60 protein-coding genes, 1 pseudogene and 1 riboswitch (2 of these 62 only partly in view) are annotated in these 57014 nt (G+C 65.1%); of the genes and pseudogenes, 28 read left to right on the plus strand and 33 right to left on the minus strand.

The window, feature by feature from the left end; all coding sequences use genetic code 11:
• Together FOY51_RS19975 and FOY51_RS19980 are read left to right on the plus strand one after the other, a co-directional pair.
• Positions 1–271, plus strand: the final stretch of a protein-coding gene (locus tag FOY51_RS19975) for a sensor histidine kinase (protein ID WP_149432021.1). Its footprint begins 1049 nt before the window's first position; 271 of the gene's 1320 nt are visible here — the last part of the coding sequence; its start codon lies beyond the left edge, outside the window; the stop codon is at positions 269–271.
• Positions 272–326: 55 nt separating this feature from the next.
• The gene (locus tag FOY51_RS19980) at positions 327–698 is read left to right on the plus strand and encodes a hypothetical protein (protein ID WP_149432022.1); all 372 of its coding nucleotides are present in this window, start codon (positions 327–329) and stop codon (positions 696–698) included.
• Here the strand turns inward: FOY51_RS19980 and FOY51_RS19985 are convergent.
• The 4 genes from FOY51_RS19985 to FOY51_RS20000 form a co-directional block, all read right to left on the minus strand.
• Positions 640–2703 carry a glycosyltransferase family 39 protein gene (locus FOY51_RS19985; protein WP_149432023.1) on the minus strand — a complete coding sequence of 688 codons (2064 nt, stop codon included), beginning with the start codon at positions 2701–2703 and terminating at the stop codon, positions 640–642. The genes FOY51_RS19980 and FOY51_RS19985 overlap by 59 nt on opposite strands.
• Before the next feature lie 71 nt (positions 2704–2774).
• The gene (locus tag FOY51_RS19990; protein WP_149432024.1) at positions 2775–2981 is read right to left on the minus strand and encodes a hypothetical protein; all 207 of its coding nucleotides are present in this window, start codon (positions 2979–2981) and stop codon (positions 2775–2777) included.
• Between the two features lie 100 nt (positions 2982–3081).
• On the minus strand, positions 3082–4707 hold the full coding sequence (locus FOY51_RS19995; RefSeq protein WP_235916538.1) for an LCP family protein: 1626 nt from the start codon (positions 4705–4707) through the stop codon (positions 3082–3084).
• 153 nt (positions 4708–4860) lie between these two features.
• A complete protein-coding gene (locus FOY51_RS20000) occupies positions 4861–5349 on the minus strand; it encodes a hypothetical protein (protein WP_149432025.1) in 489 nt (162 codons plus the stop codon).
• Between the two features lie 358 nt (positions 5350–5707).
• On the opposite strand from FOY51_RS20000, the gene FOY51_RS20005 reads away from it, so the two are divergent.
• The gene (locus FOY51_RS20005) at positions 5708–7105 is read left to right on the plus strand and encodes an FtsW/RodA/SpoVE family cell cycle protein (RefSeq protein WP_149432026.1); all 1398 of its coding nucleotides are present in this window, start codon (positions 5708–5710) and stop codon (positions 7103–7105) included.
• A gap of 77 nt (positions 7106–7182) precedes the next feature.
• A complete protein-coding gene (locus FOY51_RS20010; protein WP_149432027.1) occupies positions 7183–7647 on the plus strand; it encodes a hypothetical protein in 465 nt (154 codons plus the stop codon).
• Between the two features lie 22 nt (positions 7648–7669).
• Here the strand turns inward: FOY51_RS20010 and FOY51_RS20015 are convergent, their stop codons facing one another.
• The 9 genes from FOY51_RS20015 to pdxH form a co-directional block, all read right to left on the minus strand.
• Entirely contained in the window at positions 7670–8341 is a 672-nt protein-coding gene (locus tag FOY51_RS20015; RefSeq protein ID WP_235916540.1) for a response regulator transcription factor, read from the minus strand.
• Positions 8308–9444 carry a sensor histidine kinase gene (locus FOY51_RS20020; protein ID WP_149432028.1) on the minus strand — a complete coding sequence of 379 codons (1137 nt, stop codon included), beginning with the start codon at positions 9442–9444 and terminating at the stop codon, positions 8308–8310. The genes FOY51_RS20015 and FOY51_RS20020 overlap by 34 nt, the downstream gene beginning before the upstream one ends.
• Before the next feature lie 4 nt (positions 9445–9448).
• On the minus strand, positions 9449–9952 hold the full coding sequence (locus tag FOY51_RS20025) for a hypothetical protein (protein WP_149432029.1): 504 nt from the start codon (positions 9950–9952) through the stop codon (positions 9449–9451).
• A 72-nt stretch (positions 9953–10024) separates the two neighbouring features.
• On the minus strand, positions 10025–10390 hold the full coding sequence (locus tag FOY51_RS20030) for an FKBP-type peptidyl-prolyl cis-trans isomerase (protein WP_149432030.1): 366 nt from the start codon (positions 10388–10390) through the stop codon (positions 10025–10027).
• Between the two features lie 11 nt (positions 10391–10401).
• Positions 10402–11697 (minus strand): citrate synthase, encoded by a 1296-nt coding sequence (locus FOY51_RS20035; RefSeq protein WP_149432031.1) that lies wholly within the window; start codon positions 11695–11697, stop codon positions 10402–10404.
• Positions 11698–11768: 71 nt separating this feature from the next.
• Positions 11769–12683: a carbohydrate kinase family protein gene (locus FOY51_RS20040; protein WP_149432032.1), complete on the minus strand. Its 915-nt coding sequence runs from the start codon at positions 12681–12683 to the stop codon at positions 11769–11771.
• 13 nt (positions 12684–12696) lie between these two features.
• Complete coding sequence (locus FOY51_RS20045) at positions 12697–13662, minus strand: aldose 1-epimerase family protein (protein WP_149432033.1); 966 nt, start codon at positions 13660–13662, stop codon at positions 12697–12699.
• Positions 13663–13700: 38 nt separating this feature from the next.
• Positions 13701–15002 carry an MFS transporter gene (locus tag FOY51_RS20050; RefSeq protein WP_149432034.1) on the minus strand — a complete coding sequence of 434 codons (1302 nt, stop codon included), beginning with the start codon at positions 15000–15002 and terminating at the stop codon, positions 13701–13703.
• Positions 14999–15625, minus strand: a complete 627-nt coding sequence (gene pdxH, locus FOY51_RS20055) for a pyridoxamine 5'-phosphate oxidase (RefSeq protein WP_149432112.1) — start codon at positions 15623–15625, stop codon at positions 14999–15001. The genes FOY51_RS20050 and pdxH overlap by 4 nt, the downstream gene beginning before the upstream one ends.
• A gap of 209 nt (positions 15626–15834) precedes the next feature.
• Here pdxH and FOY51_RS20060 point away from each other — a divergent pair, with 209 nt between their 5' ends.
• The 4 genes from FOY51_RS20060 (at position 15835) to FOY51_RS20075 (ending at position 20042) form a co-directional block, all read left to right on the plus strand.
• Positions 15835–16962 carry a citrate synthase 2 gene (locus FOY51_RS20060; RefSeq protein ID WP_149432035.1) on the plus strand — a complete coding sequence of 376 codons (1128 nt, stop codon included), beginning with the start codon at positions 15835–15837 and terminating at the stop codon, positions 16960–16962.
• Between the two features lie 75 nt (positions 16963–17037).
• Positions 17038–18162, plus strand: a complete 1125-nt coding sequence (gene serC / locus FOY51_RS20065; RefSeq protein WP_149432036.1) for a phosphoserine transaminase — start codon at positions 17038–17040, stop codon at positions 18160–18162.
• 138 nt (positions 18163–18300) lie between these two features.
• Complete coding sequence (gene sepH, locus FOY51_RS20070) at positions 18301–19221, plus strand: septation protein SepH (RefSeq protein ID WP_149432037.1); 921 nt, start codon at positions 18301–18303, stop codon at positions 19219–19221.
• Positions 19222–19298: 77 nt separating this feature from the next.
• Positions 19299–20042, plus strand: a complete 744-nt coding sequence (locus FOY51_RS20075; RefSeq protein ID WP_149432038.1) for a DUF6928 family protein — start codon at positions 19299–19301, stop codon at positions 20040–20042.
• Here FOY51_RS20075 and FOY51_RS20080 read toward each other — a convergent pair whose 3' ends face one another.
• The 5 genes from FOY51_RS20080 to FOY51_RS20100 are packed head-to-tail and all read right to left on the minus strand — an operon-like array spanning position 20043 to position 24334.
• A complete protein-coding gene (locus FOY51_RS20080; RefSeq protein WP_290367909.1) occupies positions 20043–20342 on the minus strand; it encodes a DUF2537 domain-containing protein in 300 nt (99 codons plus the stop codon).
• Positions 20339–21145: a TrmH family RNA methyltransferase gene (locus tag FOY51_RS20085; protein WP_149432039.1), complete on the minus strand. Its 807-nt coding sequence runs from the start codon at positions 21143–21145 to the stop codon at positions 20339–20341. The genes FOY51_RS20080 and FOY51_RS20085 overlap by 4 nt, the downstream gene beginning before the upstream one ends.
• Before the next feature lie 4 nt (positions 21146–21149).
• Positions 21150–22364 carry an MFS transporter gene (locus tag FOY51_RS20090; protein WP_149432114.1) on the minus strand — a complete coding sequence of 405 codons (1215 nt, stop codon included), beginning with the start codon at positions 22362–22364 and terminating at the stop codon, positions 21150–21152.
• 47 nt (positions 22365–22411) lie between these two features.
• On the minus strand, positions 22412–22846 hold the full coding sequence (locus FOY51_RS20095; RefSeq protein ID WP_149432040.1) for an Rv0880 family HTH-type transcriptional regulator: 435 nt from the start codon (positions 22844–22846) through the stop codon (positions 22412–22414).
• A gap of 33 nt (positions 22847–22879) precedes the next feature.
• Positions 22880–24334 carry an NCS2 family permease gene (locus FOY51_RS20100; RefSeq protein ID WP_149432115.1) on the minus strand — a complete coding sequence of 485 codons (1455 nt, stop codon included), beginning with the start codon at positions 24332–24334 and terminating at the stop codon, positions 22880–22882.
• A 104-nt stretch (positions 24335–24438) separates the two neighbouring features.
• Here FOY51_RS20100 and FOY51_RS20105 point away from each other — a divergent pair, with 104 nt between their 5' ends.
• A complete protein-coding gene (locus tag FOY51_RS20105) occupies positions 24439–24705 on the plus strand; it encodes a DUF2530 domain-containing protein (protein WP_371830468.1) in 267 nt (88 codons plus the stop codon).
• A 12-nt stretch (positions 24706–24717) separates the two neighbouring features.
• On the opposite strand, the gene FOY51_RS20110 is transcribed toward FOY51_RS20105, so the two are convergent.
• Both FOY51_RS20110 and FOY51_RS20115 read right to left on the minus strand, forming a co-directional pair.
• The gene (locus tag FOY51_RS20110; protein ID WP_149432041.1) at positions 24718–25350 is read right to left on the minus strand and encodes a TetR/AcrR family transcriptional regulator; all 633 of its coding nucleotides are present in this window, start codon (positions 25348–25350) and stop codon (positions 24718–24720) included.
• Between the two features lie 72 nt (positions 25351–25422).
• Complete coding sequence (locus tag FOY51_RS20115; RefSeq protein WP_149432042.1) at positions 25423–26085, minus strand: TetR/AcrR family transcriptional regulator; 663 nt, start codon at positions 26083–26085, stop codon at positions 25423–25425.
• Between the two features lie 35 nt (positions 26086–26120).
• On the opposite strand from FOY51_RS20115, the gene FOY51_RS20120 reads away from it, so the two are divergent.
• Both FOY51_RS20120 and FOY51_RS20125 read left to right on the plus strand, forming a co-directional pair.
• Complete coding sequence (locus FOY51_RS20120; protein WP_149432043.1) at positions 26121–27743, plus strand: succinic semialdehyde dehydrogenase; 1623 nt, start codon at positions 26121–26123, stop codon at positions 27741–27743.
• Between the two features lie 35 nt (positions 27744–27778).
• The gene (locus FOY51_RS20125; RefSeq protein ID WP_149432044.1) at positions 27779–28606 is read left to right on the plus strand and encodes an SDR family oxidoreductase; all 828 of its coding nucleotides are present in this window, start codon (positions 27779–27781) and stop codon (positions 28604–28606) included.
• Here FOY51_RS20125 and FOY51_RS20130 read toward each other — a convergent pair whose 3' ends face one another.
• Entirely contained in the window at positions 28607–29305 is a 699-nt protein-coding gene (locus FOY51_RS20130; protein ID WP_149432045.1) for a GntR family transcriptional regulator, read from the minus strand. It abuts the gene before it with no gap.
• Positions 29306–29458: 153 nt separating this feature from the next.
• Between FOY51_RS20130 and FOY51_RS20135 the strand changes: the two genes are divergently transcribed.
• The 5 genes from FOY51_RS20135 to FOY51_RS20155 are packed head-to-tail and all read left to right on the plus strand — an operon-like array spanning position 29459 to position 33773.
• A complete protein-coding gene (locus tag FOY51_RS20135; RefSeq protein ID WP_149432046.1) occupies positions 29459–30742 on the plus strand; it encodes an MFS transporter in 1284 nt (427 codons plus the stop codon).
• Positions 30739–31530, plus strand: coding sequence for a putative hydro-lyase (locus FOY51_RS20140; RefSeq protein WP_149432047.1), 792 nt, complete (start codon positions 30739–30741; stop codon positions 31528–31530). Before FOY51_RS20135 ends, FOY51_RS20140 begins: the two co-directional genes overlap by 4 nt.
• On the plus strand, positions 31523–32290 hold the full coding sequence (locus FOY51_RS20145; protein WP_149432048.1) for a LamB/YcsF family protein: 768 nt from the start codon (positions 31523–31525) through the stop codon (positions 32288–32290). Before FOY51_RS20140 ends, FOY51_RS20145 begins: the two co-directional genes overlap by 8 nt.
• Positions 32287–32916, plus strand: a complete 630-nt coding sequence (locus FOY51_RS20150; protein WP_149432049.1) for a 5-oxoprolinase subunit B family protein — start codon at positions 32287–32289, stop codon at positions 32914–32916. Before FOY51_RS20145 ends, FOY51_RS20150 begins: the two co-directional genes overlap by 4 nt.
• On the plus strand, positions 32913–33773 hold the full coding sequence (locus FOY51_RS20155; protein ID WP_149432050.1) for a 5-oxoprolinase subunit C family protein: 861 nt from the start codon (positions 32913–32915) through the stop codon (positions 33771–33773). The genes FOY51_RS20150 and FOY51_RS20155 overlap by 4 nt, the downstream gene beginning before the upstream one ends.
• 66 nt (positions 33774–33839) lie before the next feature.
• Here the strand turns inward: FOY51_RS20155 and FOY51_RS20160 are convergent, their stop codons facing one another.
• The 4 genes from FOY51_RS20160 to FOY51_RS20175 all read right to left on the minus strand — a co-directional run bounded on the left by FOY51_RS20160 (position 33840) and on the right by FOY51_RS20175 (position 38436).
• Positions 33840–34355, minus strand: a complete 516-nt coding sequence (locus tag FOY51_RS20160) for an alpha/beta fold hydrolase (protein ID WP_149432051.1) — start codon at positions 34353–34355, stop codon at positions 33840–33842.
• Positions 34356–34409: 54 nt separating this feature from the next.
• Positions 34410–34922, minus strand: coding sequence for a phosphatase PAP2 family protein (locus FOY51_RS20165; protein ID WP_149432052.1), 513 nt, complete (start codon positions 34920–34922; stop codon positions 34410–34412).
• Positions 34919–37558, minus strand: a complete 2640-nt coding sequence (locus FOY51_RS20170; protein WP_235916546.1) for a sacsin N-terminal ATP-binding-like domain-containing protein — start codon at positions 37556–37558, stop codon at positions 34919–34921. The genes FOY51_RS20165 and FOY51_RS20170 overlap by 4 nt, the downstream gene beginning before the upstream one ends.
• A gap of 68 nt (positions 37559–37626) precedes the next feature.
• Positions 37627–38436: a DUF3027 domain-containing protein gene (locus tag FOY51_RS20175; protein WP_235916548.1), complete on the minus strand. Its 810-nt coding sequence runs from the start codon at positions 38434–38436 to the stop codon at positions 37627–37629.
• Positions 38437–38495: 59 nt separating this feature from the next.
• Here FOY51_RS20175 and FOY51_RS20180 point away from each other — a divergent pair, with 59 nt between their 5' ends.
• From FOY51_RS20180 to FOY51_RS20190, 3 genes are read left to right on the plus strand one after another with little or no spacing between them, the layout of a single operon-like run.
• Positions 38496–39275 (plus strand): glutaminyl-peptide cyclotransferase, encoded by a 780-nt coding sequence (locus FOY51_RS20180; protein ID WP_149432053.1) that lies wholly within the window; start codon positions 38496–38498, stop codon positions 39273–39275.
• Positions 39276–39327: 52 nt separating this feature from the next.
• The gene (locus tag FOY51_RS20185) at positions 39328–41028 is read left to right on the plus strand and encodes an MFS transporter (protein WP_235916550.1); all 1701 of its coding nucleotides are present in this window, start codon (positions 39328–39330) and stop codon (positions 41026–41028) included.
• Complete coding sequence (locus FOY51_RS20190) at positions 41025–41525, plus strand: DUF2771 domain-containing protein (protein ID WP_187776399.1); 501 nt, start codon at positions 41025–41027, stop codon at positions 41523–41525. The genes FOY51_RS20185 and FOY51_RS20190 overlap by 4 nt, the downstream gene beginning before the upstream one ends.
• On the opposite strand, the gene FOY51_RS20195 is transcribed toward FOY51_RS20190, so the two are convergent.
• A complete protein-coding gene (locus FOY51_RS20195; protein WP_187776404.1) occupies positions 41522–41938 on the minus strand; it encodes a cold-shock protein in 417 nt (138 codons plus the stop codon). The two genes, FOY51_RS20190 and FOY51_RS20195, sit on opposite strands and share 4 nt — an antisense overlap.
• 173 nt (positions 41939–42111) lie before the next feature.
• On the opposite strand from FOY51_RS20195, the gene FOY51_RS20200 reads away from it, so the two are divergent.
• Positions 42112–42330 (plus strand): hypothetical protein, encoded by a 219-nt coding sequence (locus tag FOY51_RS20200; RefSeq protein ID WP_149432054.1) that lies wholly within the window; start codon positions 42112–42114, stop codon positions 42328–42330.
• A 311-nt stretch (positions 42331–42641) separates the two neighbouring features.
• Positions 42642–42825: riboswitch (cyclic di-AMP (ydaO/yuaA leader) on the plus strand.
• A gap of 6 nt (positions 42826–42831) precedes the next feature.
• Positions 42832–43470: a resuscitation-promoting factor Rpf1 domain-containing protein gene (locus tag FOY51_RS20205; protein ID WP_149432055.1), complete on the plus strand. Its 639-nt coding sequence runs from the start codon at positions 42832–42834 to the stop codon at positions 43468–43470.
• A gap of 67 nt (positions 43471–43537) precedes the next feature.
• Here FOY51_RS20205 and FOY51_RS20210 read toward each other — a convergent pair whose 3' ends face one another.
• Positions 43538–43726: a hypothetical protein gene (locus FOY51_RS20210; protein WP_149432056.1), complete on the minus strand. Its 189-nt coding sequence runs from the start codon at positions 43724–43726 to the stop codon at positions 43538–43540.
• A gap of 60 nt (positions 43727–43786) precedes the next feature.
• On the opposite strand from FOY51_RS20210, the gene FOY51_RS20215 reads away from it, so the two are divergent.
• On the plus strand, positions 43787–46078 hold the full coding sequence (locus FOY51_RS20215; protein WP_149432057.1) for a helicase-associated domain-containing protein: 2292 nt from the start codon (positions 43787–43789) through the stop codon (positions 46076–46078).
• Positions 46079–46081: 3 nt separating this feature from the next.
• Here the strand turns inward: FOY51_RS20215 and FOY51_RS20220 are convergent.
• Positions 46082–46645 (minus strand): annotated as a pseudogene (locus tag FOY51_RS20220) (LLM class oxidoreductase); the annotation flags it as partial.
• Positions 46646–46756: 111 nt separating this feature from the next.
• On the minus strand, positions 46757–47413 hold the full coding sequence (locus tag FOY51_RS20225; RefSeq protein WP_149432058.1) for a TetR/AcrR family transcriptional regulator: 657 nt from the start codon (positions 47411–47413) through the stop codon (positions 46757–46759).
• Between the two features lie 47 nt (positions 47414–47460).
• Here FOY51_RS20225 and FOY51_RS20230 point away from each other — a divergent pair, with 47 nt between their 5' ends.
• From FOY51_RS20230 to FOY51_RS20240, 3 genes are all read left to right on the plus strand, one after another.
• A complete protein-coding gene (locus FOY51_RS20230; protein WP_149432059.1) occupies positions 47461–48993 on the plus strand; it encodes a flavin-containing monooxygenase in 1533 nt (510 codons plus the stop codon).
• 24 nt (positions 48994–49017) lie between these two features.
• Positions 49018–49872 (plus strand): SDR family oxidoreductase, encoded by an 855-nt coding sequence (locus FOY51_RS20235; protein ID WP_235916552.1) that lies wholly within the window; start codon positions 49018–49020, stop codon positions 49870–49872.
• Between the two features lie 451 nt (positions 49873–50323).
• A complete protein-coding gene (locus FOY51_RS20240) occupies positions 50324–51982 on the plus strand; it encodes a DNA repair helicase XPB (protein WP_149432060.1) in 1659 nt (552 codons plus the stop codon).
• Positions 51983–52031: 49 nt separating this feature from the next.
• Here FOY51_RS20240 and FOY51_RS20245 read toward each other — a convergent pair whose 3' ends face one another.
• The gene (locus FOY51_RS20245; RefSeq protein ID WP_149432061.1) at positions 52032–52805 is read right to left on the minus strand and encodes a cutinase family protein; all 774 of its coding nucleotides are present in this window, start codon (positions 52803–52805) and stop codon (positions 52032–52034) included.
• A gap of 78 nt (positions 52806–52883) precedes the next feature.
• On the opposite strand from FOY51_RS20245, the gene FOY51_RS20250 reads away from it, so the two are divergent.
• Entirely contained in the window at positions 52884–53555 is a 672-nt protein-coding gene (locus tag FOY51_RS20250; protein ID WP_149432062.1) for a DUF3239 domain-containing protein, read from the plus strand.
• A gap of 9 nt (positions 53556–53564) precedes the next feature.
• Positions 53565–54203, plus strand: coding sequence for a LysE family translocator (locus tag FOY51_RS20255; protein WP_149432063.1), 639 nt, complete (start codon positions 53565–53567; stop codon positions 54201–54203).
• Here the strand turns inward: FOY51_RS20255 and FOY51_RS20260 are convergent.
• From FOY51_RS20260 to FOY51_RS20270, 3 genes are read right to left on the minus strand one after another with little or no spacing between them, the layout of a single operon-like run.
• A complete protein-coding gene (locus tag FOY51_RS20260) occupies positions 54196–55047 on the minus strand; it encodes a hypothetical protein (protein WP_149432123.1) in 852 nt (283 codons plus the stop codon). The two genes, FOY51_RS20255 and FOY51_RS20260, sit on opposite strands and share 8 nt — an antisense overlap.
• A 13-nt stretch (positions 55048–55060) precedes the next feature.
• Positions 55061–55621, minus strand: a complete 561-nt coding sequence (locus FOY51_RS20265) for a GNAT family N-acetyltransferase (protein WP_149432064.1) — start codon at positions 55619–55621, stop codon at positions 55061–55063.
• A 9-nt stretch (positions 55622–55630) separates the two neighbouring features.
• Positions 55631–56620: an LLM class F420-dependent oxidoreductase gene (locus FOY51_RS20270; protein ID WP_149432065.1), complete on the minus strand. Its 990-nt coding sequence runs from the start codon at positions 56618–56620 to the stop codon at positions 55631–55633.
• 45 nt (positions 56621–56665) lie between these two features.
• Between FOY51_RS20270 and FOY51_RS20275 the strand changes: the two genes are divergently transcribed.
• Positions 56666–57014 carry the beginning of a pyridoxal phosphate-dependent aminotransferase gene (locus FOY51_RS20275; RefSeq protein WP_149432066.1) on the plus strand. It continues 839 nt past the right edge of the window, so 349 of the gene's 1188 nt are visible here — the first part of the coding sequence; its start codon is at positions 56666–56668; the stop codon falls past the right edge of the window.

Below are 57014 nucleotides of genomic sequence, written 5' to 3' on the forward strand. Positions count from 1 at the left end.
ACGCAACGCCGTCGTGTCGGCGCATCGGGATGGCAAGGGGCGCGTGACCATTGCCGTCGACGACGACGGGTCGGGAATTCCCGCGGACGAACGCTCGGCTGTCTTCGAACGGTTCTACCGCGGCACGACGGCGGCTCGTGGCGGGTCCGGGCTGGGACTCGCCCTCGTGGCCCAGCAGGCGCAACTGCACGGTGGCAGTGCACGATTCGAAGACAGCGCGCTCGGCGGTGTCCGCCTCGTGATCGAGTTTCCTGCGGCCACGCTCTCTTAGAGAGCCCACACGCTCCTGCCACGATTGCCGCACAACCGGTGCTTAGCGTGCAGGTATGAATCGAAACCCGATGGCCACAGTCGGTATGGTCACAGTCGGTGTGATTGCCGTCGCAGGAGCGTGTGTCGGATGGTACCTGTGGCCGGACTCGACGGACCGCGGCCCGGTGGCAATCGTCAACTCCGGCCTGGCCAACGCTCCGGCGCGGACGGCCGCGCAGCAGGCGGCCATCGCGGACACACTGGGAAGTGCCATCACGCTGGAGGTCGACAGTCCTCGCGGCGCGGACGTGGGCATGTACCTGATCGCGGGTGGCGCTGTATGCGCTGCTGTCCTCGGCGCGGCGGTGGTGACGACGAACCTACCGATCAGCCCGCGTATCCGGAGAGGTTGTAGACGGTCGCGGTCCCGACGGTGGTCGGCGTGAAGTTCGCCGCGACCCACGACGCGATCTGACCGCTTGGACTGGTGGACGAGCCGCCCCGATTCGACTGAGCCGTCGCGCTTCGGTTTTGCGTGCTGCCGCCCGTGGTCGACTTCGGGTGTGTCGAATTGCCCTGCGCACCTGCGTGAGTGGATGCTGTCGGCGCAGACTGGCCGCCTCTACCGCCGTTGCTCTGCGCAACGTAGTAGCTGACTTGGTGATCCTTCACGTAGCCGATGAACTGGGCCAACGTCGGCGTCGGATCGTTGCTGAAGCCGCCGATCGCCATGACAGCCGTTCCGGTGGGCAGTTCCAGTGCCGCCGCCGCAGAGGACCGGTTGACCGCGGCCGACCAGCGCGTCGTAGTCGACTCCAGCAAAGAGTCCAACGCCGGGTTGTCTTGGCCCTGTCCGCCGAAGCCACCGTGATCCTGCCCGGACGATGCCGGCCCCACGGTAGGGCTGCCGCCAGTGTGCGGCTGCCCGATCGTGGCAACTGCGTACGCTGCCGACCCACCCAGTCCAGCGATCACACCGGCGATCAGCAATGCGCCGGTAAACCGTCGTAAGCCCTTGATCGATGTGCCGACGAGACCGAATGCCGCCACGACCGTGACCACGAGGATCGCCCACCGCAACCAGGGAAACCAGTCGGCATTGCGACCGAGCAGCACGAACCCCCACCCGCCGAGGGCGAGCACGATCGCGGCCGACCCGAAGCGGCCGAGGGCGCGATCGCGCACCGTCCACATCTCGCGTACGCCGAGTCCGATCAACCCTGCGATTGCCGGTGCGATCGCCAGTGTGTAGTAGGCGTGGAACATCCCGTTCATGTAGCTGAATACCAGTCCGTCGACAACCAGCCAGCCGCCGAAGACGATCGCCGCACCCCGAATCAGATCGGTCCGCGGCCGTCGGCCACGGGCAACCAGGACCAGAACCAGTGCGATCAGTGCCGCTGGGAGCAGCCAGGAGATTTCGAATCCCAGCTCCCCACCGAAGAGTCGTGCGAGACCGGTGGATTGGCTTCCGAAACCGCCGTGCCCGCCGCCATGGTTCATCGCCGCTCCTGACGGAGGGGTGAATCCTCCCGGCATTGCACCGCCACCACCGTGTCCACCCGCCGCACCGCCGCCACCGTGATTGCGACCGAGGACGCGCGCGAGTCCGTTGTAGCCGAGCACCAGGTTCATGAAGTTGTTGTCGGTCGAACCCGCCATGTACGGCCGTGACGATGCCGGCCACAGCAGCGTGATCAGGACGTACCAGCCTGACGACAGTGTCAGCGCCACAGCGGCTCCGAGCAAGTGCAGAATTCGCTTACGGAACGAAGTCGGAGCAACGACCAGATAGGCCAGCCCGAGTGCGGGCAACACCATCAGGCCTTCGAGCATCTTTGCCAAGAATGCGAACCCGAGCGCGACACCGGCAAGGGCCAGCCATCGCACGCTTGCTTTCTCCAGGGCCCGGATAGTGCAGTAAGCACCTGCCATCATCAGCAGCACCATTGCCGCGTCGGGGTTGTTGAACCGGAACATCAACGCCGCCACCGGCGTCAGTGCCAGTGCCGATCCCGCCAGTAGCCCGGCACCGTTGCCGCTCACCCTCGCCACCGCCCCGTACAGCAGCGCAACCGCGGCTACGGCCATCAACGCTTGCGGGATCATCATGCTGGCGCTGGAGAATCCGAACAGCTGACCCGACAGCCCCATGACCCATTGCGACACCGGCGGTTTGTCGACGGTGATGAAGTTGCCGGTATCCAGCGAACCGAACAGCAACGCCTCCCAGTTCTTGGAACCGGCCTGTGCGGCTCCGGCATAGAACTGATTGCCCATGCCGTTGACGGTGATGTTCCAGAGGTAGGCAATGGCGGTCGCGAGCAGCAAGGCGACCAGTCCGCCTCGCTCCCAGGTGCGACGAGTCAGGCGCCGCGATCTGTGCGCGTCCACAGCCGCAATCGCGACGGTGGGCTCTGTTGTGCGCTCGGCGTCGGTCGTCAGGGTCATGGCACAAGTGTCGAGCAGCGAGCTATGCCGAAGCTGTGCACTCGCTGGACGTTGCCTGGGAGCCTCAGGCGTCAGGAACTGGCAAGAGCCGCATGCACGAGGCTGGTGGCGGCGAAGGTGACGACGAAACTACCGATCATCCACACGAAGACATTGCGCCGCAGTTCGATCGCCGCCGTAGCGGCGATCAGGCACACCATGATGCTCGCGATAAGGATGGCGAGAAACCCGCCGCCGTGCGGAATTACGGCGGCAGCCAGCGGAGCACCGTAAGTCATACCTGCACAATAGTCCGGCGTCGATTCGCAGGACCAACCGAAAGCCGCTGTGTCGCAATGGGTTCAATTGTCACGAACGCGAACCTTGACCCGACTTGTCTCATTTCACGCAGGGCACGTCAGCACCACTCAGTGCGCTGAGATCGGTTGGCACCGGGGCGTTGTCGCCGTGTCCGGTTGCCGGCACCGCTGTGACACTCGTGGGTGGGGCCGTGGTTGTCGTCGAGTCGCTGCTGACCGCGGACGTCGCCGTACGATCCGCGGTATCGCTGATGCTCGACGGCAGCGTGAACGACGTTCCCACCGTCAGGCGCACGGTGTTCGACGGGATGTCGGCGTTGGCAGCGGCGGACAATCCACCGCCGAGCATCGTCGCCAACTCCCCTGCCTGCTGCTGCGCGCCGCGACCGTACTCCACCGACGACGCGGCAGCGATATCGCCGTTGGAAGCCGATCCTTGGACGAATCCCCGTGACGACAGGTTGTCCTCCAGTTGGGCCGCTTGACCGGTCTGCCCGGAGGCATTGACGACGTCGAGAGTGGTGCTTGCCGCATCGGACACGGCTGTCGGCGGCGCCGTGGTGGTCGGGGTGGTGGTCGCGGACGTTTGCGACTGGTGCCCGATCAACTGGCCGACGATCGCATGGATGGTCGGCAGATCCACCATATTGACGTCCTCACCGTCATCGGTCTGTCCGAAATGGTCGATTGGCAGGGTGTAGAACGAGACGTTGCCGCCGGTGAACGTCGACGCACTCTTCGCCAGGGCGGCCAGATCCAAATCCTTGTCGATGGCGATGTTCTGCTTGGCGACGTCCAGAATGCCCTGTAGCTGCCCGAAGTTGGTGAGCGTGCCGTTCTGTTCCAATTTGCGGCTGAGCGAGACGATGAACGCCTGCTGGCGACGATCGCGGTCCAGGTCGGTGAAGTTCAGATCGGTGTTGGGATCGCGGCGCTGACGGACGAACGCAGTGGCTTGCTTCGCATCGATCTCCTGCACGCCCTTGTGGAACTGGGCACCCGAGTAGTCGTCGGAGGTGTCCTCGTTGAGGCAGACCTCGATCGGCTGCACCACCTGCGCGATCTGAAAGAACGCGACCAACGTCACTTCGACGAAGTGGTCGATCGGCACGCCGCCCAGAAATTTTCGGACAGTGCTCACTTCGGCTTTGCGCCCCGCTTCGCGCGACTGTTGTTCCAGCTGTTGTTGGTCGGTGACACCCGCCGCCGTCAGCTTGTCCTTGGCACCTTGGTAAGCCACTCCGTAGGCCTGCTTGATCTTGCCCTTGCACGGCGCCTGATCGCAGCCTGCCAAATCGACGTAGTCGTCGCGCGGAATCGAGATCGCGGTCGCCTTCGACCCGTCACCTGGAATGTGCAGGAGCATAAGAACGTTGGAGTTGTAGCCACCGACGTTCTGATCGCCGGCATGCAACGCGTCGTAGATGTCCGACGGAAGCGGTTGGCCCTTCTCGTCGAGCCTGCTGTCGAGCCCCATGATCAAGATGTTCTGTTCGCCGCTTCCCGAGTCGGGTTCGTCGTCCAGCGCACCGGATTGGGTGAAATTCGCTGTCGCACTGCGGTAGGCGCCCCAACCCGCTCCGGTCCCCACCACGACCAGGAGTGCAACGAGCGCAACCAGGGATCGACCCATCGCCTTGGCGATCGGTCGACGCGGCGAAGGTTCCACCCGCCGCGCATGTCGCGGCTGCTGTATCCGGGTCACGCGGCCTCTCGCATTCAGTGACGCGGACGACCGAAGAACTATCCGCTGTGCGTTGCGAGAATACCTGTGTAAACCTGTGAGTGACCTGAATGGTCAACGGCACCAACCTGAATCGCACATTCGCGACCAAGGCGATAAATGCCGCGCTTCGGACTAGCCGGGCGATTGAATTGCGGCGCGCGCCGATGGCCAGAACGGCAGACCCGCGAAGAAGGTAGCCCCGACCGCGATCAAGCCCACGGCGGTATCCACACTCTTGCGCCCGTCCTGCGCCCAGTACACATCCTTCAGGTCGAGCAGGAGTGCAAGCTCGTCGACGATCAGCGCGCCGCCGGAACCGTACGCGACCGCCACCGCCGGGTGTCGACGGTCCTCGTCGGTCCCGCGCAACGCAACCGCGCCGACACCGGCAAGGAGTGCGATGCCGATGTTGTAGTGATGGAAATGTTGGCCCCCAAGGCTCATTCCACCGCCCTTAGGTCCGTGACCGGCTCGTATCCAGTGCGTGAGGGCCCGCACACCGCCGAATACCGCGGTGAACGCCGCCCACGAGATGACGGCGGACTGCTCGTTCGGATCGAGGCGTTCGTGCCATTCGTGGCGAAGTTTCGACCATCGGTCAGCGACATCCTGGGAAGACATTCGGTCTGCCATCACACACCTCACAACGTCACGTCGTTCGATCACCGACGCTAGTCCACATCGGCCCGACTCCGACGGCTGTTCGGCGAGAATCTCGGGACGCCGACACGCCCCCCGAGTGCTAGCGTGACTCTTTGTGGCCGATGGCGTATTAGGCCAGCTCCGTTGGGGTGCTGGACAATTGGGACGATTGTTACGTGAAGCGACGAGCCCGCTCGCTGCGGGCGAGCACGAGGTCGAGTCAGCTGCTCATGGCCTTCGCCGCAAGACGGAGAACGTTGTCGGCCGACTGTTTCATCGCGGCTCGCACGACTCCGGTTCGCACGACTCCGGCGCGCCGGTGTCCTGAATCGAGCACATGATCAACGCCATCCGCGGGCGGAACTCAGAGTTGGCGCTGCTGGTGTTGGCGCTGACGACCACAGGCGTTGCCTGGGCGCTGATGGACTTCGGCCGCGGCGTGGGAATCGACGACTACGTATATCGATACCTGGCGATCTTCGCGGCACTGGCCCTCGTTGCGCATCTGGTTGTGCGCCGGTTCGCCGCGGCCGCGGACCCGGTGATCCTCCCGTGCGTAACTCTGCTCAACGGCCTCGGTTTGGTGTTCATCGATCGCCTCGATCATGCAGAGGCAACCGACGCAGCAGCCGGGACACCGCTACCCTCTCCCGACGCTCCGCACCAACTGGTATGGATGGCGCTGGGAATCGTGCTGTTCTCCGCGGTGCTGATCGCCGTTCGCGACCATCGATCGCTGGCGAGCTACGCCTACACCTGCGGCCTGGCCGGATTGCTGCTGCTCCTGGTGCCCGCCGTGCTGCCGTCACGATTCAGCGAAGTCAACGGCGGCAAGAGCTGGGTGCGATTTCACGGATTCTCGGTGCAGCCAGGAGAGTTCGCAAAGGTGCTGCTGCTGATCTTCGTCGCCGCCTACCTTGTGCAACACCGCGAGTTGTTCACCATCGCAGGCCGCCGCGTTCTGGGAATGACGTTCCCACGCCTGCGCGATCTTGCCCCACTGCTGCTCGCCAGCGGTGTGGCGATCGTCGTGTTGGTCGTCGAAGAGAATCTGGGATTTTCGCTGCTGATCTTCGGAACGATTCTCGCGATGATCTACATCGCGACCGACCGGGTTTCCTGGTTGGTCGTCGGTCTACTGATGTTCGCGGTCGGCTGCGTGATCGCCTACAACCTGTTTGCGCACGTTCGGGTTCGGGTCGACGTGTGGCGGGATCCGTTCTCGACGTACTACGGCAACGGCTATCAGATCGCACAGTCGTTGTTCGGCCTCGGCACCGGCGGCATGCTCGGCACCGGCCTCGGCGCAGGCCGACCGCAAGCTGTTCCGTTCGCGAAGACCGACTTCATCATCTCGACCATCGGCGAAGAACTGGGCTTGATCGGATTGACCGCGGTCATCGTGCTGTTCCTGGTGATCACCATCCGTGGATTCAAAACCTCTCTGGCCGTGCATGATTCGTTCGGAACGCTGCTGACCGGCGGTCTTGCGTTCTCCATCGGCTGGCAGCTCTTCGTCGTGGTCGGTGGCGTGACCAAGCTGATTCCGCTGACCGGTATCACCACGCCGTTCATGTCGTACGGCGGATCGTCACTGCTCGCCAACTACATCGTCATCGCCATCCTGCTGCGCGTCTCCGACGAAGCGCGCACTCATCCGCCACCGGCGGTTCGCAAGCCGGTCCACCCGATATCCGAAGCAGAAACGCAGATAGTTCACAGGCCACTCACATGAACAGCGCCGAGATTCGACTCAGCGCGATCGACCGACCGTAGAAGACAACCGCACCCGATTCACCGGAGGATTCAGCAATGGACAGCCAAACAGTCGACAACGCGTACTCGGCACTGCAGCAGCAATCGCAGCAGACCGCCGGGTTGTTGCAGGCGCTCGCGTCGAAGCTCGACGCCGCAGCGACATCAGGCGACCAGAATGCCCGCGGTTGGCAACTCGACCTCAGGGAGATTGCGTTGGCCATCCGTGACGAGGAGGGCCAAGCAACTCAGTTGCTCCAGTCGATTCACACGCTGGTCGACAATCACGTCCAGCAGCAGGCGCCGGAGCCTGTTCAGTATCAGCAACCGGTGCAGCAGTATCAGCCGCAGCCGCAGTACGCACCGCAATTCCAGCAGAGCGGCTACGCACAGCCCGGCTACGGAGCAGGCGGCGGCGGAGCCCTGCACCGCTTCCTCGGCGGTGGTTTCGGCCAGGCCATGGCATCCGGCGCGGGTTTCGGCATCGGCGACGACCTGATCCAATCGATATTCAACAGGTGAGCAACCGATCTGGGCGGAGCGATCAGCCGATTCCGAGACCGTGCGCATGCGCGATGGCCTGCGCTCTGTCACGAACCTGAAGCTTCGCGAAGATCGAATTGATATGGCTCTTGACCGTGCTGACGCCGACGAACAAGCGCTCCGCGATCTCGGAGTTGTTGAGCCCCTTGGCCATCAGCGTCAGCACGTCGAGTTCGCGGGCGCTCAGACCTGAAACAGGTGGCGGCGCAGGGTTTGACAAGGCTGGGTTCGACAAGGCGGACACAATCCTGTTGCCCACCTCGGCGGCAAAGGTCGAATGTCCGCTGGCCACAGCACGCACCGCGGCCGCGATCTCACGCCTGCCCGCATCCTTGGTCAGATAGCCCCGGGCACCGGCTCGCAGCGCGCCCGCAATGGATTCGTCGTCCGCATAGGTCGTGAGTACCAGCACGGCGGTATCCGGGTGGTCGGCAGTGATCGCCTTCGTCGCCGCGACGCCGTCGACACCCGGCATCCGCAGATCCATCAGCACCACCTGGGGATGCACGCGTTCGACGATGTCGATCACAGCGGCACCGTCGCGGGCCTCCCCCACCACCTCGATGTCGGGCAACAGCGACAACACCGTGGTGAGCCCTTCTCGAACGGTGGTCTGATCGTCGGCGACGACGACGGTGATCACCTGCGCGGAATCGCTATCTGCACTCGCCACCGGTCACCGTCCTTTCCCGCATCCAGGGTCCCACCGAGCGCGACGATTCGCTCTCGCATCCCGAGCAAGCCGACGCCTGCCCCTGACACACCGAGAATCGCGGATTGCGCCGCGCGATCGTTGATCACGACCAATTCCGTTCGGTTCGGGTCTACCTGCAGCGTGACGGTCACCGGCGCTCCCTGAGCGTGCTTGCGGGCATTGGTCAGCGATTCCTGCAACACCCGGACAAGGGCGACGGATCCCTGCTGGTCGACACTGCTCGCGTCGCCCTCGATCGACACGCTAACCCGTTCACCCGCAGAGCGATGCTCGCCGGCAAGGCGCTCGATCTCGGCGGCCAGATCCACCCGATCGGCGCGCAGCGTGCCCACGACGTCGCGAGCATCGTTGAGCCCGGACACCGCGAGCGCGTGGGATGCCCGAACCCGTTGCGCCGCACCGTCGATGTCACCGGCTTCGATCAGCGCATCGGCCGCGTCGAGCTGCAGAACCAACCCGCCGAGCGTGTGCGCGAGGACGTCGTGAATGTCGCGCGCAATTCGTCCTCGCTCTGCCAGGGCGGCAGCACGGTCGCGCTCGGCTCGGATGACGCGCGTCTGCTCGACGAGACGCCGATTCTGTTCGGCGCTCACCCGAAACTGTCGTCGGCTCCACCCCATCAGAACCACGACGACGATCCCGCCGAGCGTGGAGATGATCGCAACGGCGTTGTCGCGGTGCAGGATCGACGACAACGTCGAGGTGATCGTTCCGACGGCGGTGACACCCACGCCGAACGCGAGCGGATACTCGAGCATCGCGATCGCGGCGAAAATGGCGGCCACCACGGAGATCGTCGCGATCGGTACCGGTCCGCAGATCAGTCCACCGAAGAGGGCCATCGCCACCAGGCAGCCCGCCTGCGCCCACGACAGCCGATTCGGCAGCAGCGCCCACCCCAGCCAGCCGAGGCACGAAACGATCGTCGCCGCCCATACCCACACGCTCTCGCCGCGTGACTGCGACGTCAGAAACGGAAGCAGCACGGCAACCAGCCCGACCAGGCGAAGGAGCCTGGCCGAGCCGGCGGTCTGCAGGGGTGCCGCCGCGGCTACGGACACCGTGTCAGTGTGCCGCACTCGATGTCAGTTGTGCTGGAAGTGTTTCCGCCCGCCGCGCGAGCACCGCGGTACGGCCCAGCCTGTTCAGCGCCAGCATCAACAGAATGACACCGCCGGAGGCCACTACTTTCGCACCCATGTTCACGGCGGCCACGTCGAGCGCGATCCGGACCGCGATCAGCAGCAGCCACAACATCGAGCCGGCAGCTCCGGTGCGAGCGACCAGATCGCCGTGCTCGTTTCGGGCGAACTGCGACAGGCCACCCATCCACACGCCGACGATGACCGCCAGCGCACCTTCGACGACCAGAACCGCGATCGCCAGCGGAGTGAATCCGGCTGCGGCGGTATCGGATTGGCCGATCGCCACCACGCCGATGATGCCGAGGATGATGGGCAGGCGCCACATCTTCCCGTGATCGACGACGCGCCATTGCGTCTGCCGCCACATGATGTAGCCGAGAACGAGGACGGCGATAACGATGTCGAGTGCGTACTGGGAAGTCATGACTCGACTCTGCGCGTCACGCAGAGCCGAGAACACCACCCACGGGTGGACCGTGGGTGGAACCTCGAGAGGTCAGCCCTCGCTGGCGTCGAGCAGATCGATGATGAAGACCAGTGTCTTGCCCGACAGTCGGTGCCCCGCACCGGCGGGCCCGTAGGCCAGCTCCGGCGGAATCGTCAGCTGCCGACGGCCGCCCACCTTCATGCCCGGAATGCCGTCCTGCCAGCCCTTGATCAGCCCACGCAGCGGAAACTCGATGGATTCGCCACGGCCCCACGAGGAGTCGAACTCTTCGCCCGTGTCGTACTCGACACCGACATAGTGCACCTCGACCTTGCCGCCGGGAACGGCCTCGGCGCCGTCGCCGATCACCAGATCCTTGATCACCAGATCGGTGGGCGCGGGTCCTTCTTGAAACTCGATCTCGGGCTTGGTCATCGACATCCCTTTCAGCGGCCGGACAGGTCCGTGTACGCGCGTTCGGTGTATCCGGTGTAGATCTGGCGCGGACGGCCGATCTTCACCGGTTCGTTGTGCAGTTCTCGCCAATGCGCAATCCACCCGGGCAACCGGCCCATGGCGAAGAGCACCGTGAACATCCGCGTGGGGAATCCCATGGCGCGGTAGATGACTCCCGTGTAGAAGTCGACGTTCGGGTACAGCTTGCGCTCGACGAAGTAGTCGTCGGTGAGCGCACGCTCCTCCAAAGCCCGTGCGATATCGAGCAATTCGTCGTTGCCGCCGAGCTTCTCCAGGATGCCGTGCGCGGCTTCCTTGACGATCGCGGCACGCGGATCGTAGTTGCGGTAGACGCGGTGACCGAAGCCCATGAGCTTCACGCCGTCTTCCTTGTTCTTGACCTTCTTGATGAAGGAGTCGACGTCGCCGCCGTCGGCCTGGATCTTCTCCAGCATCTCCAGCACCGCCTGGTTCGCACCACCGTGCAGTGGCCCCCAGAGTGCGTTGATCCCGCCCGAAACCGAGGTGAACAGGTTGGCGTCCGACGAGCCGACCAGGCGAACCGTGGACGTGGAGCAGTTCTGCTCGTGGTCGGCATGCAGGATCAGGAGCATGTCGAGCGCCTGCACGAACTCGGGGTCCATGTCGTAGGGCTCCGCGGGGAAGCCGAACGTCATCCGCAGGAAGTTCTCGACCAGGTTCAACGAGTTGTCCGGGTACAGGAACGGCTGCCCCACCGACTTCTTGTACGCGTAGGCCGCGATGGTCGGCACCTTCGCGAGCAGTCGGATGGTCGAGAGCTCCACCTGGGCGTCGTCGTACGGATCCAGCGAGTCCTGGTAGTACGCAGACAGGGCATTGATCGCGCTCGAGAGCACCGGCATCGGATGCGCGTTGCGAGGGAAGCCGTCGAAGAAGCGCTTCAGGTCCTCGTGAAGCAGCGTGTGGCGGCGGATCTTGTTGGTGAATTCTTCCAACTCGGTCGCCGTCGGCAGCTCACCGTAGATCAGCAGGTAGCTGACCTCCATGAAGGTCGACTTCTTCGCCAGCTGATCGATCGGGTAACCGCGGTAGCGCAGGATGCCCGCGTCACCGTCGATGTAGGTGATCGCCGACTTGGTCGACGCAGTATTCACGAAGCCGGGATCGAAGGTCGTGTAATCCGTTGTCGACAGGAACTTTCCGAGTTGTATCCCGTCGGTTCCCTCGGTCGCTTTCGCGATCGACATCGAGTACTCGCCACCGGGGTAGTGCAGAGTCGGATTGGCATCATTCTCAGCGGGCACGAAGTATCCCTCTCAGGCTCGAGCAGCAGAACAAAAGATGAACAGGGCGAGCAAGTGCAGACGGTTAGACGCTAGTCGCCCGCCAGCTCTTTCGCCCAAGGAGGGTCCGCACCGGCCCGGGATACGGTCACCGCCGCGGCTCTCGCCGCGAACCGAAGTGCCTGTTCCCAATGCTGCGCGGAGCAGATGCGGATCTCGTCGGGATGCAGAAGATCGGCCTTGTCCAGCCAGTGGAGCAGTGCTCCGTGCACGGTGTCACCAGCGCCGATCGTGTCCACGACGTCCGATCCCGCCACCGGAACCGTCACGTCGACGTCCGGTGTCCGCACCGACAGACCGTCCGCGCCGCGGGTCGTCAGGACCGCGCCGACGCCCTGTCGTAGCCAGTCGCTCTCGGTGCTGCCGTTGTCTGCGGCCAGCCAGTCGGCATCGTCGACGGAGACCTTCAGGATGTCGACATGCGGCAGCCAGCTGTCGAACCGGGCTCGGTAGGCCGCGGGATCGCTAATGGCCGCAGGTCGCACGTTGGGATCGAGCATCACGGCCTTTCCCGCCGCTCGCGACCGGATCATCAGGTTCTCGTAGACCGTCGCCCCCGGCTCGTAGAGCAGCGACAACGTGCCGAAGGACAGCGCGGTGACCGTATCGGGCAGTTGTCCGGGATCGGCGACCAACCGGTCGGCGGTGCCCTCGGCATAGAACGTGTACTGCGCTCCGCCGTCGTCGTCGATGGACGTCAGAGCCAAGGTGGTCGGCTCGGGCCCACGCTGGACCAGGGATGTGTCGACGCCGGAGTCCGACAAGCGGCGTAGCAATCGTTCGCCGAGCGGGTCGGTGGAGAGCCTCGACAGGAATCCCACAGCACTGCCGAGCCTGCCGAGGGTCACGCCCACGTTGAACGGCCCGCCACCCAGCTTCGGGGCGAGCAGGCCGTCGTCCGTCGGGACCAGATCGACCAGCGCCTCGCCGCACACCAGCAGATTCACAGCCCCACCCCACTCACAGCGTGGCCATTCCCCACTTCGCGCTCCAGGTCTGGCCTGGCTCGAGGACGATCTCGTCGATTCCGGAGTTGAATGCGTTGGGCGGGCACGTCATCGGCTCGATCGCCAGCGCGCGGCCGCGATCCGGGTAGCCCTGGTCGTGCTCGGGGTCCGCCGTGAACACCTGGATCCAGTTGAACTCTCGGCCGGTCCACAACACGGTTCCCGTGCCGTCGGGAGCGCGCAGGATGTGGCGCGCCTTGCCGTCGGGGTCGGCAACGATCGAGCCGAACGGCGTATCGAGCCACTGCCCCTTCAACGGCTGCGGCTTGGTGAAGTCGTATCGCGAATTCCACACCGGCAGACAGGGACCGACGGGGAGCATCCGCTCCGGCTCCATCGGCTGCCACACGCCGGCCGTGAGTTGCAACGTGCAGTCGTCGAGCGGAACGTTGCCCGCGCGAACGAAGCTGTGTATGCCGAGACCGAACGGTGCAGGCACCACACCGGTGTTGGTGGCGGTGTGCGTCACGGTCAAACCGTCGTCGCCCACCTCGTGAGTCACGCTGAGCCGCATCGGATACGGCCAGCCCTTGTGCAGGCCGACGTCGATCGACTGCTTGACGCGCGCGCTCTGATGTTCTTCGAGCCGCCAATCGCGTCGCCGCACCAATCCGTGAATCGCGTTGTTGCGCGCGGGTTCGGTGATCTCGAGCTGATGATCGATGCCGTCGAAATCGAAATGACCGTCGCGAATTCTGTTCGACCACGGTGCAAGGACAAGACCTGCCGACAACGGCGGTTTCGTTCCGGCGGGCCAAGATTCGGTGAGTGGGTAAGCAGCACCGTCGATCGTTCGTTCCAGCATGCGCAAGCCCGCACCGGTCGACACCACTTCGGCTCGGTAGTCGCCGAATTGAATTTGGAACGTACGCGCAGTCGACGTCCCGTCAGTCTCGTGACGCACCACGGGTTCGGTCATGCGCACAAGTCTGCTCCGAACCCCTGCTTCTTGTCAGGTCAACCGACGCCACCGGCGGTTCGCGGCTCGTCCGGCGCCGCGGAACCGACGCGATACCGCACGAACGCGGGAATCAGCGCGGCTGCAATCACCACCCCGACGACCACCAGAATGCCGCCGCCACCTGCGGCAACAGCAGTGCCGACCCCTGCGGCCGCGGTACCGTGAGCGAGATCACCGATGCGCGGGCCACCGGCGACCACGACCGTGAACACCCCCTGGAGCCGACCGCGCACTTCGTCGGTCGCCACCTGCTGCAGCATCGTCGTCCGGAACGCGGCGGAGATCATGTCGACGCCGCCACCGATTGCGAGGAACAGCAGAGCCAGCCACAGCCAGATCGTCGTCGCACCGCCACCCGCGAACCCGACCGCGATACCGAACCCAAGCATCGCGAGACCCCACAAGACGATGCACACGACGACCGCGAGGCCCTGCCTCCGAATACGCGGTAGCCAGCCGGAGAACACGCCACCGATCACCGCGCCCACCGACATCGCCGCGAACAGCAGGCCGAGCACCAGCCCGCCCTCGATCGGATCGCCGAACGATTCGTGCGCGATCTGCGGAAACAGCGCGCGCGGCATGCCGAACACCATCGCGATGATGTCCACGACGAACGAGGCGAGCAACACTCGTTGCGTCGCAAGGTAGACGAAACCGTCGAGCACCTCGCGCAGTCCTGCTCGCCGCACGGCTCCGGTGGGCGGCAACGCGGGCAGCTTGAACACCGCCCACAGCGTCGCGAGCAGAGCGATCGAGTCGATCAAGTAGAGCGTTGCAAGACCGAGAGTGGGAATCAGAATGCCCGCGAGCAGCGGTCCCGCGATTGCCCCGAACTGAAAGATCGTCATGCTCAACGAGTTCGCGGCGGCCAGCTGTTCAGGGGGCAGCAGCCGCGGCAGAATGGCCGTCCGCGTCGGTTGATTGATGGCGAAGAACGCCTGCTGGACTGCCAGCAGGATCAGCACGAGCCACACGTTTCGCATGCCGAGCGCCGCTTGAATCCAGAACAGCAACGACGTGATGCCCAGGCCGGCGCTGGTGATCATCATCAACTTGCGACGGTCCATCACATCGGCCAGCGCACCACCCCACAGCCCGAACACGATCAGCGGCGCAAGCGCGAAAAGGCCTGCGAGCCCGACGTATCCGGAGTTTCGAGTGATCTCGAAGATCTGCTGCGGAACGGCGACGATGCTGAGCTGACCACCGATCACGGTGACGACGCTGGTGATCCACAGCCTACGAAAGTTCGGATTCTTCAGTGGTGTGGTGTCGGCGAGAATGCGAGCGTTCACGGCTGCAGCCGTTCGGTTCGCCACCCGCTGTCGGTCGCCGTCGTCCGAACCCTGTTGTGCAGGCGATTTTCCTTGCCCTGCCAGAACTCCACGGTGGCGGGTCGGAGCAGAAAGCCACCCCACTGCGGTGGTACCGGGATCTCGCCGGCGTCGCCGAAGCGCGCCGTCACATCGGCGAGGGCCCGCTCGAGGTCGGCTCTGGTGCCGATCGGGCGGGATTGTTGCGACGCCCAGGCGCCCAGCTGGGATCCGCGGGGCCTGCTCTGCCAGTACCGCTGCGTACGTTCCGACGACACCCGCTCGACCTCGCCGCGCAGGGTGATCTGTCGCGCTATCAGTGGCCAGCCGAACGTCGCGGACGCGTGCGGATTCGCCGTCAGTTGAGCAGCTTTGTCGGAGCCGTAGTTGGAGTAGAACACGATGCCGTCGGGCCCGATGTCCTTGCACAGAACGACGCGGCTCGCAGGGTGACCGGCCGCGTCGACGGTGGCAAGAACCATGGCGTTCGGCTCCGCGACTCCGCCGTCGACAGCATCGCGCAGCCAGTGCCGCATCAACGGTTCCCAGCCCTGGTCGAGCCACGATTCGTCCAGGTCGGAGCTACCGCCGTAGTTGACTCGCATCGCAGCGAGGTCGCTCCCGGAGAGGGAGTGTTCGGGACTCTGATCTGACGCCACTGACCAAACGCTACCCCCGGGTAGGGCTCGCCTCGTCCGCACGGTTCGACAAGCTAAGGTTGCTGTGATTCGCCTCGTCCGACCGACGAATTGCAGTGGCCGTTGCCGCCCGGACCGGGCATGGCACGGCAGTAGCAGAGAGAGAGCTCACGATCATGGCAGCGAGCGCGACAGTTCCCGAAGATTTTGTCAGCGGACTGGAAGGCGTACTCGCCTTCACGACCGATATCGCCGAGCCGGACAAGGACGGCGGCGCCCTGCGGTACCGCGGTGTCGACATCGAAGAGCTGGTTGCGGCCAACGTCACGTTCGGTGACGTGTGGTCCCTGCTGGTCGACGGTCGCTTCGGCCACGGACTGCCGCCCGCCGAGCCGTTCCCGCTGCCCATCCACACCGGCGACGTCCGCGTCGACGTCCAGGCCGGCCTGGCCATGCTCGCACCTATCTGGGGCTACCAGCCGGTGCTCGACATCGACGACGAGACCGCACGCGATCAGCTCGCCCGCGCGTCGGTGATGGCGTTGTCCTATGTGGCCCAGTCGGCCCGTGGCATCTACCAGCCTGCCGTACCGCAGCAGGTCATCGACGAATGTTCCACCGTCACAGCACGATTCATGACTCGCTGGAAGGGTGACCCGGACCCACGCCACACCGAGGCGATCGACGCCTACTGGGTCTCTGCCGCCGAGCATGGCATGAACGCGTCGACGTTCACCGCCCGCGTCATCGCCTCCACCGGCGCCGACGTCGCTGCGTCGCTTTCCGGTGCCATCGGCGCGATGTCCGGTCCGCTACACGGCGGTGCGCCTGCCCGCGTGCTGCCGATGATCGAAGAGGTCGAGAAGCACGACGACGCACGTGCGCTGGTCAAGGGCATCCTCGACCGCAAAGAAAAGCTCATGGGCTTCGGCCACCGTGTCTACCGGGCCGAAGACCCCCGCGCCCGGGTGCTGCGTGCCACCGCCAAACGGCTCGACGCGCCGCGCTTCGAGGTTGCCGCTGCGTTGGAGCAGGCCGCTCTCGCCGAGCTTCGAGAGCGCCGCCCGGACCGCGCGATCGAAACCAACGTCGAGTTCTGGGCAGCGGTCATTCTCGACTTCGCCGAGGTGCCCGCGCACATGATGCCGGCGATGTTCACCTGCGGCCGCACTGCGGGCTGGTGCGCCCACATCCTGGAGCAGAAGCGCTTGGGCAAGCTGGTTCGCCCGGCAGCGCTCTACACCGGACCGAGCCCGCGTGCGCCGAAGGACGTCGAAGGCTGGGATCAGCTCAGCCGGAGCTGAATCAGGGCCGCAATCGCACCAACTAGACTCTGACGCGACGTTCGACAACCGACACAGCAAAGGGTGCATCCTCGTATGGCTGAGACCACGCCGACCATTCCCGCCGAGCTGAAGCCGGTCGACGGCCGATTCGGCTGCGGACCGTCCAAGGTTCGCCCGGAACAACTGCAGTCTCTGGTCGACGTCGGCGCCTCGGTCTTCGGTACCAGCCACCGGCAGAAGCCGGTCAAGAACGTCGTCGGCCGGGTGCGCTCCGGACTGGCCGATCTGTTCTCGCTGCCCGAGGGCTACGAGGTGGTCCTGGGTAACGGTGGCACCACCGCGTTCTGGGATGCGGCCGCCTTCGGCTTGATCCGCGAGAAGTCACTGCACCTGACCAACGGTGAGTTCAGCTCCAAATTCGCCTCGGTCGCGAAGGGCAACCCGTTCATCGGCGACCCGATCGTCGTCAGCGCCGAGCCGGGTAGCGCACCCGAGCCCACCTCGGATCCGTCCGTCGACCTCATCGGCTGGGCCCACAACGAGACCTCGACCGGTGTCGCGATTCCGGTCTCGCGTCCGGCAGGCTCGGAGAACGCGCTGATCGCCATCGACGCCACGTCGGGTGCAGGTGGCCTCCCGGTCAACGTCGCCGACGCCGACGTCTACTACTTCGCGCCGCAGAAGTGCTTCGCCTCCGACGGCGGGTTGTGGGTTGCCCTGATGAGCCCGGCCGCCCTCGCGCGGGTCGAGGAGATCAAGTCGTCGGGCCGCTGGACGCCGGACTTCCTGTCGCTGCCCATCGCCGTGGACAACAGCTCCAAGGACCAGACGTACAACACGCCTGCCCTGGCGACGCTGCTGCTCTTCGCCAACCAGATCGAGTGGCTGAACAGCAACGGTGGCCTGGATTGGGCAACCGCGCGCACCGCCGATTCGTCGTCGCGGTTGTACTCGTGGGCCGAGGCAAGCGAGTTCGCAACGCCGTTCGTCAGCGATCCCGCACACCGCTCGCAGGTGGTCGGCACCATCGACTTCGACGACAAGGTCGATGCTGCAGCCGTTGCAAAGATCCTGCGCGCCAACGGAATCGTCGACACCGAGCCGTACCGCAAGCTCGGCCGCAACCAGTTGCGCGTCGGCATGTTCCCGGCCATCGAACCGGATGACGTCACAGCGCTGACCAAGAGCATCGACTGGGTCGTATCTCAGCTCGGCTGAGTCATGTATCCAGCGCAACTCGGCTGACTTTCTCATCGAGCGGCGACCGGCCGCGTGTCCTCCCCAGTCAAGATCACAAGTGCATTACTGTCGGTTGGACGGGCGGATATCGCGAGCCGGCGCGATAAGGAGGTCGAAGTGCGAGAACTGAGAGTGATCGGACTCGAGCCCAGCGGTACGCACCTTGTGTGCGCCGATTCCGAGACCGGCCAAAAGTTCCGGCTGCCAGCCGATGACAAGCTCCGCGCGGCTTCCCGCGGAGACATCGCACGCTTTGGTCAGATTGAGATCGAGATGGAAAGCACGCTACGGCCCAAGGACATCCAGGCTCGGATCCGCGCAGGCGCCTCGGTCGAACAGGTTGCCGCCGAATCCGGAATGGCGGCCAGCCGCGTCGAGCGGTTCGCCTATCCGGTTCTGCTCGAGCGATCCCGCGCCGCCGATCTTGCCCAGAAGGGTCATCCCGTTCGGGAGAACGGCCCTGCGGTCATGACGCTCGCCGAGGTGGTGCAGCTTGCCTTCAAGGCTCGCGGACACAACTTCGAGCAGGCGGAGTGGGACGCGTGGAAGGACGACGACGGCCACTGGGTCGCGCAGTTGACCTGGAAGGCGGGCCGCAGCAACAACGCTGCCCACTGGACCTTCCTGCCCGACGCGCACGGTGGCACCGTCAGGGCAATGGACAAGGCCGCAACGGATCTGGTGGATCCGGACTTCGGTCGTCCGCTGCGCGGCCTCGCGCCGGTCCCGATGGCGACGGTTGTCGACGGGGCCGCAGTCGACGCACCCGCGGCCGACGACACCCAGCACACTCTGGACGACTACTACAGCTCGGTGCCGAGCAACGCCCCGACGACCACCGAGCCAGAACGGGTGGAGCAGTCGGAGCCGGTGACCGCGACGGGCGAGACCGCACCGAGGTCCAGCTCCAGCGAGGCCGGCGAGTCGGCGGCACCGAAGCCGGCCCCCGCGCACCAGAACAGCAAGGACAAGCGCGGCAAACCGTCGATGCCGTCCTGGGAAGACGTGCTGCTCGGTGTTCGGAGCTCCGGGCACTAGCCTTGCTTCTGTTCTCCTAGTAGGGACAAAAGTCGTAGTCTTTTGCTTCGAGAACGGACGAAAGCGAGGTGTCGGCCGTGGCGGCCAAAGCATCAACGATCTGGTACGTGGACGCCCCGGACCCGCACGCGGTCCTTCGCGAGCATCCTGAGTCGGATCACGATGCGGCACAGGCGTTGGCGGGCAGGCTCTTTCCCGATCGGGTAGCGGTACCGACGAGCAGCGCCCCCATCTCCGCGGGCGCGGGCGTCGTCGCCAACGAGATCTTCATCGGCTGCTATCCGGGCGTCACGGTGGTCTGCAGTCCGCAGTTGGCGCTGCCGCGTCCCTCGGAGATTCCCGGTGGGTGGATCAGACCGCTGGCATCCGAGCAGACGTTTCTGATAGCTTTCGACGCCCGCCACGAATGGGGTGCGTTCGCGATCTGGGAACGCGGTGCGTTGCGGCGCTCGTTCAGCGCGACCAAGGTGCATATCCACGAGGACCTCGGCCTGCCGCTGGTGTGGGAACGGCCGTTCTGGGCGGGAGAATTTCCTATCGCCCATCCGCCCGGAGTACTCCCCGATCCGCAGTCGCTGCCCTTCGATCCGCAGCAGTTCGCCGATGCCGCCAATCGCAAATGGCTGACCTTCGGCTATCAGGGCGACCGCACAGGTGCTCTCGAACCATCGGCCATCGTGGTCACGGGCTTCGCGCTCTACAAGGAGGGCGAAGTTCCGACCGCGACGCCTGCCCGCCACCAGCAACAGCAACAGCAACACGTCGGAACCGACGAGGGTCGCGCCGCCAAGCGTAAATGGTTGCGCAGGAAGAACAGCTGACTACAGCGCGCTGAGCAGCAGTGCGATCCAGCCCAGCAGCACGCCTGCGCTCACGCCGTAGATCACCCAGCGGATCGTCCTGGCGCGGCGCCACCGCCACAGCGTCGGCAACGCACCACCCACCGCCACCACGTTGATCCCTACCGCCAGAAACGGATTCACGCGCGCGAGCGCCAGTCCGAACGCGACGATGGCCGCAAGCATCAGGGCACCTGTCATCGTCGCGACGAGCAAACCCGTCGGCCACGGTGTCGGTTCCGACGAGTCGATGTCGACCGGATCGCCGAATAACTGCCTCACCCTTGCATCCTGACACGTTCGTAGAACGCCATGGCGGCAGCGGTGGCGACATTGAGCGAATCGGTGCCGGGTGCCATCGGAATTCGGGCTCTGACATCCGTTGCGCGCATGGTGTGTTCGGCTAGACCAGGGCCCTCCGCGCCTAGCAGCAGCGCGACCCGCTCCCCCGTCATCGCCTGTGCCAACGGCACCGCGGTCGGGTTGGGCGTCAGTGCGATCACTTGAAATCCCTTCTGCCGGATCAGGTCCAGCCCGCGTGGCCAATCCGGGACGCGGGCAAACGGAACGCGGAGAACATGCCCCATCGAGACTCGAACCGCGCGCCGATACAGCGGATCGGCACACTTGTCGCCGAACAGCACTGCGTCGGCACCCAATCCGGCGGCGTTGCGAAACATGGAACCGAGATTCTCGTGATCGTTGACGCCTTCGAGTACGGCGACCGTACGCGCACCGTCGAGCACATCGTCGAGTTCCAGCGCCGGCGGGCGATGCGCGGCGGCGAGCACGCCGCGATTGAGATGAAAGCCCACCACATCGGCCATCACGTCCGCAGTGGTGCGATAGAACGGCACGTCGAGGTCGGCGATCGTGTCGAGCAGTTCGAGCCTGCGCCGTTCCACGCCGAGAAACGCGTGCGTCCGGAACCGCGACTGGACCAATCGCTCCGCGACCAGCACACCCTCGGCGATCACCAAACCCTTGCCGTCCGGTAGGTCCGGGCGCCGGTCGGACGAATTGAGATCGCGAAAATCGTCCAGGCGAGGATCGGCTGGATCAGCTATGTCGACAACGAAAGCCACCCGACTATCTTGCCGGTCGCTCCGGAAGTCGATGCAACCGCCGCAGGAACGCACCGCCGACCAGCGCCGCGACCAACGAGATCGCCCCACCAACGACCAGCGGTGCGCGCGGCGACGTGATGTCGGCCAGTTGCCCCAACAGCGGACTGCCCAATGGTGTTCCGCCCAGAAAGCACAGCATGTAGATGCCCATGACGCGGCCGCGCATGTCCGACGGCACCGACATCTGGAGGATGTTCATCGCCGACGTGGTGAAGGTGAGCACCGCGGCGCCGGTGGGAATCAAGGCGATCGCGACCAACGGATAGCTCGGCATGAAGCCGACGGCCATCTCCAGCGCGCCGAACGCCGTTGCCGCCCCGAGAAATACACCCAGCTGAGCTGGTCCGGTTCGACGCGCGGCAATCGTCGCGCCCGCGAGCGTTCCGATGGCCAGGGTGGTCGACAGCAAACCGTAGGCATCCGCGCCGCGTCCGAAGCTGTTGCGCGCCAGCACCGCCAGGCTGATCGGAAAGTTCAGGCCGAACGTCGAGACCATGAACACGGTTGCGAGGAGCACCCGCAGATCGGCGCGCTCCCACACGTAGCGGAATCCGGCCCTGATCTGTCCACCTGCCTTTGCCGCGTGCTCGACGACGTTGAGCTTGCTTACGTCCATCCAGACCAGCGCGGCGATCACACAGGCGAACGACACGACGTTGATCAGGAACACCCACCCGGTGCCCACCAAGGTGATCAGCACACCCGAGATTGCAGGTCCCACGATGCGGGCAAGGTTGAACGTCATGGAGTTCAACGCAATTGCGTTGGACAGCAGGTCTTTACCGACCATCTCGATGGTGAACGATTGCCGGACCGGCGCGTCGATCGCGGACGCACAACCCATCGCGAACGCCAGCAGATAGACGTGCCACAGCGCCACCACGCCACCGACGTCGAGCACACCGAGAACGAGCCCGGATGCCGCCATCGCGAGCTGCGTCATGATGAGAATTCGACGTTTGTCGTAGCGATCGGCGAGCACGCCGCCCCATACGGACAGCACCAGCGTCGGCCCGAATTGCAGTGCCATGACGATGCCTACCGCGAGGGCGTTCCCGTTGGAAAGGGTGAGCACCAACCAGTCCTGCGCCACCCGCTGCATCCAGGTGCCGATGAGTGAAACGATCTGACCGGACGCCCACAACCGATAGTTGCGCTCTCGCAGCGCTGCGAACATCGACACGGAGCGTTGGGGCACAGACCCATAATGCCTTGGCGGGTCTGCTACTCCGAGTTGCTGACGATGTCCCTGATGATCACGACGGCGTCGCGCAAGGTCTCCAGTTGCTTCTTGTCGAGCGCAGTCAGCTGCTCGGTGATCCACTTCTCGCGAGCGCTCGTCTCGTCGGCGATGAGATCGCGACCCGAGTCGGACAGCGACACGATGATCTGACGACCGTCCGTGGGATGCGGGCTGCGTTCGACCATTCCGATGTCGGTCAACGACGCGATCACCCGCGTCATCGACGGCGGCTGCACGCGCTCTTTGCCTGCGAGGGCGCCAGGTGTCATTGCGCCGTCGCGGCTCAGGGTGGCGAGCGCCGAGAGCTGAGTCAGCGACACCTTGGAATCGGCCCTGCGGCCGCGCAAGTGTCGCGCCAAACGAACGACGGCCAGCGAGAGATCACTGGCGAGCGCTCGTATTTCGGTGTTCGTCACGCCAGTAACAATACGGCAACACCGCAGGTCCGGTTACGTAATCGCGTCGGTGATCGGGTCGATTGCGAAGTACGCCACAAATAGTGCCGCAACCACCCACAGCAGGGGGTGAACGTGCTTTGCGCGGCCCTTGCCGACTGCCAACACCACCCACGCGATGAAGCCGACACCGATGCCGTTGGCGATGGAGTAGGTGAACGGCATGACGACGATGGTGAGGAACGCGGGAAGCGCAATCGAGAAGTCACCGAAATCGATGTCGCGCACCTGACCGATCATCAGCGCGCCCACCACCACGAGCGCAGGAGCCGCCGCTTCGATGGGCACCACCGAGTACAGCGGCGTCAGGAACATCGCGGCCAGGAACAGCACGCCGGTGACGATGTTGGCCAGGCCGGTGCGCGCGCCTTCCGCTATGCCGGAAGCGGATTCGACGAAAACCGTGTTCGACGACGAAGACGCGGCACCACCGACGACGGCGCCCGCACCCTCGACGACGAGCGCGCGGCCGATGTTCGGGAGGTTGCCCTTCGAGTCGGTGAGCCCTGCCTCCTTACCGAGCCCGGTCATGGTTCCCATGGCGTCGAAGAAGTTGGCAAGTACGAGCGTGAACACCAGCAAGCTCGCTGCCAGAGCACCGATCCGGGTGAATGCGCCGAACAGGCTGACGTCACCGACCAGCGAGAGGTCCGGGATCTGGAACAGGTCGGTCGGCAACGCGGGAACGCTGAGGTTCCACCCCTTCGGATTGACGCCCTTGGACGGCCCGACATCGGCGATCGCTTCGACGATCGCGGCGAAGATCGTGGTCACCACGATGCCGATCAGCAAGCCGCCGCGGACTTTACGAGCTACCAGCACACCCATCAGGAGCAGACCGAAGACGAAGATGACGGTCGGCCACGACGCGATGGAACCGTCGATACCGAGCCCGACGGGGACCGTCGTATGTGCCGCGTCGGGCAGCCTGCGGACGAATCCGGAGTCGACGAGACCGATGAGCGCGATGAACATTCCGATACCGGCCGCGATTGCGGCCTTCAATTCCGCTGGGACAGCATTGAATACGGCGGTTCGGAATCCGGTGACCGCCAGGAGCACGATGATGATGCCGTCGATCACCACCAGACCCATGGCCTCCGGCCAGCTCACCTGCGGCGAAATCGTCACTGCCAGCAAGGTGTTGATGCCGAGCCCGGTCGCGATGGCGAACGGATAGTTGGCGACCAGACCGAAGATGATGCTCATGACGCCGGCTACCAGCGCCGTCACCGCCGCGACCTGAGTGACGGGCAGGATGTGGCCGAGCACATCCTTTTTCGCAACGGCGTCGTCGGCGGAGAAGCTTCCGAGGATCAGCGGGTTGAGCACCACGATGTAGGCCATGGCGACGAACGTGACAAGGCCGCCACGCACTTCGGTCGCCACCGTCGAGCCACGTTCACCGATCTTGAAGTAACTGTCGAGCCAGGTGGAGTTTCCAGCCATCTCGCGCGTCCCCATCCGCCGAAGGTGCTTGCACGTGCGAGATTAAGCTACCGAGCCGCCGTCGGCGCACCGAGACGGGCAAAAGGCGTTGTAGCGTAGGCCGGGTGAGCACCCCGACACCCGCGGAACACCAGCCTGCCGTGCCCGAGATTCCGGCACGCTTCACCGATCCCCGCCCGGTGCTGATGATCGGGACCGTGTTGTTCGTGATCGCCACCGTCGTGGTGTTGCTCGCGGGCGATCGCTGGAACGACGCGTTGCCGACCTGCTACACGGGCATCGCCATCGGGGTGCTGGGATACAGCATCTTCTGGATCCAGCGCGGCGCAGCTCGCCGCGGCAGCAAAGGTGCGCAGCAGGGCTTGACTTAGTGTCCCGAGTCGCTAGTCGGACCCGGTCGCCTGCGACGCGATGATGCTCGCGATCCTGTCCAGTTGGTCGTAGGCGGTCTCGTTGTCCTGATCGACCAACCACCGCAACACCAAGCCGTCGATCATCGACAGCATCAGTCGGCTCAGTACCTCCACCGGGACAGCCCATTCGGTGGCGGTCAGCGACGCCGCACGGTCGAGCAGGTCGCGAACCGTCGCATCGTTGAATGTGTATTGTTCGCGGGCGATTTCGACCTTCTCCGGCGCATCGTCCGCTCGTAACGCGAACGTGGTCACCTCGTAGGTGAGCAGCTGCCGGTCCGGCGTCTGCTCCACGTTGTGCCACATGGCGCGCAGCGCGAGATTGGTGAAGGCACGCAGGGATTCGAGGCCGGTGCCGTGCCATTCGATGACCTCAGGATCGGAATCCACGGAATCGCGTAACTCGATGGAGAGCGCCTTGACCAGTTCGGTCATCAGCGCGTCTTTGCTGTCGAAGCAATAGTGAACGACGCCGAGCGAGACCCCCGCAGCTTGTGCGACATCACGAGTGGTAACCGCTGCGACGCCTTTGCTTTCGGCCAAACCGATCGCCGCATCGATGAGATGAGCCCTGCGTTGCTCGATATTCAGTCTGGTCGGCACGGGTGCAGTCAATCCCTACTATTCGTGTGAGTCAATTCACCGCGCCGTAACTGGACGATCGACCAGAAGAAGTCAGAACACTCCCGGAATTTCGAGCGCCATTCGGACGTCGTCCGGCTTCCCCAGCGTCACGATGGCAATCCGAATCATGGTCGATCGTGCGTCCGCCGTGACATCCGCCGAGCCGCCCAACGCGACCACTCGGTAGACCAGGAACTCGCACGCATTGAGCAAAGCGTCGAGATCCAACGGGTTCGGAGCGTCACGCCCCAACTCGACGATCCGTCGGACGACGATGGTTCGAATGTCGTCGATGGCCTTGGTTCGATGCGCCGACACCGGCGACGACCTGTCGTAGAGCTCGCTGAACAACGGACCCAACAACGGACCTCGCGCGTGCGCCCAGTCGATATAGGCGTCGATCACCGAGATCGCCATGGCGACGTCGTCACCAGCTGCCTCGATCGCCTTCGTCAGTCCCGCGACCAGCGCGCGATCGGACTCCTCCAGCAGCACGTTCAGCGGTTCCTCGGCGTTCGCGAAGTAGCGATAGAAAGTCGGCCGCGAGATGCCCGCACCGTCGAGTATCAGGGCAACGCTCAACCCGCGAGAGCCGTGCTTCGCAAAGACGTCGGCCGTGGCGCCGATGATGCGCGCCCGCACCTGCTCGGCTTCCTCGGCCGTCTGCGGGGGCCGTCCCCGCCGCGGCGATTGCTTGACATCGGTCACACCCATGAGGTTAGGTTAACACCACTGTTAACTGAACATCGATGTTCGGTGAAATACGAGAGGCAACCGACTTGAGCACCGCGACGCATACCTCGAAGACCCCGGCCGCCAGGGAACTCCCGCGCGCCCTCCCCGCCGACGTCGCGGATCGGCTCGCCAAGCGCGCCGTCGCAGGCGGCTCGCCCAGCGTCGAGGTCCACGCACCCGCCACCGGCGCGAAGATCGTCGATCTGCCGCAGTCGTCCGTCGCAGATGTCGAGGCCGCCTTTGCCACCGCGCGTGTCGCTCAGCAGGAATGGGCCGCACGCCCGATCGCCGAGCGCACCGCCGTGTTCAAGCGGTTTCACGACCTTCTCCTTACCGAGCAGTCCGACATCCTCGACATCCTGCAGACCGAGACCGGCAAGTCGCGCCCGCACGCATTCGACGAGATCAGCGACGTTGCGGTGAACTCGCGCTACTACACGCGGATCGCCAAGTCCGTCCTCGACACACATGGTCGCCGCGGCGCGCTGCCGTTGCTGACCCAGGCGAGCGAGGTTCGTCGCCCCAAGGGCATCGTCGCCGTCATCTCCCCGTGGAACTACCCGCTGGCCCTCTCCGCGTCCGACGCGTTGCCTGCGATCATCGCCGGCAACGCCGTGATCTCACGTCCCGACAACCAGACCGCGTTGACCGCGCTGTGGGCCAACGAACTTGCCGAACGAGCCGGCCTGCCCGCAGGCGTCTGGCAGATCGTCCTCGGTCGCGGCGCGACCATCGGCAGTGAGCTGATCGCCCGCGCCGACTACGTCGACTACACCGGCTCCACCGCGGTCGGCAGATCGATCGGCGAGCAGGCGGCCGCCCGGTTGATCGGTTGCTCGCTGGAACTCGGCGGCAAGAACCCGATGTTGGTTCTCGACGACGCCGACATCGACAAGACCGCCGACGGCGCCGTCCGCGCATGCTTCGCGTCCGCTGGTCAGCTGTGCGAATCGATCGAACGAATCTACGTTCACACCGACGTCTACGACCGATTCGTCGCAGCCTTCGTCGAACGGGTCGAGAAGATCCGGCTGGGCGCGAACCTGGCGTTCGACAGCGACATGGGTTCGCTGACGTTCGAGCGTCAGCTCACCTCCATCACCGCACACGTCGAGGACGCGCGCGCGAAGGGTGCGACGGTACTCGCGGGCGGACGGCCCCGCCCCGACCTGGGCGCCTACTTCTACGAGCCGACGGTTCTCACGGGCGTCACCCGAGACTTGGACGTCTTCGCCGAGGAAACCTTCGGGCCTGTCGTCTCGATCTACCGCGCAACCTCCGACGACGACGCGATCGCTCAGGCCAACGACAGCGACTACGGTCTCAATGCCAGCGTCTGGAGCCGCAGCGTCAGCCGCGGCCGCTCGGTCGCAGCCCGCCTGAATGCCGGTTCGGTCAACGTCAACGAAGGCTTCATCGCCGCATGGGGCAGCGTCGACGCCTCGTCGGGTGGTCTCGGCGATTCGGGTTCCGGTCGCAGACACGGCAAGATCGGCATCCTCAAGTACACGGACACGCAGACCATCGCCGTGCAGCACCTACTGCCCATCGCGCCGCTGCCCGGCATGTCCGACGAGACGTGGGCCAAGACGATGACCCTCGCCTTCCGCACGATGCGCCTGATCGGCCTGAAGTAACCGAACACTCGACAACGAAACGGATCAACAGAGCTATGAAGAACGTCGCAGGTAAGAAAGTCCTCGTCACCGGTGCCGCCATGGGCCTGGGCAAATTGTTCGCCACCCGCGCGGTCGCCGAGGGCGCAGCCGACGTGGTGCTGTGGGACATCAACGAGCAGGCACTGAAGGAGACCGCCGCCGAGCTCGAGAAGCCAGGCGTCAACGTGCACACCTACGCGGTCGACGTGTCCGCACCGGACGCGATCGCCGAAGCAGCCGAGTTGGTGCGTAGCAGTGTCGGCAACATCGACGTGCTGTTCAACAACGCGGGCATCGTTCGCGGCAACGGCTACTTCTGGGATACCCAGAACCGCAAGGACATCGAGCAGACGATGGCGATCAACTCGCTCGCGCCGATGTACATCGCGCTGGAGTTCTTGCCGGGCATGATTGCGTCCGGCGAGGAGTCGCGCATCGTCAACATCGCGTCGTCGGCCGGCCTTGTCGCCAATCCGCGGATGAGCGTCTATGCGGCGTCCAAGTGGGCCGCTGTCGGCTGGTCGGATTCGGTTCGTCTCGAATTGGAGCAGGCCGACCACGACAACGTCCGGATCACCACCGTCTGCCCCACCTACATCAACACCGGCATGTTCGACGGCACCAAGAAGATCCTCTTCACCCCGGTGCTCGAGCAGGACGACGTCGTCGACGCAGCATGGAAAGAGATGATCAAGGGCGGACCGTTCGTCATCCTCCCGTGGACCTCGCGCCTGAACAAGATTCTGGGCGGCGTGCTGCCGGTGAAGCTGCGCGACTCGTTCCTCAACCTCGTCGGCGTCTACCACTCCATGGAAGAGTTCACAGGTCGCGAGAAGAAGTAGCTACCTGCCCGCAGCCGGGTAGGCGGCAAGAATCTGACGTTCGGCGTCGGCGAGGTATTGCGTGAGCATCTGCTCCGCCTCGCCGACGTTGCCGTTTCCGGCGGCGTCGTAGATGCGATGGTTTCGCTCCAGATAGGGCTGATGAAACCGGTGCGGATCCGCCATCACGTGAAAGACGAGTCGTAGCTCGTTCCACACGTCTGCCATCAACTGGTCGAGGCGAACGCTCCTGTTCAGTGCGGCGATCGCCTTGTGAAACGCAATGTCCGCGCTGCCGACTCCGGTCCAGTCTCCTTCTTGCGCAGCGGAATCCGCCGTATCGAGCGCCGTCGACAAGCCGCCGAGATCGGCGTCGTGCGAAAGATCACGCAAGGCGGCACGCTCGACGATTCGCCTGCAGCTGTAGAGATCCGCGACATCGACCGCCGTCGGGATTCGTACGAAGACTCCTCTGTTGAGCTCGTGCGTCGCGAGCCGCTCTTCGACCAGCGTGCGGAAAGCCTCACGAAGGGTATTGCGCGAAACCCCGAGGGCCGCGCAGATGTCCGGCTCCGACAAACGTGTTCCTGGAGCGAACGTCCCGTCAAGGATGCTGCGCCGCACGATGTCGGCAATTCGCTCGCTACGGCTGGCGCGATCCAGCTGATCTCGTTGGGCGGCGAGTGCGGTGTACGCATCCGGCGCTACAGGCGATGCCATCCGTTGCCTCCCATTCGACGTGTCTTTCCTCGAGACTAGTCCGAGCCGAACTTTTTGGGTCAACAATCCTCTGAGGGTATTGCAGGATCGTTCAACGATTTGTATTCTAATGAGACGTACGCCACACCCACGACGATCAAGGCGAGGTCTCCGATGGACCGTTCGACAACACCGACCCTCGGCTCCGAACCCGACGAAGGGACCGAGGCGTTCGGCTGGATCCGCACCATGAGCGGGAAAGGCCGCCGCGCGTTTCTCGGCGCCTTCGGCGGCTACGGCCTCGACTCCTACGACTTCCAGGTGCTGCCCCTCGCACTCGGCGCCATTGCTTCGTACTTTGCGATCAGCACCGGCGAAGCCGGGCTGCTGACGACGGTCACGCTCATCGTCTCCGCAGTCGGCGGCGCATTGGCCGGCGTGCTCGTCGACAAGATCGGACGGGTCCGCACGCTCCAGGTCACCGTCGCTACATACACGCTTTTCACGGTCCTGTGCGGATTCGCTCCGAACTTCGAAACGCTGCTGGTCTGCCGCGCGTTCCAAGGGCTTGGCTTCGGCGGCGAGTGGGCAGCGGGTGCGATTCTCGTCGCGGAATACGCCAATCCGAAGTATCGCGGACGCGCGGTCGCCTACGTCCAAAGCGCATGGGCGGTGGGCTGGGCACTGGCGGTCGTCGTCTACACGATCGTGTTCCAGGTCTTCAGTGAAGACTTCGCCTGGCGCGTCCTGTTCTGGACCGGCGCGCTGCCCGCTCTGCTGATCATCTGGGTTCGGCGCAACCTGACCGACACCGAAGCCGTCATCGAAAAGCGTGAAGCCGCAGGGAAAACGCGCGGATCGTTCACGGCGATCTTCCGTCGCGACCTACTGCGGACCACCTTCTTCGCATCGTTGCTGGCCACCGGCGTGCAAGGCGGCTACTACACGCTGGCGACCTGGCTGCCCACCTACCTGAAGAAGAGCCGTCAGCTCGATGTGGTCGGAACGGGCGGCTACCTGTTCATCCTGATCTCGGGTGCATTCCTCGGTTACGTCACCGGCGGCATTCTGTCCGACAAACTCGGCCGGAAGCGAACGATGCAGTTGTTCGCAGGCCTGTCCGTCGTCTTCATGGTCTGCTACACACAGGTTCCCGACGGCGCGAACACAGCCGTCATGCTGCTCGGCTTTCCGCTCGGCTTCTGCACCTCGGCAATCTTCTCCGGGTTCGGTTCGTTCCTTTCCGAGCTGTACCCGACCGAATTCCGTGGCACCGGACAGGGATTCACCTACAACTTCGGCCGCGCCGTCGGCGCCGTCTTCCCCACGGTCGTCGGTTTCCTCGCATCGACTGCGCTGGGCCTCGGTGGCGCGATGATGTTCGGCGCGTTCGGTTACGTGGTCGCGGTGATTGCGCTGTTCGGCTTGCCCGAGACCCGTGGCCAGGAACTTCGATGACGAATGTTGATCCGGCCGATGCCCGTGCGCAGTTTCGCGCAGGCACGGTCACGCCGACGGCGGGCTGGTCGCATGGCTACACCCAGACCAACTTGATTGCCGTGCCACAGGATTGGGCGTACGAGTTTCTACTCTTCGCCCAACGCAACCCCAAGGCGTGTCCGGTCCTCGATGTCAGCGATACCGGTAGTCGGACAACGGTTCTCGCCGAGAACGCCGATCTGGCTACCGATATCCCGCGGTATCGCATCTGGGAGAACGGCGAGCTGGTCGACGAACCGGCCGATGCGGCGCAGTTCTGGCGTGACGATCTGGTGGCATTTCAGATCGGGTGCTCGTTCACCTTCGAGTCGGCACTCGTCGATGCCGGCATTCCGCTGCGACACATCGAGCAGGGCACCAACGTGCCGATGTTCGTCACTCAGCGGATGTGCCGACCGGCGGGCAGGATCAGCGGGCCGCTCGTGGTGTCGATGCGACCGGTTCCCGGCGCGATGGTCGCGGCGGCGGTATCGCTGTCGGAGCGCATGCCCGCCGTGCACGGCGCACCCGTGCACGTCGGCGATCCGACGTCGTTGATCGTCGGCAACATCGACGAACCGCAGTTCGGCGACCCGGTAAAATTCGAGGCGGGCGATGTTCCGATGTTCTGGGCGTGTGGCGTCACGCCCCAGGCCGCGGTGATGGCATCGACACTCCCGTTTGCGATCACCCACGCGCCGGGGCACATGTTCATCACCGATGTTCCGGACAAGACCTACACGCTGGGAGGCGGCAGCAATGTCTGAGCGCGAGAACGTGATCGATCTCAACAGCGACCTCGGCGAGGGCTTCGGCGCCTGGTCCATGGGCGACGACGACGCACTGCTCGACATCATCACCAGCGCAAACATCGCGTGCGGATTCCACGCAGGCGATCCCGCGATCATGCGACGCACGTGCGATCGCGCGGTGTCTCGCTCGGTCACCATCGGCGCGCACATCTCCTATCAGGATCTGGCGGGTTTCGGGCGGCGAGCGTTGGCCGTAGAAGCAGCCCGGTTGCGCGACGAAACGCTGTATCAGATCGGCGCGCTCGACGGCATCGCCCGTGCCGCAGGAGGTCGCGTTCGCTACGTCAAACCGCATGGGGCGCTCTACCATTCGGGTTCTTCCGACGCCGAGGTCGCAACGGCGATCGTGACCGCGATGAGCGAGTTCGACGCCGGTCTCGGGTTGCTGGGGCCACTGGACTCGGAGTTGGAGGCTGCCGCAGGTCGTGCCGGAATCGCTTTCTACGGTGAAGGATTCGCCGACCGCGCCTACACACCCGAGTCGCGGTTGGTCGCGCGAAGCGCGGAAGGCGCAGTGCTCGCCGAATCGGCCGCGGTTGCGCAGGCGTTGGCAATCGCGCAATCCGGAACCGTCACCGCGGTCTCCGGTGTCGCTGTTCCGGTTCGCGCGCAGAGTATCTGCGTCCACGGCGACTCCCCGGGCGCAGTCGCGATGGCGCGGTCCGTTCGAGCCGCCATGCAGGACGCGGGCATCGCGCTCGCGGCATTCGCGTGAATACGATCCATCGCGCGGGCGATCGCGGGCTGCTGCTGGAACCCGACGATCGGGCGGACCTGGATGCGGTGGTCCGAATGCTGCACAGCACGAATCTCGCAGGCGTAGCGGACATTCTGCCCGCTGCGCGCACGGTCTTCGTCAGTACGGAATCGAGCGCGGATCGGCTGCGGCTGCAACAGGAGCTTCGCGATCTGTGCGCCCATCTCGACCGCTCGCCCGCCGACTCGGCCGACACCGAACTGGTGACCATTGCGGTCCGCTACGACGGCGACGATCTGGACGACGTGGCGCGATTGCTCGGCATCAGCGTCCGCGAGGTGATCGATGCGCACATCGGCTCCGAATGGTGTTGCAGCTTCGTGGGATTCGCTCCCGGATTCGGCTACCTGGAGTCGGCAGAGCGTCGGCTGACCGTGCCGCGTCGTACCCAGTCGCGCACTGCCGTGCCCGCCGGGTCGGTCGCACTCGCCGACGGCTACTCCGCCGTCTATCCCCGCCGATCTCCCGGCGGCTGGCAGATCATCGGCACGGCTGACGCGACGCTGTGGGATCTGGACCGACCCCACCCTGCACTCTTGCGTCCGGGCACCCGGGTCCGATTCACCGAAGCCGCGTCGTCATGACCTTGCGGGTGCTCGCCACCGGGCCGCTGTGCACAGTTCAGGATCTCGGCAGATCGGGGTGGTTCGCGGACGGTGTCGGTGTGTCGGGAGCGGCTGATCGACGGTCGCTGGCGCTGGCAAATCGTTTGGTGGGCAACGACGAAAGCGCTGCGGGTATCGAATGTCTGCTCGGCGGTCTCGAGCTGTCGGCGCTTGCTCCGGTAACAGTCGCAGTGACCGGTGCACCCGCATCCATCACGGTCGAGGGCACGCCCAACGGTCACGCGTCGGTGATCGATCTTGCCTGCGGACAGACAGTTCGGCTCGGCCTCGCCAGTGCCGGATTGCGCACCTACGTCGCCGTACGAGGTGGTATCGACGTGCCCGCCGTACTCGGCTCCCGCAGCTACGACACGCTGTCGGCGATCGGCCCCGCACCGCTGCAGGTCGGGCAGGAACTACCGGTCGGACCCACTCCCGGTGGCTGGCCGATCATCGATCAGGCTCCCGTTGCCGCGATGACCTCCGATCCGGTAATCGCACGGGTCAGCTTCGGACCGCGCGACGAGTGGTTCGAGCAACCCCAGGATCTGCTGGACGGGTGGTGGGAGGTCAGCGATCGATCCGACCGTGTCGGGGCCAGATTGATTCGCCCCGAACGGTTCCCGTCGCTGCGTCGCCGTGACGAGAGCGAACTCCCCAGCGAAGGAATTCCACTCGGTGCCGTCCAGGTACCACCGAGCGGCGAACCGGTGATCTTCCTTGCCGACCATCCGATCACCGGTGGCTATCCGGTGATCGGCGTCGTTGTCGACGCCGACATAGATCTGGTTGCGCAAGCGCGGCCGGGTCAGCAGATCAGGTTTGTCCGGGCTTGATCAGTGCCGCTGAAATAGTGGTTTCCCTCCCGGTATCCGGGAGGAATACCGCGCAACCGGAACTGATCAACGCGCGGCAAGGAACTCGACGAAGGCGGCGGTGAGTTCGGGCGCGACGAACGCGCTCCCGTGATCGCCGGGTACCCGAACGAACTGGGCATTCGGCAGGAGTGCGGCGAGCTGATCGGCGTCCGACCGTTCGTCGCGATCGCCGATCGCGACCAGTGTCGGCGTAGTGATTCGACGCAGGTCATCCTCGGACGTCGGAACGAGCGAGTCGAGCACATGCGACAGCGCTTCGGGGTCAACGCCATGCGCCGAAAGTCTGCGCATTCTTTCGTCGCGGAGCGCATCCGGGGTGAGTGCGCGTCGATTCGCACCACCGCCTTGTGGGCCGGCCACTTTCGCCAGTCCTTGCCCGGCAACGATCGCGCGGCGCGGGTTGGCACCTCGTGCGAGCGAACTGATACCGCCGAACCCAGGCAGCAGAACAAGCGTTCGGCCGGAACCGATCTCGTTCCAGGCCAGTTCGACGCCGTCGCGCCCAGGAAACCCGCGCCCGGCAAACCGATGAGCACTCACCTGCTCAGTGTGTCAGGTTGGTTGGCCTCGCGCGGTCGAGAGACTCGGCAACTCCTAACGCAACCCGCGAATCCACGCCATCGCCCATGCAACGCCGAGGGCCCAACCGACCAGCACGTCGGTCAACCAATGTGCGCCGAGGTAGACGCGGGACACGCCGTCGAGCGTGGTGATCGCACCGAGCAGGATGTACATCGGTACAGGGTTTCTCGGCGGTCGCAATCGAAAGATCACCGCGCCGACCACGCAGACCAGCACCGCCGACAGCATCGCGTGCCCCGACGGCATCGCACTCGACGCCTCCTCGACCAGCCGCTGCGGAAACGGTGGCCGGTCGCGGCCGATCAACAACTTCACCAGGTTCATCACCAGCCAACCGGAGAGCATCGAGCCACCGACCAGCAGCGCGTCGAGTCGGTGGTTGCGCACCAACAACGCGAGGGTGAGCAGCGATGCGACCAGCGTCATCCCCACCACGCCACCGACATTCGTGACGAACATGAAGCCATCTGTCAGCCACGGGGTTCGATGTGCGACCACCCAATCGAGCACGCGCTGATCCATCATCGGAAGTCCTCGGCTATGTGATCCAGACCGTCGTCGTCGCGCCACCACGACACCGACCGGTCGCCGCTCACTGCACCGCTCAAGCGCACCGTCAGGTCGTCGTGCACGGTGACCATCCCCGACGGCACCTCGAGGCCCATCGTGACGAATGCCGCTACGGCACCGGGCACCTCGCCCCACGTCGCGTTCCGCCCATGGCTGCGCACCTCGCCTCGAACGGCCTCTGATGCCAGCCGAATATCGAGCAAGTCGGCCAGCGCTGCCGCGGATTCGATGGTGCCGAGCACCGCGATGGTCTGCGGAACGACACGGCTCACCCATGGGTTGTCGACGACCACGGCATCGGCGGGATCGGCCAGATCACCCGCGAGCGTACGGACGCGGTCCGGCGGCGCGACGTCGTTCGGAACCAGCACACCCTTTCGTACCGCAGTAGCGAGCATCGCGTGCACCCCGACAGCGACGCCCGGGGTCGGGGTGCGGTCCACATCGGCAAGCCGGTCCAGTAGCAGCTGTGCCACATCACCATCCAACACAGCGGGATCCGCCAACGCCCCGCCGAGCGCATCGGCATCCGGGTGATCGAGCGGATCGAGCAATCCGGCGAATGCTGTCACGTCCGGGAGGCAATAGGAACCGAGGACGTGGCCGTCGATACGCGCGTACCTGCGCAGCCACCACGACGTGTAGCCGAGCCGATCCGCCAGCAGCGGCCGGATGTTCGGATCGTTCGCCAGCAGTGTCAACGCCTGCGGCCAACGATCGTCGTCGACCAGGTCCAAATCGCGAACCGCCGCAAAGTCTTCCGGATCTTCGGGTAGCGCGTTCCACCAGTCGTGCTCGGCGTCGAGATCGTGGTCCGCTCCGGTGGGCATGCTGTCGCGCACGACGGTGAACCCCGAGCCGACGCCGATTGCCCGGAGTGCGATACCACCGAAGCGCTCGACCAGCCCCGAATCGACTGTGCCGAAGGGCGAATCGTCGATCAGCACGGTCGCCAGCGGCGCGTCAGGGAGCAGTAGCTCGTCGGCCGAACGCAGGTCTCCGGCGTCGTCGGGCAGCGGCAGCAGACCGAGCCAGGACGGCAGCCGATCGGGGTCGGTGATGTGCGCGGCGACGGTCAGAACAGCTTCGACCAGCTCGGACAGGTCGTCGTCGCTGTCTTCGATTGCTGCTTGCAGCGCCGGATCGGACAACAGATCCAGTGCCGCAGCCTGTTTCGCGCCCAACCGCTCCAGCAGCGGGTGGACCGCACCGGGATGCACCAGCCTCGCCCAGTGCACGGGAACGTCGCCGGTAGCCACGAGATCGGTCGCGATGACGGTGGTTCGCGGTCCCGTGACGAGTCGACCATCGGCCAGTGGCACCGGTAGTGCACCTAGTTCCTGCGCGGCAACGTTATCGACCGCCAACGGTTCCAGCGCGCCGTAGAGCCGCTGCCACCACTCGGACGGCCTCTCGATACCGCTCAGCGCCTCCGCAACGCGGGCGAGTCCGATTCTGTGCACGTCCAGTTGGGCAAGAGCGCTGGCATGCCGATTTCCGGACAGCTCGGGGACCACGAGGTTCGGGACGATGTCGCCCAGCAACTCGGCCAATTCCACCGACAGGCCGGGCAGCACCGTTGCGCTGGTCGGCACGGCATTGTTGTCCCCCGCCACCGGGAGCCACGAGTTCTCCTGGAGCTCCCGCAGGATCGCCTCGCGAAGCACGCTGTCCACTTCACTACGTGCGAAGCCGGGATCTGGCACCAATGCGAGCCGGCTCACGACCGGCACCGCGGCCGCGAATTTCGCATAGCCGCTTGCCAATTCGTCCACGCGGGCGCCCGGGAGAACTCGCCGACGGTCCGGCTGCATGTCGACGGACGCGATGACGATGGCCGGCAACGACAACTCTTCGTCGGATCGAGTCGGGGCCCGCAGCACATCCGCTGCAACCGGCCTGCCAATGCCACCGACGACCGGGAGCAGCCACCGAGCGCGTGGCGTCGAATATTGCCACCAGATGCGATCACCGATCGACACCTCGGTCACTCCATCCGGCATCGCGCGCTCGGTTCGGATCCGCTCGGTTCGGACCACAGCGTCGCCTGATACCCGAATCGATTCCAGTGCAGGCAATTCCAGCAGCAGATCGATGGATTCGATCACCATCGATGCCAGCAAGGTCGCAGCGTCGACATCGTCGCGCAACCGCAACACGACTTCGGTGTCCCATCCCGCTGCGGGCTTCTCGGCGATCGGCCACACCAACCGCAAGACGGGGACAGACTCTGCGCCGATCGACTTGTCTGCCAGCGTCTTCCGCGTCTCGGCCGCCGAGAACCGGATGGATCCCGACGTGGAGCGCACCTCTACTTCGTCACTCACCGACAAGACCGCGCTGAAGCCGACGCCGAACTGCCCGACGCCGCCGACCTTGCTCGAGGCCCGCAATGCGGACAGCGCTTGCACGCCTTGGTAATTCAGCGGTGAGCCGGTATTGGCGATGTGCAGCTCACGATCGTCGAGCCAGACGGCGACCCGCCCTGCCGAGCCTGCGGCGTCGGCGGCGTTCTGCGCCAGTTCGGTGAGTACACGATCTCGATAGCCCGCCCGAACCAGATCAGCTTCTGCTGCGGCGTCTTCGCGCAACCGTGTCGGCGAACTTTCCCACGCGAGCAGCAGCGCGGAACGCAGGTCGGCTGTGCCGAACGGATCGGCTACGTCGATGCGACGTCCTGTTCGGGTTCGGACTCGCTCTGCTCCTGCGGCTTCAGCTCGGCCGTCGGGATCACCTCGACAGCGGCGTCGTCGAACGCATCGTACGCCGGCGAGCCCGCACCGGTGGGCAACGTGGTGTCCGAGTGTGCGCCGCAACCGTACTCGGCATGTACGACTCGCCCGTCGGCAGCAAGCTCGTTGCCACACACACCGAAGGCCGCATGCAGCGACCCGGCGATCGGCAGAAAGAATCCGCAGAGCACGCAGGTGGACGGAGCGGCCTTCGCCATTTCCGAATCGGGACCGAAATCGCCGTCGAACCAACGCTGGGCGGCATCTTCACGACCGTCGAGGCTCATCACCTTCGTCCGACCGAGACCGATCTCGAGCGCGACGTCGTCGACCTCGGGATCGCCGTTCGCGACGTAGCCGGGCACCAGCCGCGGGTCGTCGGCAACGGGCGCCAACAGATCGCCGGGCGACAGGTCGCCTGGGCGGACACGCTCTTCCCACGGCACCCACACCGGGGCCACGAGTGCGTCGGGTCCCGGCAACAGGACCGACTCGCTGACGGTCACGTGATCCGATTCCGGATCGGCAGCAAGCACGACGGCCCACTGCCAGCCGCCGTACCCGGGCAGAGTCGCCTCGAAGCGGTGCGTTGCTGCGGCATCATCGTCCGCGGTGACACCGAGATGACGACCGACTCCGCCGTCTCCGCCCTCGTCGAGCGCGGCGCGCGCGACATCGACGGCCTGGGCCAGAATCGGGCGCACTTCGGACAGCTGGGGGGAAGAAGCGACGCTCACACCGTCATTTTGCCGTATCGCTGCCGATCCGTGGTCGAGTGGGCTGACATGCTGGGCCGATGCGCGTGCTGCGGGTGCTGTCGACGATCGTCGTCGTGGGTGCGTCCGTCGCTGCGTGCGACACCGATTCGGCTGGGCCGCCACACTTGCGCGTCGAGATCGTCGACACCCGTCCACACGATGTGACCGCCTTCACCGAGGGCTTCGAGGTTGCGGGCGACCGCCTGCTGGAGGGCACCGGCATGAGCGGGGCGTCGCAACTACGAGCCAGCGACCTGGCAACCGGAACCGAACTGACCCGCGTCGACCTCCCGATCCCCCTGTTCGGTGAGGGCATCACCGATACCGGGTCCCGAATCTGGCAGCTCACCTGGCGTGACGGTATTGCCATCGAACGCGACACGGTGACGCTCGTCGAGCGGCGGCGGGTGCCCTACCAGGGCGAGGGGTGGGGGCTCTGCGCGCAAACCGATCGACTGGTGATGAGCAACGGCACGGCAACGCTCACCTTCCGCGACCCGACGACCTTCGCGAAAACCGGGAGCATCGATGTGACCGGCTTTCCCGGCGCCCAACTCAACGAACTCGACTGCGCGGACGACGGAACCGTGTACGCGAACGCGTGGCCGACCGACACGATTCTGCGCATCGATCCTCGTTCCGGTCGCGTCACCGGGCAGATCGACGCGAGCGGATTGTTGGATCGGCCGGACGTGTCGCAGACCCAACGCGACCGTGCCGACGTGGAAAACGGCATCGCCCATCTGCCCGGCACCGACCGATTTCTGATCACCGGCAAGTACTGGCCGCTGACATTCGACGTGCGGTTCGTGGAATGACTGTGGCCAGCCGTGTCGTCTTTTGTCGGCGATCTAGGACAGAATTGACCCCGTGACCGATCACTACGAGCCGGAAGACCGTCTGCGTGACGGCCGACGCCGCGCTGATCACGATCGGGCCGGCGGATGGGCGTCTTCGGAGCATCCCGATTTGCAACATCCCGGATATGACAACTACCCGCCACGGCACGTCCCGACACGCAGGCAGCCGCTACCGCCTTTGCACCCGGTGGACGGGGACCGATCGCACCAGCCACCCCAATCCGACGAGCCACCACCGCCCCAGTCCGGGGCGCGTCGAATGCCGCGGAAGATGACGGTCACGCGCGTCGCGGCGTTGCGCGGACGCGAACTCACCGGACGCGGTATCGCGACGTTCCAGCGCGCTGCGAAGGCGGACGGCGCAGACAAGTCGGGCCTCACCGCGCTCACCTACGCGACCATGGCCAACTTCGCGACCGACGCGGCTCTCGTTGTGGCGCTGTCCAATACGCTTTTCTTCTCCGCTGCGACCGGTGAAAGCAAGACGAAGGTTGCGCTGTACCTGGTCATCACCATCGCACCGTTCGCGGTGATCGCACCGCTGATCGGCCCCCTGTTGGATCGGCTGCAGCACGGCCGTCGAATAGCGCTCGCCGCATCGTTCGTCGCGCGCGCGGTGCTGGCCGTGCTGCTGGTGTTCAACTTCGACAGCTGGGCCCTGTATCCGGCTGCCCTCGGCATGCTGGTGATGAGCAAGTCGTTCGCGGTGTTGAAGAGTGCGGTGACCCCACGCGTGCTGCCGCCGGACATCGACCTGGTCCGTGTCAATTCGCGACTCACGGTCTTCGGACTGCTCGGCGGGTCGATAGCCGCGGGTGGTGTGGCAGCGGCGGTTGCCGCCCTCTCCGGTTCGACCGGCGTGTTGTGGCTGACAGCCGCGTTCAGCGTCGGCGGCGCGGTCCTGTGCCTGCGGATTCCGTCGTGGGTGGAGGTCACGGAGGGCGAGGTTCCCGCCACGCTGAGCTATCACGGCGACGACGCCCACACCGTAGTGATCGACAAGGATCGCAAGACGACGGTCAAGCCGAACAAACGCCGCCAGCCTCTCGGCCGTGCGGTCGTGACCGGATTGTGGGGCAACAGCACGATTCGCGTGCTCACCGGATTTCTGACGTTGTACGTGGCCTTCGTCGCCAAGTCGCGCACCGAACACGAGGCGCTGGTACAGGCCGCGATGCTCGGCATGGTCGGCGCTGCCGCCGCCATCGGCAACTTCGCGGGCAATGCGGCGGGAGCGCGCCTGCAACTCGGGCGCCCGTCGCTGCTGGTGCTGCGCTGCACCATCGCAGTGACGATCGTCGCGGTGATCGCTGCTGTCGCCGACAGTTTGATAGCAGCGGCGATTGCCGCCTTGGTCGCATCCGGATCGAGTGCGCTGGCGAAGGTGTCGCTCGACGCCTCGATCCAGGACGACCTGCCGCCCGAATCGATAGCGTCCGGGTTCGGACGCTCGGAGACAGCACTGCAGCTGAGCTGGGTCGTCGGCGGCGCGATGGGCGTCCTGCTACCGACCGAATACTGGATCGGCTTCACCGCGGTTTCCGCTGTGCTGGCCCTCGGTCTGGTGCAGACGTTCCTCAGCTACCGTGGTCACTCGCTGCTTCCCGGCCTCGGCGGCAACCGGCCGAATCACGCCGGGCAGGAAGTCTCGAGCGACCAGTACGTGCAGCAGACCGGATTCCAACAACCGACAGGACACCCAAGCCCGTGAAACTGCAGCCGAAGACCGTCAAGATCCTGGCCGGCCTCGGCGCATTGGTATTGGTGGTCGTGATCGGGCTTGTCGCGGTGCTCTATGTCGCGATCCGCGACAAGGGACCCAAGCAGCCTTCCGTGATCGCCTACTCGCACGGCAAGTCGATCGATGTGAAACCACTGGAGTACTGCAGCGTCACACTGCAGGACTGCACCCAGGGCCCGATCGCCCAGCTCGAGGTCCCCGGAACCGATCCGCTGCAGCTCTCGCTTCCGGACGACATCTCCGCAGCACCGTGGCGGCTGGTGATGATCTTCGAGAAGCCAGACGGCACCCTGGTTCCGCAGGAGCGCTACTTCAAGAAAGACGAAGTAGCTGCTGTCACCGTGCAATCGGAAGAAAGCCCGAAGCTGCGGCTCAACGGTGTCGAAATTCAGCTGCCGTCGGCGGTGGTGGACGAAAACGGCCTACCGAAGGCGCACGCGATCTGGTCGATCAAGACCAGGGGTTAGTTGTCGAGCTCGCGGGCAACCGCGCGCACGACCTCCGAGATGCGTTGTGCGGTCTTGCGGTCCGGGTACTTGCCCTTGCGCAGGTCGGGCTGAACGGTCGCCTCGAGCAGCGTGATCATGTCCTCGACCATGCCGTGCAGTTCGTCCGGCGTGTGCTTGCGCGCAACCGGTTCCTTGCGCGCAGAGCCACCGGAGCGCTGCACGGACGGAGCAGGCTCGAGCACCTTCACGCTCAGCGCCTGCGGGCCGCGGCGACCCGCAGCCATACCGAATTCGACGCGCTGCCCGGGCTTGAGTGCCTCGACACCATCGGGCAACGCCGACGAACGGACGTAGACATCCTCACCCTCGTCCTGCGAGAGGAAGCCGAAACCCTTGTCGACGTCGTACCACTTCACCTTGCCGGTCGGCACCGCATTCACCCGTTCGTTTCTTGCCACACTTGGCTGATCCAAGCTGGTCGTGAGCGTTGGATATTTTCCAAAGCAAACGCGCCCCGCATGACGCAGGACGCGAAGTCCGAAGTCTACCCCGCCGCACAGTGCACCGGCATCCCAGTTTCGGCGGGCCCAGTACCGTTGATCTCGTGCCCGAGAATTCCACCCGCGAGCCGGGAAAGAAGTTGCTCTACGTTGCGACAGCGTTGTTTGCGGTCGGATTGCTGGCGATCGTGGCGATTTTCGTCATCGCCGCCGTCAGCGACACCGAACCGGGCATCGTTTTCTATCTGATCGCCTTGGCGGCACCGATCGGCTTCCTCCTGGCCATCTTCTCGGCACTCAGGTCGGGTCGGCGCGTCAGGTAGTCCCGCACCGGATCGAGCGAGGTGCGCGCCGGTATCGGTCGAATCGTGCAAATCATTCCGTTGCCCAACTGTGATCTTCGTCACATAACAGCTTGGTCACGGAACGGCAACGGGCTGAGACCGAGCGCGACACACCGTATCTAGCTGGGACAAGGCCGAAACCCTTCCGATTTGCTGGCAAATTGTGTTAGCGCGCGTGGCGGTTACCAAAAAGTGATTTTTGATCACAGACGTCGTACGGTCATGACCGGCCGGAAGTTCGGCCACACTCCGGCCCGCCGCACCAAACCCCGTCCCGTGGGAACCGGAACCCCGACGAAACACCCAGGGACGGGGGCGGGGGACCCACGTCCCCCTTTGGGACAACCGGAAGTGTTCGCGGGGAATCCTTCCTTGGGGTGAAGCCAGACACGCTCCCGCCAAGAGCGTTGAGGCCGGGCGACCTCTCAGCCCGAACCCGACAGCTGACCTCGTAGGTGCGAGCGGAGAGGAACTACAAGCATGAGCGGACGTCATCGTAAACAGACCACCACCGGCCGTACTGTTGCCAAGGTCGCCGTAACCGGCGCCATCATCGGTACTGCGGGTGTCGCATTCACCGGCACGGCAAGCGCAGCCCCCGATTCCGACTGGGACAAGTTGGCGCAGTGCGAGTCCACAGGCAACTGGGGCATCGACACCGGCAACGGCTTCCAGGGCGGACTGCAGTTCTCCCCCAGCACGTGGACCGGCTACGGCGGCGGCCAGTACGCCGCCACCGCCAACAACGCCAGCCGCGATCAGCAGATCGCTGTCGCCGAAAAGGTTCTGGCAGCACAGGGTTGGGGCGCATGGCCGTCCTGCTCTGCGCAGCTCGGACTGTCCAGCGGCCCCACCGAGCGCAGCGCGCCGTCGGCCCCGAAGGTCGAGCAGTGGATCCCGACTCCGTCCGCACCGCAGGCAGCACCGCAGGTCGCTGCAAGCTCCGATGCCAGCCTGATGGTCTTCGGTGCCGCGGACAACGCAATCCGAGCAGTCCAGGCCGACGGCCTGCAGATCGCACCGCAGCTCATGGACGCGTACAACGGCGCCAAGGCAGCCGGCGTGGATCCGCAGATCGCCGCGTTCTACCAGGCGAACAAGGGTCTGATCGGCCGCTAGCCGATTCCCGCGAACACACGAAGGCCCCGCATCGGAAACGATGCGGGGCCTTCGTCGTGAGAGGAAGCTAGCGGTTGATCACCGTGTACGGGTGAACGTACGGAAGCTGATCGGCAGGCAACGGAAATTCCGTTTCCTCACCGAACGGTGACAGACCGCCAGCGCGGGTGGACGACAACTCCGTGACAGCGTGATCCCCGTGCTCCAACTGCGGCCACCCGGGGTCGACGTAGCCCTTCTTCGATTTATTAACCACGGGCCTATTTTGACACCGACCTTCGCCTGCGTACAGAGCAGGTATCTAGTCTTGAGTGCGATGACAGCCACCGACGACGCCGAGGACGATTCCGAGAGCACGAGCCTTTCGCAGTGGCTGGCCTCGCGATCGGATGGTGAACTGCTCGAGCTGCTGCGCCTGCGCCCCGATCTGACCATTCCGCTACCCGCAACGATGGACGTTCTCGCAGGCCGCGCCGAACAGCGGGCGTCGGTCATGCGCGCCGCGGACGAACTCAACACCCTCGCCCTCGCGGTCATCGAAGCCCTCGCGCTCAGTGGCGCGCACACCGACGCGGTGCGACGCGACGAGATTGCCGACATGCTGCGCGGCCGCGCGCCCGCCAAGGCCGTGACCGCGGCATTCGAACAACTTCGGGCGCGCGCTCTGATCTGGGGCAACAAACGGCTGCGACTACTTCCGACGGCTGTCGATGTGGTGCCGTGGCCGGTCGGACGCTCACTGGAGCCCGTCGAGCCGATGTCCGAGGAGCAGATCGACGCCGGCCTGGCGATGATCACGCCTGCCGAACAGTCGCTGATCGAGCGCCTCGCCCATACTTCGCCGATCGGACGCACGCGCGACGCCGCGCCGGGAACCCCCGCCGATCGCCCCGTCCAACGCCTGCTGGCCGCCGGGCTGTTGATCTGGGTCGACGAGCAGACAGTCGAGCTACCGCATCAGGTCGGACAGCTGCTGCGCGGCGAGCCCGTCGCAGATCCGGCGATACTGTCGTCGCCCGAGGTCAAAGGCGTCAAGCACAAGCTGGCCGAGGTCAACGGTGCCGCGGCAGGCGAGGCACTGGAACTGCTCCGCCATTGCGGCGGCATCCTCGAGGCGCTGGGCGACTCGCCTGCCCCTGCATTGCGTGCGGGCGGCATGGGTGTTCGCGAGCTGCGACGCGTCGGGAAGCGGCTCGGCATCGACGAACCGCGGGTCAGCTTGCTTGTCGAACTCCTCGCCGCGGCCGGGCTCCTTGTCAGCGGACGTCCAGACCCGTCACCGCCGACGGACGCGGTGGAGGACTACTGGGCCCCGACGACGGTCGCAGACGCCTGGCTCGATGCACCGCCGTCCCGCCGCTGGGCGGTCCTGGCCGGTGCGTGGATCGACCTGGCGCGTAGGCCGTCGCTCATCGGGTTGCGCGACGCGAACGACAAGCCCATCGCCGCGTTGTCCGACGAAGTCCGCAGTGCTGTCGCCCCGCGCGACCGGCGTCTGGTGCTGTCCGTGATCGCGGAATTGGGCACGGGTGAGTCCACGGATGCGTCGACGATCTCGCGCGCGCTGGCCTGGCGACGGCCGCGTTGGGCCCATCGTTTCAATCACGGAGCCGTGCAGCACACGCTGTCCGAGGCCGAGTCGATCGGCGTGATCGGTCGCGGTGCGCTCAGCTCGCCAGGTCGAGCCCTGCTGCACGGCGGCGACGCCGAAGCCGAGATGGACTCGGCGCTACCGCCACCCGTCGACTACGTGTTGGTGCAGGCAGACCTCACGGTGATCGCACCCGGACCGTTGACACCGGAGCTGCTGAGCAAGATCGTGCGAGTCGCCGATGTCGAATCCGCCGGTGGCGCAACGGTGTATCGGATCAGCGAGACCAGCGTGCGACGCGCGCTGGACTCCGGGCTCACCGCCTCGGAACTCCACTCGTTGTTCGAGATCCACTCGCGCACGTCGATCCCGCAGTCGTTGACGTATTTGATCGACGACGTGTCCCGCCGTCACGGTCAGCTGCGTGCCGGGGTCGCCGAGTCGTTCATCCGTTGCGACGACCCCGCTCTGCTTGCGCAGGTGCTGGCGTCGCCGGTCGCGGAGAAGCTCGCGCTGCGCTCGCTCGCGCCGACGGTGGCCATCTCCCAGGCGACGTTGCACGACGTCCTCAACGAGCTGCGCGCTGCCGGCTTCGCGCCTGCGGGTGAGGACTCGTCGGGAACCATCGTGGAACTGCGGCAGCGCGGCGCACGCATCGCTGCACGGCGTATCCGTCCGCAGCTACGAGTGCCCGCGATGCCCAGCGACGAGCAGCTCGTGAGCCTGATCGGCGAACTACGGGCCGGCGAGCGGGCAGCTCGGGCCAACCGCGGGGCGCCGGTGCGTTACAACGGCTCGCGCGCCACCGGTGCGGCCACGATTGCACTGCTGCAACTGGCGGTGCGCGTGCGGCGCAGCGTGAGCATCGGTTATGTCGATGCCGCGGGTACGGCCACCGAGCGGATCGTGGAGCCGATCCGCGTCGGCGGCGGTCAGCTGGAGGCTCTAGACCCCGCAACAGGTGCGATCCGCAACTTCACGCTGCATCGGATAGCAGCGGTCGCGCTGGTCGAGTAGGACTCACCATTCGCTGCGAACAGCCCGCTCCGACACCGGAACCGCGGTGGACGTACCGACCGTGAACTGGTTCTCCGGGCGAGGCAGCCCGTAGTGTCCACGCAGTGTGGTCTCGGTGTACTCGGTACGCGGCAAGCCACGCTCCTGCAGGATCGGAACGACGCTGTCCACGAACTTCTTCAGCCCGGACGGCAGCGCAGGCATGATGTTGAAGCCGTCGGCCGCACCGTTGTGGAACCAGTACTCGATGGTGTCCGCCACCTGCACCGGCGTGCCGGCGAAGGTGCGATGTCCACGACCCCCACCCAGGCGCCCGATCAACTGGCGCACGGTGAGCTTCTCGCGGCGGGCAAGCTCGACGATCAGGGTGTAGCGGCTCTTCGCGCCTTCGATCTCGTGCTCGGACGATCCGGCCTACACGAGCAGCGGGTAGCCCTGCGGCGATCGCGGAACGTTCAGCGGGCCTGCGACTTTGAAGTATTCGCACTCGTGCTCGATGGCGTGCACCTTGCTGGAATCGCCGTGGATCGCTGCGTCCTTGTCGGCGACGATCGCGTCGTCTTCCCAGGGGGAAGCGGTAAAGCACAATGGGCGGCTTAACGAACACGTCCTAGTTGGACCGCCTGGCCAGCGAAGACAGGTGACCGGATGGATCGATATGAGCGCGGTCATGCCGGTTCAGATGTGTTTGCTTGTCGTGGTGGGCAGCGGAGCACCGACCAATGTTTCCAACCCATGAACGAGCTGATCGGTTGGCAGAAGCGGGTCAACGACGCGTTGCAGGGAAATGCCCAGGATCAGCCCGAGCAGCAGCACGGCGGTGCCATCCCAGTCGGCGTCGGTTTTGAACGCGCCCTGCTCGGCCGCTACGCGCACAGACGCGGCGAGCTGGGCACGCATGCGCGCATAGCGTTGTGATAGCAGGGGTCGTAGCTCGTCCCGCGTGGCCATGACAACGGACAATTCGAGTTCGAATCGGGCCCACTGCCGGTCCCCGATAGTGCGCTGCACCCAATCGCGCAGGATCACCATCCACGCCTGGACGGACGGGCCGGCTTCGGCCAGCACTCCGAGCACGCGCAGAGTCTCGCGCTGGTAGAGCTCTTCAATGGCAGCGCTCGCCAGTTCGGGTTTCCCGCCGAAATTGGAGTACACCGCGCCTGTCGAGTAACCGGCCGCGTCCGCGATCTGCTCGAGTGAGCAGGCGTTGTAGCCGTGCTCGAGGAACATCGAAACCGCAGCATCCAGGACGCGGCGATGGGTGCGCTCCTTGCTTTCAGCGCGGGAAACACGGGCCACGGCAAACATCGTAGCCTTGCGCGAAATGGCACCCATCTGAATAATCCAATTATCGTAATTCTTGGACTATCTAAAGGGGCCCCGTGACGCCACGCACACAGGATCGGATTGCGGACAGTGGAGAGCGGGTCTATCACACGGTCGTGATCGGTGCGGGACTCGCCGGGCTGGCTGCGGCGTACAAGCTCGACCGGGCCGGGTTCACCGACTTCGTTGTGCTGGAGAAGGCCGATCGGGTCGGGGGCACCTGGCGCGACAACACTTATCCCGGTTGTGGCGTTGACATCCCGTCGCCGGTGTACTCGTTCTCGTTCAATCCGAATCCGGACTGGGCGCACAATTTCGCGAGCCAGCCCGAGATTTTGGCTTACATCGAGCAGACGGTCGCCGAATTCGGCCTCGACCGCTACGTCAGCTTCGGTACCGAAGCCATCGAGGCGACCTGGTCCGATGAGCGGCGCCGGTGGCTACTGAACACCACGCAGGGCCGCTACGTTGCCCAGTTTCTGATCGGCGCTGCGGGTCCGATCACTGAACCGCGGCTTCCCGAGGTCGAGGGTTTGGACCGGTTTACCGGAGAAGTGTTCCACTCCGCTCGGTGGAACCACGACTACGACCTGACCGGCAAGCGGGTCGCGGTCATCGGCACCGGCGCTTCCGCCGTGCAATTCATTCCCGAAATTGCACCCCACGTGGCGCAACTGCATGTGCTGCAGCGCACCGCATCCTGGGTGGTACCCCGCCTGGACATCCCGTTCCCGACGCCCGCACGGGCGCTGTTTCGGTGGATGCCTGGAACCCAACGTGCCGTCCGGTTCGGTCTCGATAGCATCCTGCGCAGCCTCAGCGCGGCGATGCAACACGAGCGTGCCGCACGACTGCTGAACCCGATCGGTCTGGCACACCTGTATGCCCAAGTGCGCGACCCTGAACTGCGCGCCGCGTTGACGCCGCTGTTCACCATGGGATGCAAGCGGCTACTGCTGTCCAACACGTACCTGCCCGCGTTAGCTCGGGACAACGTCGAACTCATCCCGCACGCCTTGACCCGCATCACAGAGCGAGGTGTGGTGGCCGCAGACGGCAGTGAGCGTGTGGTCGACGCCATCATCTTCGGTACCGGATTCGACGTCAGCCATCCGCCGATCGCCGGACGCGTTCGCGGGGCCGACGGCCGACTGCTGTCTGAGCGCTGGGCTAAAAGTCCCGAGGCTTATTTGGCCACCACCGCCCCGGGCGTGCCGAACCTCTTCATCCTGCTCGGCCCCAACATTCTGGTGTACAACTCGTTCCTCGACCTGGCCGAGCGTCAACTCGACTACATCGTCGACGCGCTCACCACCGCTCTCGAGCGTGGCATCGAGACGATCGAGATCCCAGAGGCCGTGACACGCGCCTTCAACGACAAGGTCCAGCACGCGCTCAGTCGCACCGTCTTCAACAACGGTGGCTGCGCCAGCTACTACCTCGACGAGAACGGCCGCAACTTCGCGGCGTGGCCGTGGTCGACGACCCGGTTACGCAAGACATTGTCCCGCTTCGACATCGAGAACTACACCCAGACGCAGAGTGCAGCGGAACCCGCCGGGCACGCCCACGACCTCGCCACCCGATAACAAACCGAACCGGAGATCCAACAAGTGACCAATTCATCACTGCAGGGCCGAGTCGTGCTGATCACCGGTGCCGCCCGCGGTATCGGTCTCGCCACCGCCGAAGCATTCGCCGCCTCCGGCGCAACGGTCGCGATCGGCGACATCGATGGCGACCTAGCAAGCCGCAGCGCCGCCGCACTGGCTGCGCGTACCGATGCGACGGTGGTCGGTGTGCGGGTCGATGTCACCGACCGCGAATCATTTGCCGGGTTCTTCGCCGAAGCCGAGACACTGGTGGGGGCGGCCGACATCCTGATCAACAATGCCGGCATCATGCCCACGGGGTACTTCGTCGATGAATCTCCCGGACTCACCGATCGGCAGATCGACATCAATGTCCGCGGGGTGACGAACGGATCCCGCCTGGCTGCAACCCGGTTTCTCGAACGCGGGACAGGTCATATTGTCAACATTGCCTCGGTAGCGGCCATCACCGCCGAGGCAGGTCTTGCGACCTACTGCGGCACGAAGCATTTTGTTCTCGGATTCACCGAGGCGCTGCGCCGCGAACTGCACCCCCATGGTGTCGGTGTCACCGTTGTCCTTCCGGGTTTCATCAACACTGAACTGTCCGCAGGGACGGTCGTGCCGCGATGGGCCCACGCTCTGGCCTGCCGAGAACCAGAGGATGTAGCGGCGGGCATTGTGGCAGCAGTCCGCGCAGACTCCTCACGGGTGACCGTTCCCGCATCGCTCGGCCTTCTGATCAAGTCGATGGCACTGCTGCCAGAACGTGCCAGTCACGCCATACAACACGCGCTCAATTTCGACACGACAATGACCGGTGCGGATCCAGAGCAACGCGCGGCTTACCACCGCCGTATTACCGGAACACAATAGGCATCAGAGGGTCCTGTAGCAGACTGGCATTTTGCCCACAGGACGGACTCGATTTTCGCCGAACCCAACACGCGCGATGACTACGGCACCATTCGCATACGCTTGCCGAGCTGTATCGCGTGTTCGCGGGTCGCGTCACCCCTTATTAGTGCTCGAACTCCATGCCTAAGTCTGGACGGCGCAAAGTTCCGATAGGTTCCTCAAGACCAAATCTGCAGGTCGGCTCTGGTTCGTGCCGACGATCCGGTGGCGGTGATCGCGGGCCACCATGTGACCGAAGAACTCTGGCACGAACATCGTTCGAACTCCACCCCGGCCGGTCGGACGAGCAGTGTTGACCGCTGCAGTGAGGTGAGTCCCTGGACTCAAAAAACGCGCACGGGCGGCGAAGCCGCAACTCGTGGACAATGGACAGGCTGGGTACTTCCGGCACGCACCACGAGGAGGCTCTGTGACCGACGGACCATTGATCGTCCAGTCCGACAAGACGCTGCTGCTCGAGATCGATCACGATCTCGCCCAGGCGGCACGGCAGGCGATCGCGCCGTTCGCGGAGCTCGAACGTGCGCCGGAGCACGTGCACACCTATCGCGTCACCCCGCTCGCCCTGTGGAACGCCCGCGCGGCAGGCCACGATGCCGAGCAGGTGGTCGACGCCCTTGTCACCTACTCCCGGTACGCGGTTCCGCAGCCGCTGCTGGTCGACATCGTCGACACCATGGCGCGCTACGGGCGGCTGCAGCTGGTGAAGAGCCCGGTGCACGGCCTCACCCTGGTCAGCCTGGACCGCGCCGTTCTCGAAGAGGTGCTCCGGCACAAGAAGATCGCACCGATGCTCGGCGCGCGCATCGACGACGACACCGTCCTGGTCCATCCCAGCGAACGCGGCCGCGTCAAGCAGATGCTGCTGAAGATCGGCTGGCCCGCCGAGGATCTCGCAGGCTACGTCGACGGCGAGGCACACCCGATCGAGCTCGACTTCGGCCCCGACAACTGGGAGCTGCGCGATTACCAGGAGATGGCCGCCGACTCGTTCTGGGCGGGCGGATCCGGCGTGGTCGTACTCCCCTGCGGCGCGGGCAAGACCATGGTCGGTGCGGCGGCGATGGCGAAGGCGAAGGCAACCACGCTGATCCTGGTCACCAACACGGTCGCCGGTCGGCAATGGAAGCGCGAGCTGATCGCCCGTACCTCGCTGACCGAGGAAGAGATCGGCGAATACTCCGGTGAGCGCAAGGAGATTCGCCCCGTCACCATCGCGACGTATCAGGTGATCACCCGCCGCACCAAGGGCGAGTACAAGCATCTGGAGCTCTTCGACTCCCGCGACTGGGGCCTGGTCATCTACGACGAGGTGCATCTTCTGCCCGCGCCGGTCTTCCGGATGACAGCCGACCTGCAATCGCGTCGTCGGCTCGGCCTCACCGCCACTCTGGTGCGCGAGGACGGTCGCGAAGGCGACGTGTTCTCACTCATCGGACCCAAGCGCTACGACGCACCCTGGAAGGACATCGAGGCACAGGGCTGGATCGCCCCCGCAGATTGCGTCGAGGTCCGCGTCACGCTCACCGATGCCGAGCGCATGTCCTACGCCGTCGCCGAACCGGAGGAGCGCTACAAGCTGTGCTCCACCGCACGAACCAAGGTGGCGGTGGTCAAATCGATTCTGGATCGGCACAAGGGTGCACCAGCGCTGGTGATCGGCGCCTACCTGGATCAGCTCGACCAACTCGGCGAGGCCTTGAACGCTCCGATCATTCAGGGTTCGACCAAGACCAAGGAGCGCGAGTTGCTGTTCGACTCGTTCCGCAACGGCGAGATTCCGGTGTTGGTGGTCAGCAAGGTCGCGAACTTCTCGATCGACCTACCGGAGGCATCGGTCGCCGTCCAGGTGTCCGGCACGTTCGGTTCCCGGCAGGAAGAGGCGCAGCGCCTCGGTCGGCTGCTGCGGCCGAAACACGATGGCGGACAAGCACATTTCTATTCCGTCGTCGCCCGGGACACGCTCGACGCCGAGTACGCGGCACACCGTCAGCGCTTCCTTGCCGAGCAGGGCTACGCGTATCGGATCACCGACGCCGACGACCTGCTGGGTCCGGCAATCGGCTAGGCGGCCATGATCTCGCGTGCCATCCACTGCGTTGCTGTGACGCCGGGAATCACCTCGTACTCGTCGTAATGGGTGTGCACGCCTGATCGCAGATAGTGCTCGATGAGGCGCACGGTGTTGCCGACCCTGCCGAGCGGACACCACCCAGACCCGACGACAGCTCGGGAAACATCGAACCCTTCGGCCGCAGCTGCACCTTCTCGATCGCATGCTGTATCGACCGCACGGGATGTCGGCTGGTGATCTGCGACGTCAGGTCGGACACGAGATTCAACACCGAGGTGGTCGGATCGGTGGAGCAGATGACATCGCCGGGTGCGCAGAACGTCGAAACGACGCCGCGCAACGAACCCCACGACCCGCGCGGCCCCGAGATGCCCTCGCCACCGGCATCGGGGCCGACGATTTCGCCACGATTCCGATGCGGATCGGAGAACAGGCCGACGGCAACGATCCGCGCTGTGGTGTGACCGAACAGACTCGTCGCATGCCCCACGGTGTGGCACACGTCGCCGACGATCGCCGCACCTTGCGAGTAGCCAAGTAGGGCAACGGCTCCCGCCGTGTCGTCGAGGGTCTCCCACAGTGCCGTCCACAGGCGCGCCCGACCGATGGCGGCGCTGTCGTCGTAGCAGGTCGGCGCACCGTATTCGGCCGGGTACGGGATCCACCGAGCGGTCCACGAATCGTCGAGTCGATCCGTCACGTCGGCCAGCAGGCCGCGAACCCGGCTTCCATCGTCGTCCGGGCCGCACTCCCCGGTTCCGCCGACCACCAGGACCGTCTTGTTCGGCTCCATGACCTCACAACGAGAGAGCACCATGTGCCGTTCCTGATTTGTCGATATTTCAACGACAAAAACCTAAGTGGAGGAAACGTCTCCGTGTGCTAGGAATAGGACGTGCGACGCTTCGAATTCCCCGTCGATTCCGCCCACGCGAAGGCGGTCAACGAGGCGGTCGCCGATGTCCGACGCGTGCGGGTGGTCGGCATCATCGCCGTCATCCTTCTCACGCTGCTGGCCGCGTGGTTGTTCTGGCTGCACCACGCGTGGTCGTACCTGCTCGCGGTCGCGCCGACGATCGGCGCGGCGACGGCACTGTGGGTCGCCATCCACGCACCCAGTCGGGTGGGCAGCTTGGAAAAGCTCTACGCGGAAGGCGCTTTGGTGCCTGCCATCGTCGCGGACATTCGTGCGCAAGGGGTCACCCTGCTCGCGCTGATCGACGTTTCGCGACCCACCACGAACGGCACCCGCTACGCATTGGTCGCCAGGAACGTCCACACGCTCCCCGGCCATGAGATCAAGCAAGGCGAACGCATACCAGCCATTGCCGTGGTCGGCGATCGCGACAAGCCCGCCGGCGACATGTGGCAACTGGCGAATGCCATGCCCATCGCGTGGGGAACCACCGACGCCACCGTGATCGACCGCGCGATCACCCATATCTCGGATGTCGAATGGGATGTTCTCGCAACGAAAGTCGACCGGTCGAACAAGGCCTTGTCCTCGAAGGAACAACGCGTGCTGCTCGATCCGCACGAGCTTCCCGACGAGCTGCGCAACCCGTAAGCTGGCGCGATGGTCTCTACCGGTCATCTCCTCGCCTTCGCCGCCGCGGCGTTCGTACTCATCGTGATCCCCGGACCCAGCGTGCTGTTCGCCGTCGGCCGCGCCTTGGCGTTGGGCCGACGCCCCGCGCTACTCACCGTGCTCGGCAATGCCATCGGCACCATGGTTCCGCTGCTCGCCGTCACGGTCGGTCTCGGTGCGGTGGTCGCGGCTTCCGCCGTGGCACTGATGGTGATCAAGTTCGTCGGCGCGCTCTACCTCGTCTACCTGGGAGTCCAGGCGATTCGGCATCGAACCTCGTTGGCGGCCGCACTGAACGCCACGGTGGATCCGGTGTCCGATCGACGTGCATTGCGGCAGGGCTTCGTCGTCGGCATGACCAACCCCAAGGCCATCGTCTTCTTCGCCGCCGTCCTGCCGCAATTCGCGGAACCTGCAGCGGGATCGGTCGCGTTGCAGTTTCTGATCCTGGGTCTGGTGTTCCTGGTGATCGCGGTGCTCTCCGATTCCAGTTGGGCACTGCTCGCCGGGACCGCACGCGCCTGGTTCGCGCGATCGCCGAGGCGGCTGGAGGCCGTCGGTGGCGTCGGTGGACTGATGATCATCGGAGTCGGCGCAACCGTTGCGGTGAGCGGCTCGGCTAACTGAGGTCCTCGAGTATCGCCTGCACCTTGGCAGACCAACTTTGAGCGCGCCGCAGTTCCTTGTCGGCCTTCTTCGCGTCATCGGCCGCGGCCTTCTGCGCGCTGCGGGCGAATTGTGCTTCCTGCTCGGCACGTTCGAGATCCGCACGCAGGTCGGTGATGTGTTCTTCGAGATCGGTGAGCCGCGTCTGGGCGTCGTCGACCTCCGCCTGAGCCGACTCCCTTGCGGCCGTTGCCTCTTCGACCGCCTCGGTGGCCTCGTCGAGTTCTGCCTTCGCAGCGGCGATCAACGCCGAGCGGTCGTTCTTCTTCTTTTTGGGCACCGCTTCAGGTTCAGGTACCGGCTCTGGCTGATCCGCAACGGCGGCGAGACCGGTCGGTCCGAAGCCGCTGTAGTTGGCCGCAGTCACCAACCTGCCGAGCCGAACCTGCTCGGACACAGTCGGATCCGCCAGAGCCGCGTGCAGCGTCTGCCCTACCTCGCGGACCATGTCCTCGGTGATCGGCCGGTCGCGATCGGCGGCGAAACTGCCCGCCTTCTTCGCCAGCGCCCGCACCAGTTGTTGCCGTTGAGCAGAGAGCCGCCGCAAGTCGGCGCCGGACAGATGCCGTTGTGCATCCCGCAGTGCCCCAGCCAGTTCCAGCAACGCATCGATTTCGTCGGGAAGCTCGCGGGAAAGCAGATTCACCACCCACGCCACCGTCGTCGGCTTGCGGAGCTTGCCGATCGCCGCAGCCAGCGCCTTGTCCCCCGCCGCCCGCGCTTCGGTGACCTTGGCGGTGCGTACCTCGACGAACTCCGACGGGTCGACGCTGTACAGCTCGTCCGCTACGCCGTCGAGGTCCACGCCAGTCATCCTGTCACCGAATAGGCCATTCCTCGGCCTGCGCCGCAGAATCCGTTCGGAGCCGACCCGCAACCCAGGCGTCGCGACGCACGCCGCGCTGAACGCCCAGCCGCAGCGTGCCTTCGAATCGAAATGCGCAGCGACGAGCGACGACAGCAGAACCTACGTTGCCGACGAACGCTCGCCACTCGATGCGCTCCAACGACATTCCGTCGGCGCGAAAGCCGTAGTCGCACACCAGCCGCACCGCGGCGGTCATGGTGCCCCGCCCCCGCATGGTCGGCGCCAGCCAGTACCCGATCTCGGCGCACCACTCGCCACGATCGATCAGTCCCGCCATGCCGACCAACTCGCCGCTCGTCGACGTACGAATTCCCCACGTCGGACTGCATTCCCGCCAACCGGCTTCGGTTCTGTCGAGGAAGGCCTGCGCATCCGCACGCGTGTACGGCGATGGCAGCGTCGTCCACTCAGCCACCTCGGGGTCCTGACAATGCTGCGCGATCGCATCGATGTCACCGACGTCGGGCGCCGACAACCACACGGTCCCATCGGAAAGCGAAACGACGTTCATCTGGTCACCTCAGGACAGTGCGGGGAGCACCTCGCGCTCGAAAAGTTCGATGCCCGAGGTGTCGTAGGCGGCTTCGGGGAAGTTCGCGATGCCGTAGCCCAGGCCCAGCTTGCGAATCGCCTGGATGTTCTCGACGATCTGCTCCGGGGTACCGACGCCTGCGGTGCCCTTCAGGCTGTCCACCATACCGTCGGCGTTGGTTTGGGGAACGTACTTGCTGATTCGCGCACGCAATGCCTCGATCTTGTCGGTCACCTCGGCCTCGGTGGGCGCGATCACGATGTTGAAATTCGACGACCGCGTGATCGCATCGAAGTCGGTGCCGACGTCGGCGCAGTGCTGCTTCAGCAGGTCGGACTTGCGGGTGAAAGTCTCTGCGTCACCGGCAAAGTTGGTGTAGCTCGCATACTTTGCTGCGATCCGCAGCGTGACCTTCTCACCGCCACCGGCGATCCAGATCGGAATTCCGCCCTCCTGCAACGGAAGTGGCCAACACCGTGCACCGTCGACCTGGTAGTACTTGCCGTCGAGGGTGGCCGAACCGGTGGTCCATGCCTGCTCGAGAATCTGTACGCCCTCGTCCAGGCGCCCCAAACGCTCACCGGCGGAGGGAAATCCATAGCCATAGGCGCGCCACTCGTGCTCGTACCACCCGCCACCGATGCCCATCTCGACGCGACCGCCGGAGATCAGGTCGACCGTTGCCGCTACCTTCGCCAGGTAGGAGGGATTGCGGTAACTCATCGCCGTACACATCTGGCCGAGCCGAATTCGCGACGTCACCGCACCGAACGCCGACATCAACGTCCAGGCTTCGTGTGTCGCTTCCTCGGTCGGCGCGGGCACGGTGTGGAAATGGTCGTAGACCCAGAGTGATTCCCACGCCGCGACCTTGTCGGCGCGTTTCGCGAGATCGCGCATCACACCCCACTGATCGGCGGGCGGAATGCCGGTCAGATCGAGTCGCCAGCCTTGCGGAATGAACAGTCCGAATCGCATGAAGTCGACACTACTCACCCGCCGCGGGTGGCATACGCTGCGAACATGACCGAGAGAGCGAAATCTCGCACGGTAGCGCGGATGCAACCCTTTGCATCGACGATTTTCGCGGAGATGACCGAGCTGGCGGTTCGATACGACGCCGCCAATCTCGGCCAGGGGTTCCCCGATTCGGATGGCCCGCCCGCGATGCTGGAGGCGGCCCGCCGCGCGATCGCCGACGGTATCAACCAGTATCCACCCGGTCGCGGAATGCCGGTGCTGCGGAATGCGATTGCGGCGGATCGGGCACGACGCTACAGCTCGCGGTACGACCCCGAGAATCAGGTGTTGGTGACTGTCGGCGCCACCGAGGCGATCAGCGCCGCGATCCTGGGTCTCGTGGAGCCGGGCG

The organism is Antrihabitans cavernicola, from assembly GCF_008297975.1.
Classification (GTDB): domain Bacteria; phylum Actinomycetota; class Actinomycetes; order Mycobacteriales; family Mycobacteriaceae; genus Antrihabitans; species Antrihabitans cavernicola.

What these genes read in the sequence shown, in the direction of transcription:
- FOY51_RS19980 (WP_149432022.1), top strand. Translation starts at nt 327, where the DNA reads ATGAATCGAAACCCGATGGCCACAGTCGGTATGGTCACAGTCGGTGTG.
- FOY51_RS19985 (WP_149432023.1), bottom strand. Translation starts at nt 2,703, where the DNA reads ATGACCCTGACGACCGACGCCGAGCGCACAACAGAGCCCACCGTCGCG.
- FOY51_RS19990 (WP_149432024.1), bottom strand. Translation starts at nt 2,981, where the DNA reads ATGACTTACGGTGCTCCGCTGGCTGCCGCCGTAATTCCGCACGGCGGC.
- FOY51_RS20000 (WP_149432025.1), bottom strand. Translation starts at nt 5,349, where the DNA reads ATGTCTTCCCAGGATGTCGCTGACCGATGGTCGAAACTTCGCCACGAA.
- FOY51_RS20005 (WP_149432026.1), top strand. Translation starts at nt 5,708, where the DNA reads ATGATCAACGCCATCCGCGGGCGGAACTCAGAGTTGGCGCTGCTGGTG.
- FOY51_RS20010 (WP_149432027.1), top strand. Translation starts at nt 7,183, where the DNA reads ATGGACAGCCAAACAGTCGACAACGCGTACTCGGCACTGCAGCAGCAA.
- FOY51_RS20025 (WP_149432029.1), bottom strand. Translation starts at nt 9,952, where the DNA reads ATGACTTCCCAGTACGCACTCGACATCGTTATCGCCGTCCTCGTTCTC.
- FOY51_RS20030 (WP_149432030.1), bottom strand. Translation starts at nt 10,390, where the DNA reads ATGACCAAGCCCGAGATCGAGTTTCAAGAAGGACCCGCGCCCACCGAT.
- FOY51_RS20045 (WP_149432033.1), bottom strand. Translation starts at nt 13,662, where the DNA reads ATGACCGAACCCGTGGTGCGTCACGAGACTGACGGGACGTCGACTGCG.
- pdxH (WP_149432112.1), bottom strand. Translation starts at nt 15,625, where the DNA reads ATGCGAGTCAACTACGGCGGTAGCTCCGACCTGGACGAATCGTGGCTC.
- FOY51_RS20060 (WP_149432035.1), top strand. Translation starts at nt 15,835, where the DNA reads ATGGCAGCGAGCGCGACAGTTCCCGAAGATTTTGTCAGCGGACTGGAA.
- serC (WP_149432036.1), top strand. Translation starts at nt 17,038, where the DNA reads ATGGCTGAGACCACGCCGACCATTCCCGCCGAGCTGAAGCCGGTCGAC.
- FOY51_RS20090 (WP_149432114.1), bottom strand. Translation starts at nt 22,364, where the DNA reads ATGTTCGCAGCGCTGCGAGAGCGCAACTATCGGTTGTGGGCGTCCGGT.
- FOY51_RS20100 (WP_149432115.1), bottom strand. Translation starts at nt 24,334, where the DNA reads ATGGCTGGAAACTCCACCTGGCTCGACAGTTACTTCAAGATCGGTGAA.
- FOY51_RS20115 (WP_149432042.1), bottom strand. Translation starts at nt 26,085, where the DNA reads ATGGGTGTGACCGATGTCAAGCAATCGCCGCGGCGGGGACGGCCCCCG.
- FOY51_RS20120 (WP_149432043.1), top strand. Translation starts at nt 26,121, where the DNA reads ATGTTCGGTGAAATACGAGAGGCAACCGACTTGAGCACCGCGACGCAT.
- FOY51_RS20125 (WP_149432044.1), top strand. Translation starts at nt 27,779, where the DNA reads ATGAAGAACGTCGCAGGTAAGAAAGTCCTCGTCACCGGTGCCGCCATG.
- FOY51_RS20130 (WP_149432045.1), bottom strand. Translation starts at nt 29,305, where the DNA reads ATGGCATCGCCTGTAGCGCCGGATGCGTACACCGCACTCGCCGCCCAA.
- FOY51_RS20135 (WP_149432046.1), top strand. Translation starts at nt 29,459, where the DNA reads ATGGACCGTTCGACAACACCGACCCTCGGCTCCGAACCCGACGAAGGG.
- FOY51_RS20140 (WP_149432047.1), top strand. Translation starts at nt 30,739, where the DNA reads ATGACGAATGTTGATCCGGCCGATGCCCGTGCGCAGTTTCGCGCAGGC.
- FOY51_RS20145 (WP_149432048.1), top strand. Translation starts at nt 31,523, where the DNA reads ATGTCTGAGCGCGAGAACGTGATCGATCTCAACAGCGACCTCGGCGAG.
- FOY51_RS20155 (WP_149432050.1), top strand. Translation starts at nt 32,913, where the DNA reads ATGACCTTGCGGGTGCTCGCCACCGGGCCGCTGTGCACAGTTCAGGAT.
- FOY51_RS20165 (WP_149432052.1), bottom strand. Translation starts at nt 34,922, where the DNA reads ATGATGGATCAGCGCGTGCTCGATTGGGTGGTCGCACATCGAACCCCG.
- FOY51_RS20180 (WP_149432053.1), top strand. Translation starts at nt 38,496, where the DNA reads ATGCGCGTGCTGCGGGTGCTGTCGACGATCGTCGTCGTGGGTGCGTCC.
- FOY51_RS20205 (WP_149432055.1), top strand. Translation starts at nt 42,832, where the DNA reads ATGAGCGGACGTCATCGTAAACAGACCACCACCGGCCGTACTGTTGCC.
- FOY51_RS20215 (WP_149432057.1), top strand. Translation starts at nt 43,787, where the DNA reads ATGACAGCCACCGACGACGCCGAGGACGATTCCGAGAGCACGAGCCTT.
- FOY51_RS20225 (WP_149432058.1), bottom strand. Translation starts at nt 47,413, where the DNA reads ATGGGTGCCATTTCGCGCAAGGCTACGATGTTTGCCGTGGCCCGTGTT.
- FOY51_RS20245 (WP_149432061.1), bottom strand. Translation starts at nt 52,805, where the DNA reads ATGGTGCTCTCTCGTTGTGAGGTCATGGAGCCGAACAAGACGGTCCTG.
- FOY51_RS20255 (WP_149432063.1), top strand. Translation starts at nt 53,565, where the DNA reads ATGGTCTCTACCGGTCATCTCCTCGCCTTCGCCGCCGCGGCGTTCGTA.
- FOY51_RS20265 (WP_149432064.1), bottom strand. Translation starts at nt 55,621, where the DNA reads ATGAACGTCGTTTCGCTTTCCGATGGGACCGTGTGGTTGTCGGCGCCC.
- FOY51_RS20270 (WP_149432065.1), bottom strand. Translation starts at nt 56,620, where the DNA reads ATGCGATTCGGACTGTTCATTCCGCAAGGCTGGCGACTCGATCTGACC.